This window comes from Nocardiopsis sp. TSRI0078 (assembly GCF_001905145.1).
GTDB lineage: Bacteria > Actinomycetota > Actinomycetes > Streptosporangiales > Streptosporangiaceae > Nocardiopsis.
On record NZ_LWLB01000016.1, the window covers coordinates 1 to 41781 of the forward strand.

Below are 41781 nucleotides of genomic sequence, written 5' to 3' on the forward strand. Positions count from 1 at the left end.
CCGGGCGGTGGCCACGCGCTATGACAAGCTCGCCCTTCGCTACGAGGCCACCGTCCAGATCGCTGCCATCAACGAATGGCTCTGACTTCCCAAACAGGCCCTAGGCGGAACCGGCCCGGGGGCGCGTGGGTGCGCCGCCGGGGACGGCCCGGACCCCCGTTCCAGGGGCTGCCCGGCCGGTGGCCCCGAGACCGCCAGCGGCATGAGGCGGTGGGAGCCCGGTCTCCCCGAGACCGCGGGCAGCATGAGGCGGTGGGCCGAAGCCCCGGTCACAGGTCATAATGCGTGTGCGGGGAGAGGGTCCGGGCAGGCTGTCGGCGTGTGCGGAAATACCCCGGAAATATCCGCACGGCAGACTGGCTCTGGGACACTGTGTCCGGCCCGGCTCCGCGTACGGCGGGGCACGGACCGGACCGACCGGCATCGAGGAAGGTTGATCGTGAATCGACAGCAGGAATTCGTGCTCCGCACGTTGGAGGAGCGCGACATCCGGTTCGTGAGGCTGTGGTTCACCGACGTGCTCGGGTACCTCAAGTCCGTGGCGGTCGCTCCCGCCGAACTGGAGGCGGCCTTCTCCGAGGGCATCGGTTTCGACGGCTCCGCGATCGAGGGCTTCGCCCGCGTCTACGAGGCCGACATGCTGGCCCAGCCCGACCCCTCCACCTTCCAGGTGCTGCCCTGGCGCAACGAGCCGCACGGCACGGCGCGCATGTACTGCGACATCCTCATGCCGGACGGTTCGCCGTCCTCGGCGGACCCGCGCCACGTGCTCAAGCGCCAGCTCAGCAAGGCCTCCGACCTCGGGTTCACGTTCTACACCCACCCCGAGATCGAGTTCTACCTGCTCAAGAAGATGCCCGAGCAGGGCGAGTTCCCCGAGCCCAACGACTCGGGCGGCTACTTCGACCACACCCCCCACAACAGCGCGCACGACTTCCGGCGCAACGCCATCAACATGCTGGAGGCCATGGGCATCTCCGTGGAGTTCAGCCACCACGAGGGCGGCCCGGGGCAGCAGGAGATCGACCTGCGGTACGCCGACGCGCTGACCACCGCCGACAACATCATGACCTTCCGGCTCGTGATGAAGGAGGTGGCGATGGAGCAGGGCGTGTACGCGACGTTCATGCCCAAGCCGTTCACCGAGTACCCGGGCTCGGGCATGCACACGCACCTGTCGCTGTTCGAGGGCGACCGGAACGCCTTCTACGAGCCGGGCGCGGACTTCCAGCTCTCCAAGGTGGGGCGCGGGTTCATAGCGGGCCTGCTCCGGCACGCCGACGAGATCACGGCCATGACCAACCAGTGGGTCAACTCCTACAAACGCCTGTGGGACGACCCGGCGGCCTCCGCCGGCATGGGCGGCGAGGCCCCCGCCTACATCTGCTGGGGGCACAACAACCGCTCGGCGCTGGTGCGCGTGCCGATGTACAAGCCCGGCAAGTCCAACTCCAGCCGGATCGAGATCCGCTCGCTGGACACCGCCTGCAACCCCTACCTGGCCTACGCCGTCATCCTGGCCGCCGGGCTCAAGGGCATCGAGGAGGGCTACGAGCTGCCCCCGGGCGCGGAGGACGACGTGTGGGCCCTGACCGACGCCGAGCGCCGCGCGCTGGGCATCCGCCCGCTGCCGCAGAGCCTGGACGAGGCCCTGCGGATCATGGAGAACAGCGAGCTGGTCGCCGAGACCCTGGGCGAGCACGTCTTCGACTTCTTCCTGCGCAACAAGAAGGCGGAGTGGAACTCCTACCGCCGCCAGGTCACCCCGTACGAGCTGGCGCGGTACCTGCCGACTCTGTAGGGCGCGGCCCCCGGGCCCGCGCAGGCCCGGGGGGACCGTCCTCTTCGCACGCGGCGCAGCCGTGCCCACCCGCCCCGGACAGAAGATGACGGCCTTCTCCCAGCTCCGGCCGGGCGACCTTCACCGTAGGTACCTGTGGGATCCAGAGGCACCGCGCGGAGCGCACAGGCCTCCTTCGAACAAGGCTCCGGGAGAAGGGCCTGTGCGCTGGGAGGATTCCGCCGTCCGCGACCGCCCGCACACGGTTCCCGGGTGCGGGGCGGCCGTGCGAGCGCACCCGTACGACCGCCCCGACCCGCCCAGTGGTCAGGGTGTGTACACCTCCGGCCAGGGAGCGGGCTCCATGCCGTCCCCGATGAAGAAGCTCGGGTGCGGCGGCTGGTTGTAGGCGGTGTTCTGCCAGGCGACGGCCACCCGGTACTGGGTGTCGTGCATCAGGGTGGGCATCCGCAAGCCGGTGGGGACGGGCGTGGAGTAGATCCGCAGCGCCCGGTTGTCCTCGGTGCGCCAGAGGACCTCCTCACGCCAGTCACCGAGGATGTCGCCGCTCAGCGCCGGCGTGGACTTGGTGCCGTTGTTGGAGGCCACCCCGGAGCCGGCCAGCAGCCGGGTGTCGCCACCGGTCCCGTACTCGTCGATGCGGGTGCCGTCCAGCAGTTCCCGCAGCGGGTCGCCGTCCCACCAGCTCAGGAAGTTCGCCGAGGAGGGGGCGCGGACACCCGGACGGTCGCCCTCGGCGTCGTACACGCCGTTGATGCCGCCCCCCGTGACCCAGAACTCCGCACCCGGGTTGCCCGGCCACACGTCCGCGGCCACGCCCCGGCCGGGCCCCTCCTCACCGCCGGCGGTGGGCCTGCGCCAGACCACGTCGCCGGTGGCGGCGTCGGCCACGTAGGCGCCCGCCGCGCCTCCCGTGCGCTCGGTGATGGTGAAGACCTCCAGGCCGGAGCGGTCGGGCAGCAGGTCGCCCACGTGCATGGCGTCCCCGTGGCCGTGGCCGGTGCTCCACATCCCGCTGCCGTCGTCGTCGACGGCCATCGAGCCGTACATGACCTCGTCGCGGCCGTCGCCGTCGGCGTCGGCGATGCTCAACTGGTGGTTGCCCTGTCCGGCCCACCGCGACCCGGCGTCATCGCTGTCGAAGGTCCAGCGGCGGGTGAAGCGCCCGTCGCGCCAGTCCCAGGCCGCGATGACCGAGCGCGTGTAGTAGCCGCGCGCCATGACCAGGCTGGGCCGCCGGCCGTCCAGATAGGCGACACCCGCCAGGAACCGGTCCACCCGGTTGCCGTAGCAGTCGCCCCAGGCGCAGACGTCGCCGCGTCCGGGCACGTAGTCCACCGAGTCCAGTTCGGCCCCGCTGCGGCCGTCGAACATGGTGAGGAACTCCGGCCCGCGCAGGATGTAGCCGTCGCCGTTGCGGTGGTCGGCCCCGGCGTCGCCGATGACCCCGCCGGTGCCGTCGACGGTGCCGTCGGCCGTCTTCACGGCGACCTCGGCCCGCCCGTCCCCGTCGAAGTCGTAGACCTGGAACTGGGTGTAGTGCGCACCGGCGCGGATGTTGCGCCCCAGGTCGATGCGCCAGAGCCGCTCTCCGCTGAGCTCGTAGGCGTCGAGCAGCACGGGGCCGGTACGGCCCGCCTGGGAGTTGTCCTTGGCGTTGGTGGGCTCCCACTTCAGGACGATCTCGTACTCGCCGTCGCCGTCGAGGTCGCCCACGCTGGCGTCGTTGGCGTCGTAGGTGTAGCCGCTGCCGCCGGACGGGACGTCCAGGGGAACGTCCAGATAGCCGTCGCGCAGCGCCAGGGAGGTCGCCGAGGCCTCCGCCTCCTGGCCGTCGACCACGGGGCGGACCGTGTAGCGGGCGTCGGCGGCGGCGCCGCCGTCCAGGTAGGAGGTGGCCCCGGTGAGGGGTTGCGGGTTGAGGCGCGTGGAGCCGCGGTAGACGTTGAAGGCGACGTCCTCGGGGTCGGTGGCCAGCAGGCGCCAGCTCACCAGGTTGCCCCGCGTGCCGTGCACGCTCACCAGGCCGCGGTCCAGATCCTCGACCTGGCGCCCCTCTCCGGTGGTGGGCGGATCCTCGTCGTCGGGCGGTTCCTCGCCGGGGGGCTCCCCGGTGTCGCCGGTGCAGACGGTGCCGTTGAGCGTGAAGGACTCGGGCAGCACCGGGGTGCCGCCGTGAGAGCCGTTGAAGCCGAAGCCGACCGATCCTCCGGTGGCGATGGCGGCGTTCCACCCGGCGTCGTCCACGCTGACGCGGTCCCCGGAACCGGAGAACCCGCCGTTCCAGCCGCTGGTGACGCGCTCGCCCGCGGTGAAGTCCCACTCCACGGTCCAGCCGTCGACGGGATCACCGAGGTTGGTGACGGACACGGCGGCGGTGAAGCCGTCGTTCCACTGGTTCTGAACGGTGTAGTCGGCCTCGCAGCCGGCGGCGGCGGAAGCGGGGCCGGTCGCCACGGCGGCGAGCGCGGCGCCCGTGGCGAGGGCGGTCGCGAGGGAGGCGCCGCACCGTGTCCGATGGCGGGTGGCGGGGGGGTTGGGGGGCATGGGAAGGACACTCCTCACCGCATCCGGTGCCGACATGTCGCGGCGGCCCGGATGCGTCGATGTGATGGGAGCGCTCCCGAAAACAACGAGAACGTAACACGGGGAGTAGCGACGCGGCAACGGTCTTTTCTAAACCGATTTACTTCCGCACGGAGGATCTGAGTCCCGGCTGACACGGGATATCTGCCCGTCATACGTCCGGGAGTGAGGAAAGCGGAGCAGTTGGGGGCAAAACGTTTCAAGCCCGGGTCGCCCCCCGGTGGAACGGACGGTTCCGCGGGCCTTCGCCCGCGACGTCCCGGCGGAAGGGCGGGCGGGGTTCCGTCAGGGGTCACGCAACCAGGAGAGCGGGAAGGCGCAGGCCCACGCCACGGGGTTTCGCTCCCTGTGGACAACGCGGGGCCACCCCCGCTTCACCCTGGGCTGCTAACCTCCCGCGGCCGGGGCCGCACCGGCCCGGCCGCCGGAACTCCCCCTGCCCCGGGCCCCGGGCAGGCACAATCCCGGCCTTTCGCACCCCGCTCCCCCGCTGAGAGGATGCCACCATGAAGCCGCGTCCACGCCCGCCGACCAGGCCGGTGGCCTCCACCGCCACCCTCGTCCTGGCCGCGTCCGCCCTGGTGGCGGCACCCGCAGCCGCCGAGGTGTCGCCGTCGGTCCCCCCGCCGCCGGGATCGCACGAGGTGCGCTTCGCCACCTTCAACACCGCGCTGGAACGCCCTGGGCAGGGGGTGCTCGCCGAGGAGCTGGCCACCTCCGACAGCGAGCAGGCGCGCAACGTCGCCGAGATCATCCAGCACGTGCGCCCCGACGTCCTCCTGGTCAACGAGTTCGACTACGACGAGCAGGGGGACGGGCCCCGGCTGTTCCAGGACAACTACCTGTCCGTGGGCCAGAACGGCGCCGAGGCCATCGACTACCCGTACGTGTACTCCGCGCCCGTCAACACCGGAGTGGCCTCGGGCGTGGACCTCAACGGCGACGGCGAGGCGGTGACCGAGCCCGGCAGCCCCGCCTACGCCGAGGACGCCTTCGGGTACGGGCTCTTCCCCGGCCAGTACGGGATGGTCGTGTACTCGATGTACCCGATCGTCACCGAGGACGTGCGCACGTTCCAGACCTTCCGGTGGGCGGACATGCCCGGCGCGCTCCTGCCCACCGACCCCGAGACGGGCGAGTCCTACTACTCCCCCGAGGCCCTGGAGGTCCTGCGGCTGTCCTCCAAGAGCCACTGGGACCTGCCGATCGACACGGGCCGGGGCCGCCCGATCCACCTGCTGGCCAGCCACCCGACACCGCCGGCCTTCGACGGCCCGGAGAGGCGCAACGTCGCGCGCAACCACGACGAGATCCGCTTCTGGGCCGACTACGTCACCCCGCGCGCGGGCTCCTACGTCTACGACGACCAGGGCCGGCGCGGCGGCCTGCCCGTGGGCGCGCCGTTCGTCATCGCCGGGGACCTCAACGCCGACCCCAACGACGGCGACGGCCACCCGGACGCCATCACCCAGCTCCTGGACCACCCGGGGATCACCGACGTGCGCCCGTCCAGCCAGGGCGGCAGGGGCGCGGCCCAGCGCCAGGGCGGGGCCAACGACGGGCACGGGGGCGACCCGGTCCTGGACAGCGCCGACTTCGCGGACGAACCCGGCCCGGGCAACCTGCGCGTGGACTACGTGCTGCCCTCGCGGACCGTTCCGACCCGCTCCTCGGGGGTGTTCTGGCCGACCGTGGACGACCCCCTGTTCCGGCTGACCGGCGACTACCCCTTCCCCAGCTCCGACCACCGGATGGTATGGGTGGACGTGGTGCGCCACTAGCCCGCGCCGGGGGGACCGTCCGGTGGTCCGGCGCGTCGTGTCCGCCCCGGCCGTCAGGCCGCGCCGAGACTGGCGGCCAGGTCGTCGAGGCTCTCCACCTCCAGGTCGAAGGAGTCCTCCGCGCCGGGAGGGTCCCCGACCGGGCGTTCGACGTAGGCGGTCCTCATGCCCGCGGCCTGCGCCCCGCGGAGGTCCCAGGCATGGGCGGCGACCATGAGCAGGCGGTCCGGCGAGCAGCCCGCGTTGGCGATCGCGAGCCGGTAGACGTCGGGGTGGGGTTTGTAGCCGCGCGCGTCCTCGGCCGAGAGCACCTGGTGCCAGCGAAGCCCGGCGTGCGCGCTGATGCGGGTGAGGGCCGAATGGCTGGCGTTGGACAGGCCGACCACCGGGAAGCGCGAGGCGATCCGGTCCAGCGCCGGGACGGAGTCCGGCCACGGTTCCAGCCGCTGCGCGGAGGCCGCCAGCGCGCGGATCGCGTCCGCGTCGCCGACGCCGGCCTCGGCCGCGACGCGTGTCGCCGCCTCCAGGTCGATCGCCGTGCTGCCGACGTACGGGCGGCGGCCCGCGAGGATCTCCTGCTGCTGCTCGTCGATGTACCCGTACCACGCCTCGACGAGCTCGCCCGTCCTCGCCTCGTCGATGTCGGGGAGCAGTGTCCGGAGGCCGCGCCCGATCCCGCCGGGCTCGTCGACCATGGTCCCGAGAACGTCGAAGACGACCATGTCCGTGTCGGGGTGTGGGGCCACGGGAAGTACTCCTCGGAATCTGTCTGTACGGCCCGGAAGGTGCTGGGACCGGGTCGCCGGAGGGCCCGGGGAACTGCCGGGCCCGCCGGTGAGCATAGTGCGCGTGCTCCGTCGCGGCGGGCGGGGTGTCCGCCCGGGCGGCACGGGCGGCCCTCGTCCGCCGCGGTGGCCGCTCCGCACCCCCGACCCCGGTCGCGGAAGGGGTCCCGAGGCCGGGGGCCGGAGTCAGCTGGTGCGCGCGGCCTCCTCCTGGGCCACGGCCAGCCCGGCGCTGATGACCCTGTCCATGATGTCGGCCAACCGCTCCGGTCCCAGGCGCGGGGCGCGTTCGGCCATGCGCTCGACCAGTTCGCGCTCGCGCCGCATGTCGCGTCCGGCGAAGTAGCCGACCGGCTTGAGCCGCTGCACCCGGGCGGCCACGAGGGCACGGCGTTCGAGGAGTTCGGCGAGCTCGGCGTCCATTTGATCGATGCGCCCGCGCAACCGGCGGATCTGCTCGTCCGCGGAGAGGGCGGTGTGCGTCGGGGACGCGGGGGCGGGGTGGCTCTCGGACACGGTGTCTCCCTCGTGTGGGAACGGGCCGCCGTCGGGCCCGGTACGGACGCGGTGCGGCCGTACGTCCCCCGCGGAGCGGATGCGTGGAGAGCGTGTGCGGGACGTCGGCCGCCTGGAAAACGAAAGAGCACCGGGGCCCTGGCCCGGGTGCTCTGTTGCCGACGATCCCTGCTGCCGCCTACGTGCGAGCGGCCGACGGGAGCGTCGGCTGGCTAAACACGTGATAGCGGCGGATCATGCCGATGATCCTACCGGAACCGCCGCCGGGAACGCCACGGCGCGCCCGGGAAGGTCTTCTCTCCGTCCGCGTGGAGGGGGTGTCCGCTGGTCGTCCGCGGTCAGCCGTCCTGGGACCCGGACACGTCCTGGGCGCCGGGCACGCTGACCTGGATCATGAGGGCGGTCGCCTCGGCGGTGACCTCCCCGTGGGCGCGGATCCGTCCGGCCACGAAGACCTTGCGCCCCTCCACCCGCTCCACCCACGAGGTGACCTCCAGCGGGGTGAACAGCGGTGTGGGCCTGCGGTAGTCCACGTTCAGGTTGGCGGTGAGCCCGGGCGCGGTCTCGACGGCGGAGACGCTGCCGACGGCCTGGTCGAGCAGGGCCGCGATCCAGCCGCCGTGCACGAGACCGGGCGGGCCCTGGTAGACGGTGTTGAGGGTGACCTCGCCGCGCAGGCCCTCGGGGGTGCGCTCCAGCAGGAGAGGCGGAGCGGCGGGATTGGTGTCGCCGGCGACGATGTTGGTGATGGTGCCGAACTCGGTGTCGCCGGACTGGAGGTCGCGCTGGACCATGGTGCCGATCTGGCGCCGGGCGACGTTCAGCCCGTCGGTGAGGCCCTCGACGGTGGAGGCGGCCTCGGCGAGGGTGTCGGCGTCGGCCTCGGTGTTGGCGACGGCGTCGAGAAGCTCGTGGACACGGGCCACGAGGGAGCGGAGCTCAGCGGGGATCTGGGCCTGCTCGACCACCGGGAGGCCGAAGGCGCGGGGGTCGGGGCGCTCGGCTACCGATTGCGTGTTGACCGTCATGTGTTCCTCGTCGGATCGGCGTGTGCACGGGCGGCTGGGGGCACCACCACCGAACCGAATCCTACTCGGTAGTATTCCGCCTCGCCTGGCCAGGGCGGTGCGCTCCCCGTCACACGGGACGGAGACGGGGAGCACGGGCGGCGCCGTCAGCCCAGCTCACGCACCATGTGCAGGTGCGGGATCCCGGCGTCCAGGAACTCCTCGCCGTGAGCGGTGTACCCCAGCTGCGCGTAGAAGCCCAGCGCGTGCGTCTGCGCGTGCAGCTCCACCGTTCCCAGCCCGCGCTCGCGGGCGCGCTCCTCCACCGCGCGGACCAGCGCGGCGCCGGTGCCGTTGCCGCGCCCCTTGGGCAGGACCGCCAGGCGTCCGAGGAGGCCCACTCCGCCGCCCAGGTCCACCAGGCGCACCGTTCCCACGGGGACACCGCCGTCCAGGGCGAGGAGGTGGTCGGCGGTGGCGTCGCGCGCGTCCCACTCCTCCTCGACGGGCACCTGCTGCTCGGCGACGAACACGGCTCCCCGGATGACGAACACTGCGGCACGGTCGCGCTCGTCCCGTGCCAGGCGGATCTCGGTCGTAGTCATGCCCGCAGGTTAGCCCGCCGCCCGACCGCTCCCGCCCCACGGGTGGACCCGGACGCCCCCTCGGAAAACCCATGGGCAGTCCGCGGGGCCCGCGCGGGGCGGCGGGGCGCTGCGCGAAGGGCACTCGGCGGGAGGGCGGGGCGCCGGGGCGCGGCCGGATCCCTCGGCGGCGCTGCCTAACCTGGAGGTATGGGCATGCCCGGAGACGTCCACCCCGAGGTCGAGGACCCCGGCGCGGAGCACGCGCGCTACTGGCGCTTCTCCGGGCTGCCCGAGACCGAGCTCCTCACCGCGCGCTTCGTCACCACCGCGTTCACCCGGCACACCCACCCCACCTACACCATCGGGGTGATCACCAACGGCGTCGAGGAGTACTCGCACGCCCGGGGCCGGGAGCGGGTGGGCCCCGGCGGGTTGGCGGTGGTGGGCCCCGGGGAGGTGCACACCGGTCACGCGGGGGTTCCCGAGGGCTGGGGCTACCGGGTGTTCTACCCCTCCCCCGACGTGGTGACCGGCATCGCCCGCGAACTGGGGATGCGGGGCACCCCCGGGTTCACCGAGTCCGGTATCCACGCGCCCGAGGCCGCCCGGGTGCTGGCCACCGCGCACATGGCCGCCGAGCGCGGGGACCGGCTGGCCTCCTCCTCCCTCGCGCGGCAGGGGCTGGGCATGCTGCTGCGCTCCCACGGACGCGAGCGGGTGCCCGACCCGCTCCGGCGCACCGCCCGCCCCGAGGTGGAGCGGGCCCGGCGGCTCCTCGCCGAGCGCCTGGTGGATCCGCCCACCCTGGAGGAGCTCGCCTCCCGGCTGGGCATCGGGCCCTTCGCGCTGTCCCGTGCCTTCCGGGCCGTGCACGGGCTGCCGCCGCACGCCTACCTCAACCAGCTGCGGGTGGAGCGGGCGAGGGCGCTGCTCGCCTCCGGCCGCCGGGCGGGCGAGGTCGCCGTGGAGGTCGGTTTCGCCGACCAGCCGCACCTGACCCGCCACTTCAAGCGCCACCTCGGGGTGCCGCCCGGCGCCTACCAGCGCGCCCTGCTGTCCTCGTGAGGCCCCTCCGCTCCGGACGGGGCGGGCGGGAACACGGCCGTGCGCGGGCCGCCGGGGCGGGCAAGAACGTTCAAGACGCCGGGCGGCCCCTCCGCCTAGCGTCGGGCGCGTGAAAACCTTCTCTCTCCTTCGTTCGCCGGTGGTGCGCGACAGCATGGGGATCGGCGTCGCCGTGGGCGCCGCCGGCCTGGCCTTTGGCACCGCGTCCGTGACCGCCGGACTGTCCCCGGCGCAGTCCGTCTTCCTGAGCCTGTTCATGTTCACCGGGGCCTCCCAGTTCGCCCTGGTCGGGGTGGTCGCCGGAGGCGGCAGCCTGGTCGCGGGAGCGCTGGGGGCACTGCTCCTGGGCGCCCGCAACACCCTGTACGGGCTGCGCCTGGCGGACGTGCTGGGCTGGAGGGGCGCGCGGCGGGCGCTGGCCGCGCACGGGGTGATCGACGAGACCGCGGCAGTGACCCTGGTCCAGCCGGACCGGGAGTCGGCACGCACCGCGTTCGTGACGACCTACGCGGTGCTGGGCGGTTTCTGGGTGTCCACGACCCTGGTCGGCGCGCTGGCCACGGAGCGGGTGAGCGACGTCAGCGCGTTCGGGCTGGACGCGGTGGGCCCGGCGATCTTCCTGGGGCTGCTGTGGCCCCGCCTGCGCGAGGGCGGCGGCCGTACCTGGCTGATCGCGCTCCTCGGCGCGGGACTCGCCTTGGCCGCGACGCCGCTGCTTCCCTCCGGCGTCCCGGTCCTGCTCGCGGCCTCGGCCGCGCTGGTCGCTCTCATCGGCCCCGACACCGGAGCAAACGCCCCGGCCGGATCCTCCGGTGCCCCGCCCCGCGGGGCGGGGTCCGCGTCCGGCCCCGGGGAGAGCCGGCCTGAGGGGACACCGTCCGAGGAGGGCCTGCGCAAGGGGGTCCGGCCGTGACTCTGTGGATCGCGCTCATCGCCACCGCCGCGGGCTGCTACCTGCTCAAGTACGCGGGCCTGGCCGCGCCCCGGCGGCTCCTGGAAGACCCGCGGCTGCGCCGGTTCGCCACCGCCGTACCCATCGCGCTGCTGGCCGCGCTGATCGCGGTGGAGGCCCTGCGCGGTGAGGGGCAGGCGCTGGTCTGGGACACCGCCAGGATGAGCGGCCTGGGCGCCGCCGTCCTCGCCCTGGTCCTGCGCGCGCCCTTCCTCGTCGTGATCGTCGCCGCCGCGGCCACGACGGCGGGTCTGCGCGCCCTCGGCGTCGGCTGAACACTCGGGGGGCCGCCCGCGACCCCGTCTGGGAGGCCGCCGCGCCGCGGTCTCCCGGACGGAGCCCGGTCCCGGCGGCCTCCGCGCCCCCTCCGCCGACGGCCTGCGGCCGTCCACAGGCCGGTGCCCCGTCCTTGACCGGCCCGGGGCGGGCTGTCAAAGTCGGCCGCATACGCCCGGACGCGCCGCATACCGGTGCGCCGCGCCCTGAGGCACCGCGTGGACCTTGCGACGATGGAAGGAACTCCACCCCCATGGACACAGCCGCCGACCGCCCCCGACCGCCCACCGACACCGCCGCGCACGCGGTGGTGGACGTCCTGTCCGCGGCCGGGATCAGACGGTGCTACACCGTTCCCGGCGAGAGCTTCCTGGAGCTCGCCGACGCGATCGACCAGCATCCGCGCATGCAGCTGGTCTCCACACGGCACGAGAACGGCGCCGGGTTCATGGCCGAGGCCGAGGCCAAGCTCACCGGTGTCCCGGCGGTGGCCGCGGCCACCCGGGGGCCGGGAGCGTCCAACCTGGCGGTGGGCGTGCACACCGCCATGCAGGACTCCACCCCCATGGTCGTGTTCCTGGGCCAGGCCGAGACCGACCGGCTGGGCAGGGAGGCCTTCCAGGAGGTGGACCTCACCGCGTTCTACGCGCCCATCACCAAGTGGTCCACCACCGTGCACCGGGCCGACCGACTCGCGGAGACCACCGCACGGGCGCTGCGCGTGGCCACCACCGGGCGGCCCGGTCCGGTCGCCATCGCGGTGCCCGGCGACCTGTTCGGCCGGCGGGTGGGGGCCCAGGATCCGCCGGAGCCGCACGTGGTGCCGCGCCCCGTCCTGGGCGAGGCGGCCCGGGACCGGCTGGCGACCTGGCTGGCCAGGGCGGTACGCCCGGTGATCATCGCGGGGGGCGGCGCACGCGCGGCCCGCGAGGACCTCGTCCGGGTCGCCGAGCGCTTCAACACCGGCGTGTACGCGGCCTGGAGGCGCCAGGACGTGTTCCCCAACGACCACCCGCTCTACCTCGGCCACCTGGGGCTGGGGTGCCCTCCCCCGGTGCTGAACGCACTGTCGGAGGCCGACGCGGTCCTGGTCGTCGGGTGTCGGATGAGTGAGACCACCACGCAGGGGTACCGGCTGCCCGAACCGGGCCCGCACGTACGGGTCGCGCAGATCGACATCGATCCCGGACAGGTGGGGGCCACAGCCGACCTGTGGTTCGGCGCGGTCGCCGACGCCGGGGAGGCCCTGCGCGAGCTGGCCGCCGCCCCGGTGCAGGCGCCCTACCGGGACTGGAGTTCGGCGCGGCGGACGTGGGTGGACACCGCCACCGTGCCGCCCCAGGCGTCCGAGGGCACCGGTTCCCGGCTGCACCCGTGGGCGGTGGTCGCGGGGATGCGCGCGGCGCTGCCCGAGGACGCGCTGATCACCAACGACGCGGGCAACTTCGCCTCCTTCCTGCACCGGGGCTGGTGGTTCCGGCACCCCCGCACCCAGTTGGCGCCGACCAGCGGGGCCATGGGCTACGCCGTACCCGCCGCGGTGGCGGCCAAGATCGCCGCCCCGGACCGGACGGTGGTGGCGGTGGCCGGTGACGGCGGCACCCTGATGACCGGGCAGGAGCTGGAGACCGCGGTGCGCATGGGCGCGCCGATCACCGTGGTGGTGTTCCAGAACGGGCTGTACGGCACGATCGCCATGCACCAGGCCCGCGAGCTGGGCCGGATCGCGGGGACCCGGATCAGCGGGCCGCTGGACCTGGCCGGGTTCGCCCGTTCGCTGGGGGCGCGGGGCGCGACCGTGCACACCCGGGAGGAGCTGGAGAAGGCGCTGGCGGAGTCGGTGGAGGCGGACCTGCCCACCCTGGTCGACGTACGGACGGATCCGGAGGTGATCAGCCCGTCCGCCACCCTGTCCGGCCTGCTGGGCGGCTGAGGAGGCGCGACCGCCGCCCGCGGCGGCCTCCTCGGCCCCTCCGCGGAGCCCCGCGGAGGGTCAGTCCCCGTAGGCGGCGGCCGCCTCGCGCAGGGCGCGGACGGTGGCGCGGATCCCCGGCCGCCGGGAGGCGTCGGTGCGCCAGAACACGTACACCTGGCGCACCAGCGCGGGCTGCACGGGCACCACCCGTACGCCCTCCGGCAGGGGTCCGCGCCCCAGGCGGGGCATGACGGCGGCACCGATCCCGGCGGCGATGAGCGCCATCTTGGTCTGGTGCTCCTCCACGTTGTGGATGATGGTGGGCTCGCCTCCGCGCGCCCGGATCATGCCGTGCAGCCAGTCGTCGCAGACCGATCCGCGCGACCAGCTGATCCAGGGCAGGTCGAGGATCTCCTCCGGGGCGAGGATCTCGCGGTGGGCGAGGGGGTGGTCGGCGGGCAGGGCGATGTCCCCGACGTCCTCCATGAGCGGGGTACGGCTCATGCCGCTGGGCAGGCTCAGCGGGGCACCGACCCAGTCGATGACCATGGCCAGATCGGCGTCCCCCCGGGCCATGGCGGGCACGCTCTCGTGCGGTTCCTCCTCGTGCAGCTCCACGCGCAGGCCGGGATGGGCCTCGCGCAGGGAGGCGAGCGCGTGCGGGAGGAGTCCGCGCACGGCGGTGGGGGCGGCGGACAGGCGCAGGTGGCCCGTGACGTCGTCGCGGTGCGCCTCCAGGTCGGCCTCGGCGCGCTGGACCATGGACAGGATCCTGGCGGTGTGCTCGACCAGGAGTTCGGCGGCGTCGGTGAGGCGGACGCCGCGGCCGTTGCGTTCGACGAGGGGCTGTCCGACCTCGCGTTCGAGTTTGGTGAGCTGCTGGGAGACCGCGGAGTTGGTGACGTGGAGGGCTTCGGCGGCGGCACTGAGGGAGCCGTGCGCCGCGATGGTGTGGAGGACCCGGAGCCGGTCGACACTGAGCATGTAAGCGACTCTAACTCCAGGCTTAAGAAATACGAAGTAGACCTAATACCCCGGCTGGCGCTAGAAACGTCCCATGCCCGCTGTCTCCCCTGTGTCCGCCCCGTCCGGTGCCCCGCGCCGCCTGCGCCCGCTGTCCGACTGGCGTGCCAAGTTCGTCCTCCTCGCCCTGATCTGGGGCCTGAGCTTCCTCTTCATGAAGGTCGCCGCCGAGGCCCTCTCCCCCATGCAGATCGCCCTCGGGCGCATGGTCACCGGGACCGTCCCCCTGCTGGCGGCCCTGCTGCTGCGGGGCGGACGCCTGCCGACCTCACCGCGCCTGTGGGGCCACCTGTTCGTGTCGGCCCTGCTGCTCAACACGGTCCCCTTCACCCTGTTCGGGTACGCCGCGCACCTGATCCCCTCCGCCCTCATGGGGATCGTGAACGCCTCGACGCCGCTCTTCGGCGTGGTGTTCTCGATGCTCCTGCTCTCCGACGAGCGCCCCGACCGCGACCGGGTCCTCGGCCTGGGCATCGGCTTCCTGGGCGTGCTCACCGTGTTCGGAGTGTGGGACTCCCTCGGCGAGGTGTCCGTGGGCGACCGCGACGCCGTGCTCGGCATGCTGTTCGTCGTGGGAGCCACCGCCTGCTACGGGATCGGCACACCCTACCTGCGCCGCTTCGTGGCGGGCAGCGCGCACGGCGCCCTGGAGCTGAGCACCCTGCAGCTGCTGCTGGGCTCCGTCCCGCTGGCGCTGCTGGTCCCGGTGCTCACCGAGGCGCCCACGGGCCTGACATGGCAGGTGGTGGTGTCGGTGGGCGTCCTGGGCGCCCTCGGTACCGGCTTCGCCTACGTCCTGCAGTACGCGATCGTGCGGGAGGCCGGAGCGACCGTGGCGACCACGGTCACCTACGTGGCCCCGGTCGTGGCGATCACCGCCGGAATCGTGCTGATGGGCGAGACCCTGAGCTGGAACCAGCCGCTGGGCGCGGTGGTCATCATCCTCGGCGCCGCGCTGTGCCAGGGGATGGTCCGCACCCGGTACGTCACCGTGCTCGTGCGGAGAGGGTGACGGCATCGTCCGGGACCGGTCCCGGACGATGCCGCCGGGGACGGCCGGTGGCCGACCCCCCGCTCCGGCCGGGTTCAGTCCTCGCGCAGGGCGTCGACGGCGGAGGCGAGGTCGTCGGGGTAGGGACTGGAGAACTCCACCGGGCGGTGCTCGGTGGGGTGGTCGAAGCCCAGCCGTACCGCGTGCAGCCACTGGCGGCGCACACCCAGCCGCGCGGCCAGCGTCGGGTCGGCGCCGTAGAGCATGTCGCCCACGCACGGGTGCCGCAGCGCGGCCATGTGCACCCGGATCTGGTGGGTACGGCCCGTCTCCAGCTTGATCTCCAGCAGGCTGGCCGCCCGGAAGGCCTCCTGCGTGTCGTAGTGCGTCACCGACGGGCGCCCGCCCGCGACCACGGCCCAGCGCCCGTCACCGGACGGGTGCCGGTCGATCGGCGCGTCCACGGTCCCCCGGAACGGGTCCGGGTGCCCCTGGACGAGCGTGTGGTAGCGCTTGTCCACGGTGCGCTCCTTGAACGCCCGCTTGAGCACGCTGTAGGCGGTCTCGCTCTTGGCGACCACCATCAGGCCGGTGGTGTTGGCGTCCAGCCGGTGCACGATGCCCTGGCGCTCGGCGGCGCCGCCGGTGGCCACCTGCACCCCGGAGGCCAGGAGGCCCTCCAGGACGCTGGGCCCGGTCCAGCCGACCGTGGGGTGGGCCACCACGCCGACCGGCTTGTCCACCACGATGATGTCGGCGTCCTCGTGCACGATCCGCATGCCCGGGACGGGCTCGGGGCGCGGGACGGGGGCGGTGGGCGGCGGTGGAAGGGTGATCTCCAGCCAGGCCCCCGCCTGGACGCGGTCGGACTTGCCCGCCTCGGAGCCGTCCACCAGTACGCCGCCGTCGCCGATGATCTCGGCGGCACGGGTACGGGACAGGCCGAACATGCGGGCGATGGCCGAGTCGAGCCGGTCGCCCTCCAGACCGTCGGGCACCGGCAGGCTGCGGGTGTCGCTCACTGGTCTCTCCCCCCTCTCGTGTCGTCCTCGGCGGTGTCGGGTTCCCCGCCGCCTCCGCCGCGCTCGTCCACGACGACGCTGCCGTCCAGGTTGACCCCCCGGAAGGTCAGCGCCACCACCAGGACCGCGCCCACGACCACGCACGAGTCGGCGATGTTGAAGACCGGGAAGTTCCCCACGCTGATGAAGTCGACCACCGCGCCGTGGAAGGGGGCGGGCTCGCGGAAGAAGCGGTCCAGCAGGTTGCCGGCGGCGCCGCCCATCATCAGGCCGAGCGTCACCGCCCACCAACCGCTGCGCACGCGCAGGCCCATGTAGCCGATGGTGAGGACCACGAGGCTGGCGATGCAGGTGAACACCCACGTGAAGTCGGTACCCATGGAGAAGGCGGCACCGGTGTTGAACACCAGGGTGAACTGGAGGACGCTGCCGATGACGTCGAGTCTCTCGCCCTCGGAGAAGGACGCCAGGACCCACTCCTTGGTGAGGAGGTCGACGCCGATCGCGGCGAGCGCGACGAGCAGCAGGAGAAGGTACCTGCGCGGACGGACGCCGGCGTTGTCGGTCGTGGTCATGTTGCTGTCCCCGGAGGGCTCTACCTCAGTCAGCGACGCTCCTCGCGCTGTTTGCAGGTGACACACGGGGGCGTGCGCGGAAGAGGCCCGAAGGCGTGCCTCCCCGACGGCCCGGCCGCATGGGTCGCAGATCCCGTGGGTTCCCGCGTCCATCCGTTCGATCGCCCGCCCGCCTCTGGCGAACAGGTCACGAGTATTGTAGGCCAACGCCGGATCCCGTTCGCGCTGGCAGGCCCCGACCCGGACCCCGCCAGGCCGCCGGCCCCTCCTCCGGGCCGCGGCACGGACCGGATCCCGAGGGCCCGCGCGGCCCACCGGTACGAGGCGGCGCGTCCCTCAGAACTTCCGGTGATACCGCACACGGGGCAGGACCACCCCGTTGATCGGCCCATCCTCGGTGACGGTTCCGTCGGGCTCCCAGCCGTGGGCGGCGTAGAAGCGCCGGGCCCGCGGGTTGTCCCTGAGCACCCACAGGACGGCCTCGGTGTGTCCCGCCGCGGCGACGGCCTCGTGCACGTCGGCGATCAGCCGTCGGTTGCCCCCGCTCCCCCACACCTCGGGGAGGGAGTAGAAGGCCTCCAGTTCGAGCAGGGGCCCGGCGCCCTCCCCGTTCTCCCCGGCGGGGGCGAAGCAGGCGAAGGCCACCACCCCGCCGTCCTCCTCGGCCACCAGCATCCCCGCACCCGGCCAGACGGCCCCGCCGAACCACTGCGACCACCGGGCGCCCCGCCGGGCGGCGTCCATGGCGTCCAGGTAGTCCTGCGGGACCAGGCCCCGGTAGGCGGCCCGCCAGGAACGGATCTGCACCTCGGCGACGGCCGGTCCGTCCTCGGGCGCGGCTCTGCGAATCAGCATGCCCGTATTCTCACGGCCGCGGCCGTGCGCACCAAGCCGTTTTCGCACGTCCGGGGCGTGGCCGGGCCCGTACCGGGTTCACTCCGCGGCCGCGAAACCTCCGTAGTCCTCCGCCAGCGCCGCCAGGTGGGGCTCGTCGAACACCGCCGGACCGCCGTGCGGACCCGTGTGCACCTCGATCACCCAGTCCACGTCCTCGGCGTCGTCCTCGCCCGCGAGCATGTCGCGGTGCACCAGGCACGGCTCGTACCCCTGCTCCAGGAGCTGTTCGGCCAGCTCCTCGGCGTCCTCACGGTCCGACAGCGTCACCAGGACCGCTCCCCGCACGCCCTCCGCCATGACGGCCCTCCTTCCACGAACTGCGCGGCGGCTCCCGCCCGCTGCGTTATCCTGACTCCGATGGTGTCGATGGGGACGAGTAGTGCTGGCCCCGACCGGACGGACACAGCCTAGGAGGGCTGGCCCGGCCAAGCGACCCGGGGGCGGTGGGAGCCCGGGGGCACGACCAGCGCGAAGATCACCCCGGAGCCGCCGGAGGAACAGGCGCCCGCGCGACGGGCACCCCAGTAGAACCGGCACAGCGCAACGAAGAGGGATCCGCCGCCCGCCGTCCAGCGACGCGGCCGCGGTCCAAGGAGGGTGGTACCGCGGGGCCGCGCGCCTCGTCCCTCCGTCAGGAACACCCCTGATGGAAAGGTACGACGGTGGCCAACGACCCCCGGCCCGAATCCCGAGCGCTGCCCCAGCTGCCCGCGCAGATCGACCTGCCCGCCATGGAGCGCGAGATCCTCGGCCGCTGGTCGAAGGAGAACGTCTTCCAGCGCTCGCTCGACCAGACCCGCGGCGGCCCCAACTGGGTCTTCTACGAGGGTCCGCCCACCGCGAACGGCCAGCCCGGCGTACACCACGTCGAGGCCCGCGCGTTCAAGGACGTCTTCCCGCGCTTTCGCACCATGCGCGGCTACCACGTGGACCGCAAGGCGGGCTGGGACTGCCACGGCCTGCCCGTCGAGGTCGCCGTGGAGAAGGAGCTGGGCCTGTCCGGCAAGAAGGACATCGAGTCCTTCGGCATCGCCGAGTTCAACGACCGCTGCCGCGAGTCCGTCCTGCGCAACGTGGACGCCTTCACCGCCATGACCGAGCGCATGGGCTACTGGGTGAACATGGACGACGCCTACCGCACCATGGACCCGCAGTACGTGGAGTCGGTGTGGTGGGCGCTCAAGCAGATCTGGGACAAGGGGCTGCTGGTCCGCGACTACCGGATCAGCCCCTACTGCCCGCGCTGCGGCACCACCCTGTCCGACCACGAGCTGGCCCAGGGCTACGAGACCGTCACCGACCCGTCGGTGTACGTGCGCTTTCCGGTGACCTCCGGCCCGCTGGCCTCGCCCGACCACCCCACCTCGCTCCTGGTGTGGACGACCACCCCGTGGACGCTGGTGTCCAACACCGCCGTGGCCGTGCACCCCGAGGTGGAGTACGTGGTGGCCACCGACGGGAACGAGCGCCTGCTCGTGGCCCGCCCGCTGCTGGAGAAGGTGCTCGGCGAGGGCTGGGAGCTCACCGGCGAGAGCTTCGAGGGCGACGAGATGGAGCGCTGGACCTACGAGCGTCCCTTCGACCTGGTGCCCTTCGACGAGCCCGCCCACTACATCGTGCTCGCCGACTACGTCACGGTGGAGGACGGTACCGGCCTGGTCCACCAGTCGCCCGCCTTCGGTGCCGACGACATGCTGGTGTGCCGCGCCTACGGCCTGCCCGTGGTCAACCCGGTCCGCCCGGACGGCACCTTCGAGGCCGACCTGCCCCTGGTGGGCGGGGTGTTCTTCAAGGAGGCCGACAAGACCCTGGTGCGCGACCTCAAGGACCGCGGCCTGCTCTTTCGCCACGTGGCCTACGAGCACTCCTACCCGCACTGCTGGCGCTGCCACACGGCGCTGCTGTACTACGCGCTCCCGTCCTGGTACATCCGCACCACCGCGGTCAAGGACGCGCTCATCGAGCAGAACCAGGCCACCAACTGGGTGCCGGAGAACGTCAAGGAGGGCCGCTTCGGCGAGTGGCTGCGCGGCAACGTCGACTGGGCGCTGTCCCGCAACCGCTACTGGGGCACCCCGCTGCCGATCTGGGAGTTCCCCGACGGCCGGCAGATCTGCGTGGGCTCCCTGGAGGAGCTGGGCCGCCTCAGCGGGCAGGACCTGTCCTCCCTGGACCCGCACCGGCCCTACGTCGACGACATCGTCATCCCCGACCCGGACGCCGACCCCTCCCTGCCCGAGGAGGAGCGGGTGGCCCGCCGCGTCCCCGAGGTCATCGACGCCTGGTTCGACTCCGGGTCCATGCCCTTCGCCCAGTGGGGCGCCCCGCAACGCGACGAGGAGACCTTCCGGGCCAACTTCCCGGCGCAGTACATCTCCGAGGCCATCGACCAGACCCGCGGCTGGTTCTACTCGCTGCTGGCGGTGAGCACCCTGGTGTTCGGCCGCAACTCCTTCGAGAACGTGGTCGTACTCGGCCACATCCTCGCCGAGGACGGCCGCAAGATGAGCAAGCACCTGGGCAACGTCATGGAGCCGATCCCGGTGATGGACCAGCACGGCGCCGACGCGCTGCGCTGGTTCATGCTGGCCAGCGGCTCACCGTGGACCGCCCGCCGGGTGGGCCACTCCGCCCTGGAGGAGATCGTCCGCAAGGTGCTGCTGACCTACTACAGCACCGTCTCCTTCCTCACCCTGTACGCGAACGCCGGCGAGGGCTGGGACCACTCCAGGCTGGCCGCGGCGCCCGAGCCCGAGGACCGGCCGCTGCTGGACCGGTGGCTGCTGTCGGAGCTGAACGAGGTCGTCCGGGACGTCACCGAGGCGATGGACTCCTTCGACACCACCACGGCCGGGCGCCGCCTGACCGCCTTCGTGGACGACGTGTCCAACTGGTACGTGCGCCGCTCCCGGCGCCGCTTCTGGGGCGGGGCCGACACCCCCGAGGGCGCGGCGGCCTTCGCGACGCTGTTCGAGGCCCTGGAGACCGTCACGCTGCTGATGGCGCCGATCGTGCCGTTCCTGACCGACCACGTGTGGTCGGCGCTGCGCCGCCCCGGCGCGCCGGACTCGGTGCACCTGGCCCCGTGGCCGAAGGTGCGCGAGGACCTCATCGACCCGGAGCTGTCCGGCAACATGGCGCTGACCCGCCGCCTGGTGGAGCTGGGCCGCTCGGCCCGTGTGGACTCGGCGGTACGCACCCGCCAGCCGCTGGCCCGCGCCCTGGTGGGCGCCCCGGGCTTCGCCGACCTGCCGGAGCAGCTGCGCGGCCAGATCGCGGACGAGCTGAACGTGACCGCGCTGGACTCGCTGTCCTCCGTGGGCGGCGACCTGGTGGACTACATCGTCAAGCCCAACTTCCGCGCGCTGGGCAAGCGGTTCGCCAAGCGCACGCCCCTGGTGGCCAAGGCCATCCAGGCCGCCGACCCGGCCGCTCTGGTGCAGCAGGTGCGCGACACCGGCTGGGCCCGGGTACACGTCGAGGACGAGCCGGTGGAGGTCAACTCCGACGAGCTGCTGGTGACCGAGCAGCCCCGCGAGGGCTGGGCGGTGGCCTCCGAGTCCGGTGAGACCGTCGCCCTGGACCTGGAGCTCACGCCCGAGCTGCGCCGCGCCGGCCTGGCCCGCGAGATGGTCCGGATGCTCCAGGACGCCCGCAAGAGGAGCGGCCTGGACGTGTCGGACCGCATCGAGGTGTGGTGGGCGGCCACGGACGAGGCCACCGGGCTGGCGCTCGACGAGCACGGCCGTGCGATCGCCGCCGAGGTCCTGGCCGACACGTTCGCGCCCGGCGACCCGGGCGGGGACCTGTACACCGCCTCCTCCGAGGAGTTCGGTGTGGCCTTCGGGTTCCGCCGGGCCTGATCGGACCCGGCAGCGCGAAACGGGCGCCGCTCCGGTGGGAGTGGCGCCCGTTCCTTTTCGTGTACGGGTTCAGCGGCCGTCGCCGGAGCCGCTGCCCGGGTCGTGCTCCGAGGCGGCGGAGCCGTCCTCCCCGGCCGGGGGGCCGACGGGCACGCGGTAGCTGAAGGGCGCGGAGCGCTCGGAGCCCTCGTCGCCGAAGGTCCCGGTCCCCTCACCGTCGTCCTCGCCACGGGCGGCGCCGTCCTCCTCCGCACCGCGCGCGGCCACCGGCTCCGGGGCCTCGGCGACCGCCTCGAAGGGGGCGGTCTCCGGATCGTCCGTGTCCTCGGTACCGACGCCCGCCTCCTCCGCCTGGTCCCCTGAGGTCTCGCCGGAGGGCTCGCCGGAGACGTCCTCCCCGGTCGCCCGGTCCGCCTCCTCCACCCGCTCCCCGCAAGCCTCGGAGGAGGTCTCGTCGAAGACGTCCCCCTCGACCGCTCCCTCGGAGGAGCCGTCGGGAACGCTGTAGGAGAAGGCGGGCCGCGGGGGGTCGGCGGCCGTGTCGTCCGCCTCGTCCGCTTCCCCGGCCGTCTGGTCCTCTTCCTCCTCCACCCGGTACCCGGAGCCGTCGGAGACGTCCTCCCCGGTCGCCCGGTCCGCCTCCTCCACCCGGTCCCAGGAAACCTCGGAGGAGGTCTCGCCGGAGACGTCCCCCTCGACCGCTCCCTCGGAGGAGCCGTCGGGAACGCTGTAGGAGAAGGGAGAGGCGTCCGGGGCGTGCCCACCGTTCCCGGGGCCGGATTCGGAAGCCGTGTCGGACGTCCGTTCCCCGGATGCCCGGGCCGGGACCTGCCAGCCGCTCCCGTCGGGGGTCTCCCAGCGGGAGGGCTCCTCCTCGGCCGGGGCGGGGCCGGAGGCCGCCGTGTCCGGTTCCGGCCACTCGTGGGCCGTGGGAGTCTGCCAGCGGGGAACGTCGTACTCCGGCTCCTCGTGACCGGAGTCGTCCGGTGGCTGAGGAGGGGGCGGCCAGGAGTGGTGCTCCTGGCCGGGGAACTCCCGCGCCGGTCCGGAGACCGGCGCGGGCACGCGCCCGGAGTGCTCCGGCTCCACGTGTGTGCCCGATGCCGCCGTGTGGGCGGTCGCGGTGTGGACGGACGCCTTCCCCAAACCGTCCGTCCCGAAGCGATCCGGGCCGTCCCCGCCGGACCTTCCCCGGACGAGCGCCCCCAGCAGCAGGAGGGCGCTGATGCCTGCCAGTCCCAGTGCGACGTACACCAGGACGGTCTCGGCGAGAACCAGGGCGGCCGTGATGACGGCGATGGCCGCCAGCACCGCCACGGTTGCGAGGATGCTAAGGATCACGGATCGACCAGGGCCTTTACACGTGTTGTGCCGGAGTCTTCAGTTGTTCGGAACAAGATGCCGCCGGGTACTCAGCGACGCTCGTGCGGAGCCTCGCCCGGGTGGAACCCACCGTGCTGGGCGGGCTCGGGCTGCCCGAACGGGTTGCCCGCCGCGGGGCCGTGCTGCTGGAGAGCGGGCGTACCGCCGGTCTGCGGAGCCATCGTCTGGAAGCCGCCCGTGGTGTTCGGGTTCGGCTCCGCGGGCTTGTTCTCCTCGTTGAGCTCACGCAGCTGGCGCTCGAAGTAGTCCTTGAGGCGGCTGCGGTACTCGCGCTCGAAGCCCTTGAGGACGTTGACCTTGTGCTCCAGCTCCTCGCGCTGCTGGACGAGGCTGCCCATGACCTGGCGGTGGCGCTCCTGGGCGTCGCGGTCCAGGTTCTCCGAGCGGGCGCGGGCCTCACCGATGATCTGGTCGGCCTGCTGGCGGGCCTTGCCGAGGATGTCCTCGGACTCGTGGCGGGCACGGCCGAGGGTCTCGTCGGCCTCGCGGCGCGCGTCGGAGATCGCCTGGTCGGCGGTCTGCTGGGCGAGGGCCAGGACGCGGGCGGCCGTGTCCATGTTCTCCTCGCCGCCCATGGCCAGGTTCGCGCCGGTCATCGGCATCTGCTGCTGGGCCGGGGGCTGCGGCTCGACGGCCTGGGGAGCCTGGACCGGCTCGGGGCGCATCTGCTCGTGCTGCTCAGGGCCCTGCTCCTGGAAGTCCTGCATACCGGCGTTGGGTACCTTGCCCCGCAGGCACTCGGCCAGCTTGCCGCGCAGTTCCTCGTTCTCCTGGATCAGCCGGTCGAGCTCGGACTCGACCTCGTCGAGAAAGGCGTCGACCTCTTCCTCGTCGTATCCCGGTCGGAGCCGGGTGGTACTGAACTGCTTGTTCCGCACATCGGCGGGTGTTAGCGGCATCTTCGTCTCCTTGGCGCGCTTGGAGTCTGTCCGTAGGGACGCTACCTGATCGTGACCTTACGGCAATCCGGATCATGACCAAGACCACATAGCGGAATCGGGGCGGACCCTCCGCCCCCCGTTTCCCTCCCTGCTAAGCAAAGGGCCTGAGCAGGGCCATCAAGATGTACACCCCGATGAAGAGGACCAGGACGCTCAGATCAAGTGCGACGCTCCCCAGGCGTACCGGCTTGATGAACCGGCGCAGGAACCTCAGTGGCGGGTCGGTGATCGTGTACACGATCTCGGCGATCACGAGCACGAACCCCGTGGGGCGCCACGTTCTGGAGAAGGACTGCACCATCTCCAGGATCACCCTCGCCAACAGCACGAAAATGAAGAGCTGCAGCAGGATGATCAGCACGGACACGATACTCACGGTCGTTCCTCGACCCAATCTCTGGACAAATGTGATGTTCTAGCTCTGATTGAAGAACCCTCGCTCGGCGATCCGCGCCTTGTCCTCGGCGGTCACCTCGACGTTGGCCGGGGACAGCAGGAACACCTTGTTGGTGACGCGTTCGATACTGCCATGCAAACCGAAGATCAGGCCAGCCGCGAAGTCGACCAGACGCTTGGCGTCGCTGTCGACCATCTCGGTCAGGTTCATGATCACCGGCGTGCCCTCCCGGAAGTGCTCTCCGATGGTACGCGCCTCGTTGTAGGTGCGGGGATGGAGCGTCGTGATTCGAGCGAGGTCGGCGGTGGAGGCGGTCGTGGTCGTGCCACCGCGTCGTTCACCTGTGCCCAGGTAGCCGCCGGGGTCCGTCACTGCGTCGCCTCGTGCTTCCTCGCCGGGTGGGCTGTCAGCGTCGCGGGCGCGCTGCTCGTCCACTCCCTCGTCGAAATCGTCGAACTCATCATATTCGTCCGCATAGCGGTGATCGTAACGGTCGTCCTCCACGAGGCCGAGGTAGACCGCCATCTTGCGCATCGCGCCGGCCATCTCATGTCCTCCGTCGTCCCCGCGGCCTTCACCGCAGCCGACTCCTCCGTACTGACCCGTCCGGCCCCGTGCTTTCGGGGGTGGGCGCCCATTGGGGCGAATTCCACAGACGGGCTCCAAGGTCTATGTGGGGACATTACCCCACGATCGGTTCCCGGTTGCCGAGCAACGCCGTACCGAGTCGCAGGTGTGTCGCGCCTCGCTCGATCGCCGCTTCGAGGTCCCCGCTCATACCCGCGGAGATCACCGTCGCCCGCGGGTGGCGGTCCCGGATCCGGTCGGCGACCGTGCGGAGCCGTGCGAACGCGTCACCGGGATCGCCCTCGCGGGGGGCGACCGCCATCACACCGCCGAGGGTGAGCGCCTCGTGCTCGTCGACGCGTGCGGCGAGTTCGAGCGCGTCACCGGGGTCGACGCCTCCGCGCGGCCCGATCACCCCCGCCCGCGAGTCCTCGTCGAGGTTGACCTGGACCAGGCAGGTGAGGCGGCGGCCGGCCGCGGCGGCGCGCTCGCCCAGGGCCCGCGCCAGCCTGGCGCGGTCGACCGAGTGCACGACGTCGGCGTAGGAGGCCACCGACCTGGCCTTGTTGGTCTGCAGCTGGCCGACGAAGTGCCAGGTCAGACCGAGGTCGGCGGTCTCAGCCGCCTTGGGGGCCGCCTCCTGGTCCCGGTTCTCCCCCACGTCGGTGACTCCGAGGGAGGCGAGGATCCGTACGTCGGAGGCCGGATAGGTCTTGGTGACGGCGACCAGCGACACCTCCCCGGGGTCCCGGCCGGCCTTGGCGCAGGCCGCCTCGATCCTGGCCCGTACGGCGGCGAGGTTGGCGCGGACCCGCTCGACGCGAGCGGGGTCGGCGTGTGTCACGGTCCTCCTTTCCTGGGACGGATCCCACTGCTGTTACTTCCAGCACCCTCGTACCTACTACACCACGCCGGCCTGCCATGACACGGCGCCTGCGCACCCCTTCCCGACCGGGAAGCGGTGGGGCGCGCGGGATGGGCGGGTCACAGGAACCAGGAAGCATCTGTGTGTCCCTTGTGGCCCTGGAACACATCCTGGCGGCCCGGTACGACAGTCAGGCCCGCCAGAGGAAGGACGCGAACCTTCCGGTCGGCGCGTCCCGGCGGTGGGAGAACAGCTCGGGGCTCTCCAGGGTGCAGCGGCCGTCGGCGCGGACGTCGGTGACGCCCGCCCGGCGCAGCTGGGCGGTGACGGCGGCGCGCATGTCCACTCCGGCGGTGCCCTTCCGGGTGGTGCAGGCCGCCTCGGGGGTGTCGCGCGCGGTCTCGTCCCGTACCCGCGGCGGCACCTCGTAGCATCCGCCGCAGATCGCCGGGCCGAGGAGGACGGTGGTCCTGTCGGGCCGGGCGCCCTGGTCGGCCATGGCCGCGACCAGGTTGGCGGCCACCCCGCGGGCGGTGCCGAGACGTCCGGAGTGGGCGGCGCCCAGCACGCCCGCCTCGGCGTCGGCGGCCAGGACGGGAAGGCAGTCGGCGGACAGCGAGGCCAGGACCAGGTCCGGGCGGGTGGTGACCACACCGTCGCAGGTGCCCACGTCGCCGGGTTCGGTCGCCACGAGGACGTCGGCGCCGTGCACCTGGTTCATCCACACGATCCGGTCGGCGTCGAATCCGAGGTCCCTGGCGGTGGTCTTGCGGTTGGCGAGTACCGCCTCGCGGTCGTCGCCCGAGGCCAGCCCCAGGTTGAGCGAGTCGTAGGGCGGGGTGCTCACCCCTCCGCGCCGTTCGGTGACGGCGGCGCGTATCCCGTGCCCCAGATCGATGACGTTGCCCATCCGTTCGCGTCCTCCCGCTCCTCGGGAGGGGCACGGTCCGCGTCGCGGACCATGGAGCCGGCGCGGTCGCCTTCGGCCCGGCCGGGCCGAAGGGTCGTGCCGAGGAAGGAAGAAAAGTGGCCGGTTCCGGCCCCGCCGTCCCCTCGGTCCAGGACCCTACCACCGCTGTCGCGGGCCCGCCCGGCCGGAGCACCCGGCGGCCGGCCGCCGACGGCCTGCGGCGGAGGTGGTCGCGCCGATGCGCCCGACGAGGCCCCGCCGCGGCGGCCCGGAGACTCACCGCCCCTTCCAGGGGCCCGTGCGAGGCCCCCGTTCCCGGGCCGAGAGGTCCCGGGCGGGGCTTCTACTTGAGGAACTCCGGCACGTCCAGGTCGTCGGGGTCGTCGAAGATGACCCGGCGCCGGGGCGTGGGAGCCTCCCCGCGCCGCTCGGCGGTGGAGTCCGCGACGGCGTGGATGCGGCCGGGCTGGCTCTCCCCGTAGGCGGGCGCCTCCTCCTGAGTGTCCTGCGGCTCCTCGTTCTCGACGGGCTCGGCCGCCGGGGCGGAGTGCGGGGCCTGCGCCGTGAACGCGGAGGCGCCGTGGGCCGGGGTGTGCGCCGCCTGCTCCGGCTCGGCCGGCGCGGGCTGCTCCTGCGGAGCGGGCTCGGCCTCGACCGGCTGCTGGACCTGCTGCTGCGGCTGGACCGGCTGCTGCTGCACGGGCTGCTGCTGCACGGGCTGCTGCTGGGTCTGCTGCGGCTGGACCGGCTGCTGCTGCACGGGCTGCTGCTGGACCGGCGGCGTCTGCGGACGGGCCGCCTCCGGGGCGGGCTCGGCCGAACGGTTCTGCGTGATCCACGGCATGCTGGTGGCCGACGTCCCGCTCGCGCCCGCCTCGGCGGGCGCCGCCGGAGCGGACGACTCCTCCTTGGCGGACGTGATGCCTGCCTTGGGGACGACGGCCTCAGGAGGGTCCACCGGACGGCGCTCCCTCACCACCGCGCCCGCGATCTCCGGTTCGTCGAACCCCGCCGCTATGACGGTGACGCGGACCTCGTCGCCCAGGGCGTCGTCGATGACGGCGCCGAAGATGATGTTGGCCTCGGGCGCCGCCGAGTTCGCGACGAGCTGTGCCGCCTCGTTGATCTCGAACAGTCCCAGGTCGGAGCCGCCCTGGATGGACAGCAGCACACCGTGGGCGCCGTCGATACTCGCTTCCAGCAGTGGTGAGGAGATCGCCATCTCCGCCGCCGCGACCGCCCGGTCGTCCCCGCGCGCGGATCCGATGCCCATGAGTGCCGACCCCGCCCCCGACATGACCGACTTGACGTCGGCGAAGTCCAGGTTGATCAGTCCCGGTGTGGTGATCAGGTCGGTGATGCCCTGCACACCGGAGAGCAGGACCTGGTCGGCGGCCTTGAAGGCGTCCAGCACGCTGACCTGGCGGTCGGAGATGGACAGCAGCCGGTCGTTGGGAATCACGATGAGCGTGTCGACCTCCTCGCGGAGCATCGCTATCCCCGACTCGGCCTGGGTCGCGCGCCGCTTGCCCTCGAAGCCGAAGGGGCGGGTGACCACACCGATGGTGAGGGCGCCCAGGGAACGGGCGATGTTGGCCACGACCGGGGCGCCGCCGGTACCCGTGCCGCCGCCCTCACCGGCGGTGACGAAGACCATGTCGGCCCCCTTGAGGACCTCCTCGATCTCCTCCCGGTGGTCCTCGGCGGCCCTGCGGCCGACGTCGGGGTTGGCTCCGGCTCCGAGGCCGCGGGTGAGTTCGCGGCCGACGTCGAGCTTGACGTCGGCGTCACTCATCAACAGCGCCTGGGCGTCGGTATTGATGGCGATGAACTCGACGCCTTTGAGCCCCTCTTCGATCATTCGGTTGACGGCGTTGACACCGCCGCCGCCGATGCCGACGACTTTGATGACCGCGAGGTAGTTCTGCGGTGCTGCCACGACGAGGGGCCTTTCCGCTCGCATACGCCGTTCCGCCTCCGCCTCCGGTGGCTGTGTGCCACCGGACAACGCCGCCGGACCGGCATCCGGTTCTACAGTGTGCGTTTCGGGTTCCCCGACGAAACGTGCGTGACGCCGTGATCGGGGGACCCCGGGCCGCCGGTTCCGTCTTCCGTCTGACTGGCGGGACCCATGTGGTCCGCCGTGAAACGGGGTGGAACGGTTCCTGCGTACCCGAAAAGCGTGTTTTGCTGCTTTGTTGACGTTGGTTGTGCTTCCCGACAGTAAGCGGACCGCCGACCACGGGCAACCGGTGACGAGTTCAGCCTAACGTCGCACGACACGGGGAAGCGATGTGCGCTCCCGGCGCGTCGCGTCTGGAATGTCCGCGCGGACCCTCCCGCACCCGGACGCGCCCGGCCGGGAGGCGCCCCCGCCGGGCGAGGAGCGGCCCCGCCCGCCGCGTCCCCTCCTTTTCCGGGTCCTGGGCAACGCTTCACCTGACGATGGCCAGGTCGGGGGTCGCCACGTCGTACACACGCCCCTCCTGCGGCGGGTGCTCGCTCATGAGCGCCCGCAGGACGGCGCTCTTGTCGTCCGTGCCCTCCGGCGACCCCCACTCGACGCGGGAACCGTCGCCGAGCTCGACGACGATCGCGTCGGCCTCGGTGGCGTCGATGAGCCGGATCCGGGAGAGGAGGGGGTCCGGAACCCGTTCGACGATGTCCGCGGCCGCGCGGACGCCGCCGTTGCCCTCGATCTCCCCGGTGACCCGGAGCAGCGGGTGGGTGTCGGGGCGGTGCTCGGAGTCCTCGATGCGCACGCCGTCGCCGTCCACGAGCCGGTACTCCTCCCCCACCCTGACGGCCAGCAGGGGCCGGCGCTCGACCACCTCGACCTCCAGGGTGGCGGGCCAGCCGCGTGTGACCGTGGCCGACTCCACCAGGGACAGGGACTCGGCGCGCTCGCCGCTCTGGTCGAGGTCGACCCGGAGCAGGGGGGTGCCGGTGGGCACGCCCACGGCCGCGACCACCTCCTCCGCGGAGACGCGCTCCACGCCGGTGACCGCGACGTCGCGGACCACGAGCAGACGGGAGCCGAGCAGGATCCAGGTGACCACGCAGACCAGGGCGACGACCAGCAGCGCCACGAAGGCGACCTTCCACGGGTCGGACCCCCCGCGCGTCCCGGTCCTCCCGGCGGCCCCGTCCCGCTCAACGTCCACCTGCGCCCTCCCTACTGTGCGCTCGTCCTGCTCCGTGCCCTCCCGCCCCCGTCAGGGACGGCCCGGCGCGTGGGCGGGCGGCACGGCCCCGCGATCAGCCCCGGGCGCCGTCGTCCGCCCCCGCGACGGTGTCCACGATGCGCGGACCCAGCTCGGTGACGTCGCCCGCGCCCATGGTGAGCACGATGTCGCCGGGGCGGACCAGTCCGGCCACCCTGCGTACGACCTCGTCCCTGCCGGGCACGTACCACACGCGGTCGTGGTCCACACGCGAGGTGATCAGCTCGCCGGTGACCCCGGGCTCGGGGTCCTCCCGAGCGGCGTAGACCTCCATCACCACGACCTCGTCAGCCAGGCCCAGCGCGGCGGCGAAGTCCTCGGCGAAGATGCGGGTGCGGCTGTACAGGTGCGGCTGGAAGAGCGCGACGACGCGTCCCCCCGTGTACTCCTGGCCCTCCTCGCGCGCCTGCTCGGCGAAGGACTCCAGAGCCGCCCGGGTGGCGCGCAGGTCGGCCTCGATCTCGGTGGGGTGGTGGGCGTAGCTGTCGTAGACGGCCACGCCCCCGGCCTCGCCCTTGAGCTCGAAGCGGCGGGCGGCACCGGCGAAGTCGGCGATGCCCTCCACCGCCACCTCCAGGTCGTGGCCCAGCTCGTCGGCGACGGCGACGGCGGCGGCCGCGTTGAGCACGTTGTGGCGGCCCGGGACGGCGAGCAGGCCGTCCACCGGCTCGCCGTCCGCGGTCCGGACGGTGAACTCGGTGGTGAAACCGCGTGCGCGCACCCGGGTGATCCGGTAGTCGGCGTCCTCGGCCTCGCCGTAGGTGAGGACCTTCTTCCCGCGCTCGCGGGCCAGCTCGGCCACCTGCCGGGCCCCCGGGTCGTCGACGCCCACGATCAGGGTGCGCTCGACGCGGTCGACGAACGAGGCGAAGCCCGCGTGGATCTCCTCGATGCCGCTGTAGTTGTCCAGGTGGTCGGCCTCGACGTTGGTGACCACGGCGATCTTCGGCGAGAGCATGAGGAAGGAGCCATCGCTCTCGTCGGCCTCCACCGCGATGACCTCGCCCATGCCGGCGTCGGCCCCCAGGCCGGTGGTGACCAGCCTGCCGCCGATCACGTAGCCGGGGTCGACCCCCAGGTGCTGGAGCACGACCGTGACCATGGAGGTGGTGGTGGTCTTGCCGTGGGTGCCGGAGACGGCGATGCCCTCGCGGCCCAGCAGCAGCGCGCCCAGGGCGGCGGCCCGGGGCAGCACCCGCAGGCCCCGGCGGCGCGCCTCGACCAGTTCGGGGTTGTCCTCGCGGATGGCGGAGGAGACCACGAGGGTCTCGGCCGTGCCGAGGTTCTCGGCGGCGTGGCCCACGTGGACGTCGGCGCCCATCTCCTCCAGCTCGCGCAGGGTGTCGCTGTCGCGGGCGTCGCTGCCGGAGACCTCCACCCCGGACTGCAGCAGTACGCGGGCGATACCGGACATGCCCGCGCCGCCCAGGCCGATGAAGTGGGTACGTCCCAGCTTGTCGACGGGGACCGGCTCGGTCGGCCTCACCAGGCTCATCGGGTGTCCTTCCCGTCGTCGTAGAGGACCTCGTCGCCGTCGTCGTCGGGCAGCGGCAGGTCGGGGGTGGGCTTGTCGCCGCGGGCGATGGCCGTGACCTCGCGGGCCAGTTCCATGTCGGCGTCGCGGCGGCCCATCCGGGCGGCCGCCTCGGACATGGCCACGACCCGGTCGGTGTCGGTGAGCACCGGGATGAGCTGGCTCGTGATCCACTCGACGGAGACGTCGGCGTTGCCGACCATCAGTCCGCCGCCCGCCTGGACGATGGGCTCGGCGTTCAGCGCCTGCTCGCCGTTGCCGATGGCCAGGGGCACGAAGGCGCCGGGCAGGCCAACCGCGGTCAGCTCGGCGCAGGTCATCGCGCCCGAGCGGCACATGGCCATGTCGGCGGCGGCGTAGGCCATGTCCATACGGTCCACGTAGGGCACGGCGACGTAGGGGACGCCCGCCTGGGTGAGGTCCTGGGGCTCCTCGGCGTTCTTGGGGCCGACGACGTGCAGGACCTGCACACCGCTGTCACGGAAGGCGTCGCGGGCGGCGAAGGCGGTCTCGTTGATGCGCTGGGCGCCCTGGGAGCCGCCGAAGATCAGCAGGGTGGGCAGGTCGTGGCGCAGGCCGAAGTAGGCACGCGCCTTGTCCCCCATCGCCAGGCGGTCGAGCGTGGTGATCTGCCGGCGCAGGGGGATGCCGACGAAGCGGCCGTTGCGGATCTGGGTGTGGGGGTGCCCCGTGTACACGTGCGGGGTCAGGCGCGCGCCCAGTCGGTTGGCCAGGCCCGGCAGGGGGTTGGCCTCGTGCACGACGATGGGGATGCGCCTGCGCCGCGCGGCCAGGTAGCCGGGGGTGGCCACGTATCCGCCGAAGCCGACGAGGACGTCGGCCTGCAGCCGGTCCAGCTGCTCGCCCGCGGCGCTGAGCGCGCCAGCGAGCTTGCCCGGCACGGTGAGCAGCTGGGGGGTGAGCCTGCGCGGCAGGGGAACGGCCGGGATCAGTCCCAGCTCGTAGCCGCGCATGGGCACCAGGCGGGTCTCCAGGCCCCGCTCGGTGCCCAGGCAGAGGATCTCCGTACTGGGGTCGGCGCGCCGCAGCGCGTCCGCAAGGGAGAGTGCGGGCTCGATATGCCCGGCCGTGCCGCCTCCGGCGAGGGCTACCCTCATCGTCGCCTATTCCTCCTTGGCCGGTCACCAGCGGGGACCGGTCCGCTCCTGTGCTTGGCCGTCGTCCCGCCACCGCGGGGGTTCGCCGTACGCGGACCGCGTGCCGTGGTGGCGCGCCTGGAGGGCGCGGCGCCGCGGTTGTTCACCGAGGCAGCGGCATTCTCCAGGCCCAGCCAGCTTAGAGCCCTTTGCACCCGGCTGGGACCTCGAGCCTCCAGGGCCTTCTGTGCCTGGGGCTCGGTCTTGGCCAGTGCGAGGAGCACACCGAGGGCCGCCATGGTGGAGACCAGCGACGAGCCCCCGTAGGAGACCAGGGGCAGGGGGACGCCGGTGACGGGCAGCAGGCCGATGACGGCGCCCACGTTGACCATGGCCTGGCCCAGGATCCAGGTGACGATGGCGAAGGCGGCCAGGCGCGGGAAGGGCTCCTTGACGCGGAAGGCCACGCGCAGTCCGGCGTAGCCCAGCACACCGAACAGGGCGAGCACGAGCAGGGTGCCGAGCAGGCCGAACTCCTCGCCGATGATGGCGAAGACGAAGTCGGACTCGGCGAAGGGCAGGAAGCCCCACTTCTCACGGCTGGCGCCGATGCCCACGCCGAGGACCCCGCCGGTGCCCAGCGCGTAGAGCCCGTGCAGGGACTGCATGTCGGCGCCCAGCGGGTCGGCGGCGCCCGGGTCCAGGAAGCTGGTGACGCGCGCCATGCGGTAGGGCTCGATGGCGATGGCGATGACGGCCAGGCCCAGGACCAGGCCGAACATGGCCACGAAGAGCCTGCCCGGCGCACCGACCACCCACAGCAGGCCCAGGAAGGTGACCAGGAACACCAGGGCCGTGGACAGGTTGGAGCCCAGCATCACCAGCAGGACCAGCAGGCCGCAGCCGGGCAGCAGCGGGATGAGCAGGTGCCGCCACTCGGTGAGCTCGCGCAGCTCGTCCTTGCGGGCCAGGATGTTGGCGCCCCACAGGGCGAAGGCGAGCTTGGCGGGTTCGGAGGGCTGCACGACCAGGCCGCCGATGTCCAGCCAGCGGGTGGCGCCGTTGATCTGCACGCCCTGGAAGACGGTGAGCAGCAGCAGCGCCGCCGACACGATCATCGCCGGGTAGCCGACCAGCCGGAAGACCCGCTGGGGCATGTGGGAGGCCAGGATCATCAGGGGCAGGCCGATGGCGGCCGAGACCAGCTGCTTCTGGAACGTGGAGAAGGCCGAGCCGGTCTCGCTGATGGAGTCGACCATCGTGGACGAGAGCACCATGACCAGGCCCAGGGCGATGAGCAGCGCCCCGGTGCCCAGGATCAGGTAGTAGGAGGTGAGCGGCCGGTCCAGGGACCGCGCCCACTCACGCCACAGGACGCGCTCGCGCCCCTTCGTCACCGCGCGTCCCGTTGACGCCGCGCGCCCTCTGGGCCGGGCCGTCCCGGGAACCGCCGTCGTCGCCGCCATCCACACCCTCCGCACGATTCAGCGCCTCAATACTGGCGTACGCGCGGGTAGGGAACCGTGGACATTTTCCGCGTGTTGGCCATCTTTGGCCGCTGAGAGGGTGATGGAGGGCATGCCGAAGCCCGCCCGCGCGCTCGTGGTCACGCACGGGCGGGTAGGCGCTACTCAGAGCAGTCGGTCGACGGCCTCGGCGAAGAGGCGTCCCCGCTCGGGGTAGTTGGTGAACATGTCCATGGAGGCGGCCGCCGGTGCCAGCAGCACGGTGTCCCCCTCCTTCGCCAGGGAGGCGGCGGCGGAGACCACCGCGTCCATGACCGTGTGGCCCTCCGGTGCGTCGGCGGCGGGCCCCTCGACCTCGACCACGGGTACCTCGGGCGCGTGCTCGGCCAGGGCCTCGCGCAGGCGGGCCCGGTCGGCGCCGATGAGCACGGCCGCGCGCAGCCGGTCGGCGGCCATCGTCACGAGTTCGTCGACCTCGGCCCCCTTGAGCAGTCCGCCCGCGATCCAGACCACGGAGGGGTAGGCGCCCAGCGACGCGGCGGCGGCGTGCGGGTTGGTGGCCTTGGAGTCGTCGACGTAGTCCACGCCCCCCGCCGTGGCCACGAACGCGATGCGGTGCGGCTCCGGCTCGAAGGCGGCCAGTCCCGCCCGCACCGACGCGGGCGCCACACCCACCGACCGGGCCAGCGCGGCGGCGGCCAGGGCGTTGGCGACGTTGTGCGGCGCGGCCGGGCGCACGTCGGCGAGCGTGGCCAGCTCCTCGGCGGCGCTGTGCGGCTCCGCGACGAAGGCCCGGTCCACCAGCAGGTCCTCGACCACGCCGAGCTCGCCCGCGCGGGGGGTGTCCAGGCCGAAGCCCACCAGGGGCGTGTGCGGGTCGCCGTCCTCCTCGGCCAGGCGCGTGGACCAGGCGTCGGCGGTGTTGGCCACGCGGATGGTCCCGGGCGCGAACACCCGGCCCTTGGCGCGGGCGTAGGGGTCGAGCCCGCCGTGCCAGTCCAGGTGGTCGGGGGCGACGTTGAGCACGGCGGCGGCGTGCGGGCGCACGCTGGAGGACCAGTGCAGCTGGAAGCTGGACAGCTCCACGGCCAGGACGTCGTGGACGCGGCCGTCGGCGCCGGGCAGCACGGCGTCGATGACGGGGGTGCCGACGTTGCCGACGGCCAGGGCGTCGCGGCCGTCGGCGCGGAGCATGGCCTCCAGCATCCGTACGGTGGTGGTCTTGCCGTTGGTGCCGGTGACGGCCAGCCACACCTGGTCGGCGGGCTTGAGCCGCCAGGCGAGCTCGACGTCCCCGATGACCTCGATCCCGGCCTCGGCGGCCCGGACCAGCATCGGGGAGTCCGGGCGCCAGCCGGGCGAGGTGACGACCAGGTCGCAGCCCTCGGGCAGCGGGGTACCGCCCAGGACCACCTCGGCCCCGGCCTCCCGCAGCTGGGCCGCGACGGGGCGGACGGTGTCGTCGTCGCGGCCGTCGACGACGGTCACGCGGGCCCCGCGGGCCAGGAGCGCCCTGGCCACCGGGGGCCCGGACACGCCGAGGCCGGCGACGCAGACCAGCCGCCCCTTCAGCCCGTCCGGGCCGGGGACCGGGTCGTTCGGTGTGTCGGAAGCGTGGTGCGCCATGCCTACCTCGGCATCCATTCCAGGTAGAAGAGTCCGATGGCGATCGCCACGAACAGGCCCTGGATGATCCAGAACCGGATCACGATGGTGGGTTCGGCCCAGCCCTTGAGCTCGAAGTGGTGCTGCAGCGGTGCCATGCGGAACACGCGCTTTCCGGTGAGGCGGAAGGAGGTGATCTGGACCATCACCGACATGGTGATGATGACGAACAGGCCGCCGATGAGCAGCAGCAGGAGCTGGGTGCGGGTGGTGATGGCCAGGCCCACGATCAGGCCGCCCAGGGCCAGGGAGCCGGTGTCGCCCATGAAGATCTTGGCGGGCGGGGCGTTGAACCACAGGAAGGCGATGCAGGCGCCGAGCACGGCGGCGGCCACCACGGCCAGGTCCAGGGGGTCGCGGACCGTGTAGCAGCTGTCGGACAGGTAGGACACGCAGGACTGCCGCAGCTGCCAGTTGCCGATGATGACGTAGGCGCACAGGGACAGGATGGTCGCGCCGGTGGCCAGGCCGTCGAGGCCGTCGGTGAGGTTGACCGCGTTGGAGAAGCCGACGATGAGGAACAGCGCCCAGAGGACGAACAGGCCGATCATCAGCGGGGGGCCGAAGTCGCGGAGGAAGGAGAGGCTGGGGGCGGCGGGGGTGTAGCCGTAGCCGTTGGGGAACTGGGTGACGCCGTAGGCGAAGCCCACGCCGACGACGGCCTGGCCGACCATCTTGGCGCCGCTGCGCAGGCCCAGGCTGCGGCGCTTGTAGATCTTGATGAAGTCGTCGAGGAAGCCGACGCAGCCCATGCCGACGAACAGGAACATGACCAGCAGGCCGGAGGCGGTGGGTCCGGTGGAGGAGGGTTGCACCAGCCACAGCACCAGGTGGGAGCCGAAGTAGCCCACCACCGCGCCGAGGATGATGACGATGCCGCCCATCGTGGGCGTGCCCTGCTTGGTCTTGTGGCCCTCGGGGCCGTCGTCGCGCACCTCCTGGCCGAACTTGAACCGGTACAGGAGCTTGATCAGCGTCGGCATCAGCGCCATGGAGACGACCAGCGCCAGGGCTGACGCGATGGAGATGCCGATCACTGGGCATCACCTTCGGTAATGAGGTCGATGACCCTTTCGAGAGCTGCCACGCGCGATCCCTTCACAATGACGACGTCTCCTGTGCGCAACCGTTCGCGCAGCGCCGCTGCGGCCTCCGAGGCGTCCGCCACACGGACGCTCTCGCCCTGCCACAGCCCCTGCCTGGCGGCGCCCTCGGCGCCGGCGGCGATGCCCTCGGCCGCCTCCCCGACCACGATCAGGTGGGCCACGCCCGTGCGGGCGGCCAGCTCACCGATCCTCTCGTGCTCGACGCGGCCGTTCTCGCCGAGCTCGGCCATGTGGGCGAGGACGGCGATCGAGCGGCGCTCCCGGGCGAGCGCTTCCAGAGTCGCCAGCGCCGCACGCATGGACTCGGGGTTGGCGTTGTAGGCGTCGTTGACGAGTGTGGCGCCCGCGTGCTCGGTGACCTCCATGCGCCACCGGCTGACCGGGGCGGCCGCGGCGAGCGCCTCGGCGACGTCGTCGACGCCCATGCCGAGCTCGTCGGCGACCGCCGCGGCGGCCAGCGCGTTGGAGACCTGGTGGGCGCCCACGAGCGCCAGGTCCACCCGGGCCCGGCTCCCGCCCAGGTGGAGGGTGAAGGAGGGGGCGCCCGTCTCCCGCATGACCACGTCGGTGGCGCGTACGTGCGCGTCCTCCGCCAGTCCGTAGGTGACCACGCGCGCCCGGGTGCGCGAGGCCATCGCGCTCACCCTCGGGTCGTCGGCGTTGAGGACGGCGACCCCGCCGGATCCCCTGCCGTCGGAGCCGGGGGGAAGCGACTCGACCAGCTCGCCCTTGGCCTTGGCGATGGTGTCCCGGTCGCCGAACTCCCCCATGTGGGCGCTGCCGACGTTGAGGACCACCCCGATCCGGGGCGGGGCCACGCGGCACAGGTGGGCGATGTGCCCGATGCCCCGGGCGGCGACCTCCAGGACCAGGTGCCGGGTGCCGGCGTCGGCGCGGAGCACGGTGAGGGGGTGGCCGATCTCGTTGTTGAACGAGCCCGCCGGGGCGACGGTCGGACCCGCGCGGCCCACGACCTGCGCGATGAGGTCCTTGGTGGTGGTCTTGCCGGAGGAGCCGGTGACCGCGACGATCTCGGTCCGCTCCACTCCGCGCCGGGGGTCGCTGAGTTCCTGGGCCGTGTACCGGGCGAGCCGGGTCAGCGCCTCGACCACCCCGTCGTCCCCGCCCTCGGCCAGGAGGTGCGGTGCGTCGACGGGGCGGGAGACCAGGGCGGCCACCGCTCCGGCACCGACCGCGGAGGCGACGAAGTCGTGGCCGTCGACGCGCTCACCGCCCAGGGCGGCGAAGAGCGCTCCGGGCGCTGCCTGCCGCGAATCGATGACGACGGGGCCGTCGACGACGGCGTCGGGGCGCGCTGATCCGCCTAGGGCGGTTTGGGTGATCTCAGCGATCCGATCGAGCGTGAGCGCGATCAAATCCACTCCTCATGTCAGGCCCGGTCCACGGCGCCACAGGGGCGGCTGGCCACCCGGCCGGAGTCAGGTCAGGGGATGGCACCGCGGAAGCCGTGCGCTGCCGCGCCGGGCCTCACCACGGTGTCGGCATGGGCCGCGTCGTGGGCGCCACCGTGGGCGGCACGTGTCGGGCTGCGATTGCCGGACCTACCTTAGAACATATTGGGGAGTCCGGGGTCCCTCCAGGGCCCGTGTGCAGCAATATGCTCCGCTTCGTAACCGTTCGGTCGCCCCGGCGATGCGTCACGGCGCTGTGCGCCCCGGGCGCGGGAGGGGGCGCGGACACGGCCCGCGCCCCCTCCCGCCGGACGGCTCCGGCCGGGGAGCCCCGGCGTGTCATCCCCCGTCAGGCACCCTGTGGACGTCCTGGAGGGCGACGCCGAGCCGCTCGCGGGCGCTCATACCGAGGTGCTCCTCGATCATCCCGCGCAGCACCTCGCGGTCGTCGAAGGGCAGGACCTCGCCCTTGACGTACTGGCCGGTCTCGTGGCCCTTGCCGGCGACGACCACCACATCGCCCGGCTGTGCGCGCTCGACCGCCAGGCGGATGGCCTCGGCCCGGTCGAACTCCACCGTGACGCGGGCCCGCTGGTCCTCGGGGACCTTGGCGACACCTTCGAGCATCGACGAGGCGATGGCGACGGGGTCCTCGGTGCGCGGGTTGTCGTTGGTGATGACCACCTGGTCGGCCAGGCGCGCGGCGGCCTCGCCCATGAGCGGGCGTTTGGCGCGGTCGCGGTCGCCGCCGCAGCCGATCACCATGGTCACGGCGCCCTCGGTCGTGGCGCGCAGGGCGGTCAGGACCGCCTCGATGGCGCCGGGCTTGTGGGAGTAGTCGACGAGCGCGGTGAAGTCCTGGAAGGCGTGGGGGACCTCGCGCGCCACGACCGGCTCCATACGGCCGGGCACGCCGGGCGCGGCGGCCACCCCGGCGATCGCGGTCTCCAGCGGCAGGCCCGCCTCGACCAGGCCGACGATGGCGGCCATCGCGTTGGACACGTTGAAGGGCCCGGGCAGGGCGATGGAGGCGGCCGCCTCCATCCCGCCGGGACCCACGATGCGGAAGGTGCTGCCCGTGGCGCCCAGCCGCACGTCCACGGCCTGCCAGTCGGCCTCCATGGCGTTGGCGGGGTCGGCGTCGGTGTGGCCCTCCACGGAGAAGGTGGTGACGGGAACGCTGCCGTCGGCCTCCACCATGTCCACGAGGGCCCGGCCGAACCGGTCGTCGGCGTTGACCACCGCGATGTCGCAGTACTCGGGGGTGAACAGGCGGGCCTTGGCGTCGAAGTAGTCGCGCAGGTCGGAGTGGAAGTCCAGGTGGTCCTGCGACAGGTTGGTGAAGATCGCGACGTCGTAGCGCGCGGCGCCGACCCGGCCCAGCGCCAGGGCGTGGCTGGAGACCTCCATGGCGGCGGCGGTGACGCCCCGCTCGCGCATGAGGGCGAACAGGCCGTGCAGGTCGGTGGCCTCGGGGGTGGTGAGCGAGGAGACGACGCGCTCGTCGCCCACACGCATCTCCACGGTGCCGATCAGGCCGGTGTGCATGCCGGCGTGGCGCAGACCGGACTCGACCAGGTAGGTGATGGTGGTCTTGCCGCTGGTGCCGGTGGTGCCGATCAGCAGCAGGTCCTGCGCGGGCTCCTTGAAGATCCACGAGGCCGCCCTGCCGAGCGCGGCGCGCACGTCGGGGACCACGATCACGGGCAGTCCGGTGGCGGCCGCCCTCTCCGCCCCCGCGGAATCGGTGAGGATCGCGGCGGCGCCCGCCTCGGCCGCCTGCGCGGCGAAGTCGGCGCCGTGCGCGCGGGTCCCGGGCAGCGCGGCGTACAGGTCACCGGGCCCCGCCTTCCGGGAGTCGTGGGTGATGCCCCGTACGTGTACCTCCCTGTCGGGCACCTCGGGGGGTCGGTCCGCGCCGAGGTCCGGGCGCAGGAAGGTGATGTCCGGCCCGAGCAGCGCTGCGAGGGCGGACAGGGGACGAAGTGGCGTGTGTTCAGGTCGCATTACCGGTGGCACGTGTGGAGGTTAACCGTTGCGGACGACCGGTCGGTAATTTCCACGCTGCGTTCGCCGGAGTTTCCCGAACCGGGCGTTCGGCCCAGGTTACGCCCGCCGCGTCGGACGAGTCGATGACCGCCCGGTGGCCCGTCGGCCACGGGCGGGACGTCGCGCCCTAGTCTGGAGGGGGTCTTCGCATGTGGAGGTTCGGCATGCTCGGAACGGCTTCCGGCGGGCGTCCGCTGGTGCTCGACGGCGGGCTGGCCACCCGCCTGGAGTCCTACGGCTGCGACCTGGGCGGCGGGCTCTGGTCGGCACGGCTGCTGGCCGAGGCGCCGGAGCTGATCCGCCGGGCGCACCGCGACTACTTCGAGGCGGGCGCGGACGTGGCGATCGCCGCCGGGTACCAGGCGAGCGTTCCGGCGTTCACCGCCCGGGGCGTCGGCGAGGCCGGGGCCCGCGCGCTGATCGCCCGGTCGGTGGAGCTGGCGCGGGCCGAACGCGACGCCTTCGGCCGGGGTCTGGTCGCGGCCGGGGTGGGCCCCTACGGCGCGGCGCTGGCGGACGGTTCGGAGTACACCGGCGACTACGACCTGGACGAGGACGGCCTGTACTCCTGGCACCGGGAGCGGTGGCGGGTGCTCGTCGACGCCGGGGCGGACCTGATCGCCTGCGAGACCGTCCCGTCGGTGCCCGAGGCGCGGGCCCTGGCCCGGCTGCTGGAGGAGTCCTCCGGCACCCGCGCGTGGATCAGCTTCTCCTGCCGGGACGGCGAGCGCGTCAGCGACGGCACTCCCCTGCGCGATGCCGTCGCCGAGCTCGCCCCGCTGCACGCCGCCGGGCGGCTGGTGGCGGCGGGTGTCAACTGCACGGCTCCCCGGCACGTCCCGGCGCTGGTGCGTGCCGTCGCCGCGGCCGGTGTGCCGGCGGTGGCCTACCCCAACTCGGGCGAGGCCTGGGACGCGGCGCGCCGGCGCTGGACGGGCACGAGCGAGCCCGGGGAGTTCGGCCGGGCCGCCGCGGAATGGCACGCGGCCGGAGCGGTGCTCGTGGGCGGGTGCTGCCGCACCGGCCCCGAGCACATCCGCTCCGTGCGCGCCCACCTGGACCGCGCCCTCGGCCAGCAGGAGGCTTAGCGCCGGACCCTGTTCCGATGTTCCTCGGCCCCCGGGAAGTGGCCCCTCAAGGGGTAGGCATGACGTGCTCACGTCACCCGCGTGACGTGCGCGGGTTCCAGGTCCTCGACCTGCGGTGAGGCGGTTCCGTGGCCTCCACCCCTGGACACTCCCAGTAACCGAAGGTTGCACGCAGACACGGAAAGGGACGGGTTCGCCATGAAGAACACCAGCCGGACGCTGACGGTCATCGCCCTGGTCCTGGTCGGGTCCCTTGCCGCCGCCAGCCCCGCCGCCGCTGTCGTGGAAACCGTGACCCAGGTGCTCCCCGACGTCGGCGGCCTCGGTCTGCTCACCCTCCTGGGATGAGGCGCGCTGAGGTGCCGGTACGCACCGGGTGAGATGCCCCGGAAGCACAAGGCCCGCACCCCCGTCTGCACTGCTCCCCGGAAGTTG

35 protein-coding genes and 1 pseudogene are annotated in these 41781 nt (G+C 72.8%); 10 read left to right on the top strand and 26 right to left on the bottom strand.

Features of this window, described 5'->3' with window-relative positions; all coding sequences use genetic code 11:
• Positions 1–439: 439 nt before the first annotated feature.
• The gene (locus tag A6A08_RS13480) at positions 440–1801 is read left to right on the top strand and encodes a glutamine synthetase family protein (RefSeq protein WP_199866925.1); all 1362 of its coding nucleotides are present in this window, start codon (positions 440–442) and stop codon (positions 1799–1801) included.
• Between the two features lie 306 nt (positions 1802–2107).
• Here the strand turns inward: A6A08_RS13480 and A6A08_RS13485 are convergent, their stop codons facing one another.
• On the bottom strand, positions 2108–4348 hold the full coding sequence (locus tag A6A08_RS13485; protein WP_073702943.1) for a cellulose binding domain-containing protein: 2241 nt from the start codon (positions 4346–4348) through the stop codon (positions 2108–2110).
• Positions 4349–4893: 545 nt separating this feature from the next.
• Between A6A08_RS13485 and A6A08_RS13490 the strand changes: the two genes are divergently transcribed.
• The gene (locus tag A6A08_RS13490; RefSeq protein ID WP_073702944.1) at positions 4894–6168 is read left to right on the top strand and encodes an endonuclease/exonuclease/phosphatase family protein; all 1275 of its coding nucleotides are present in this window, start codon (positions 4894–4896) and stop codon (positions 6166–6168) included.
• Between the two features lie 53 nt (positions 6169–6221).
• Here A6A08_RS13490 and A6A08_RS13495 read toward each other — a convergent pair whose 3' ends face one another.
• The 4 genes from A6A08_RS13495 to A6A08_RS13510 all read right to left on the bottom strand — a co-directional run bounded on the left by A6A08_RS13495 (position 6222) and on the right by A6A08_RS13510 (position 9081).
• Positions 6222–6890, bottom strand: coding sequence for a haloacid dehalogenase type II (locus A6A08_RS13495; RefSeq protein WP_073702974.1), 669 nt, complete (start codon positions 6888–6890; stop codon positions 6222–6224).
• Between the two features lie 249 nt (positions 6891–7139).
• On the bottom strand, positions 7140–7469 hold the full coding sequence (locus A6A08_RS13500; protein WP_073702945.1) for a chorismate mutase: 330 nt from the start codon (positions 7467–7469) through the stop codon (positions 7140–7142).
• 338 nt (positions 7470–7807) lie between these two features.
• On the bottom strand, positions 7808–8497 hold the full coding sequence (locus tag A6A08_RS13505) for a PaaI family thioesterase (protein ID WP_073702946.1): 690 nt from the start codon (positions 8495–8497) through the stop codon (positions 7808–7810).
• 146 nt (positions 8498–8643) lie between these two features.
• Positions 8644–9081, bottom strand: a complete 438-nt coding sequence (locus A6A08_RS13510) for a GNAT family N-acetyltransferase (RefSeq protein WP_073702947.1) — start codon at positions 9079–9081, stop codon at positions 8644–8646.
• A 195-nt stretch (positions 9082–9276) separates the two neighbouring features.
• On the opposite strand from A6A08_RS13510, the gene A6A08_RS13515 reads away from it, so the two are divergent.
• The 4 genes from A6A08_RS13515 (at position 9277) to A6A08_RS13530 (ending at position 13289) form a co-directional block, all read left to right on the top strand.
• Positions 9277–10128 (top strand): AraC family transcriptional regulator, encoded by an 852-nt coding sequence (locus A6A08_RS13515; protein ID WP_073702948.1) that lies wholly within the window; start codon positions 9277–9279, stop codon positions 10126–10128.
• A gap of 142 nt (positions 10129–10270) precedes the next feature.
• Positions 10271–11041 (top strand): AzlC family ABC transporter permease, encoded by a 771-nt coding sequence (locus A6A08_RS13520; RefSeq protein ID WP_073702975.1) that lies wholly within the window; start codon positions 10271–10273, stop codon positions 11039–11041.
• Entirely contained in the window at positions 11038–11355 is a 318-nt protein-coding gene (locus A6A08_RS13525; RefSeq protein ID WP_073702949.1) for an AzlD domain-containing protein, read from the top strand. Before A6A08_RS13520 ends, A6A08_RS13525 begins: the two co-directional genes overlap by 4 nt.
• A 254-nt stretch (positions 11356–11609) precedes the next feature.
• The gene (locus tag A6A08_RS13530; protein WP_073702950.1) at positions 11610–13289 is read left to right on the top strand and encodes a thiamine pyrophosphate-dependent enzyme; all 1680 of its coding nucleotides are present in this window, start codon (positions 11610–11612) and stop codon (positions 13287–13289) included.
• Positions 13290–13349: 60 nt separating this feature from the next.
• On the opposite strand, the gene A6A08_RS13535 is transcribed toward A6A08_RS13530, so the two are convergent.
• Entirely contained in the window at positions 13350–14255 is a 906-nt protein-coding gene (locus tag A6A08_RS13535) for a LysR family transcriptional regulator (RefSeq protein WP_073702951.1), read from the bottom strand.
• A gap of 73 nt (positions 14256–14328) precedes the next feature.
• Between A6A08_RS13535 and A6A08_RS13540 the strand changes: the two genes are divergently transcribed.
• The gene (locus tag A6A08_RS13540) at positions 14329–15306 is read left to right on the top strand and encodes a DMT family transporter (protein WP_073702952.1); all 978 of its coding nucleotides are present in this window, start codon (positions 14329–14331) and stop codon (positions 15304–15306) included.
• Between the two features lie 74 nt (positions 15307–15380).
• Here the strand turns inward: A6A08_RS13540 and A6A08_RS13545 are convergent, their stop codons facing one another.
• The 5 genes and pseudogenes from A6A08_RS13545 to A6A08_RS13560 form a co-directional block, all read right to left on the bottom strand.
• A complete protein-coding gene (locus A6A08_RS13545; protein WP_073702953.1) occupies positions 15381–16307 on the bottom strand; it encodes an RluA family pseudouridine synthase in 927 nt (308 codons plus the stop codon).
• Positions 16304–16882, bottom strand: a complete 579-nt coding sequence (lspA, locus tag A6A08_RS13550; RefSeq protein WP_073702954.1) for a signal peptidase II — start codon at positions 16880–16882, stop codon at positions 16304–16306. Before lspA ends, A6A08_RS13545 begins: the two co-directional genes overlap by 4 nt.
• 29 nt (positions 16883–16911) lie before the next feature.
• Positions 16912–17176: pseudogene (locus tag A6A08_RS28815) on the bottom strand (TraR/DksA C4-type zinc finger protein); the annotation flags it as partial.
• 42 nt (positions 17177–17218) lie between these two features.
• The gene (locus tag A6A08_RS13555; protein ID WP_073702955.1) at positions 17219–17737 is read right to left on the bottom strand and encodes a GNAT family N-acetyltransferase; all 519 of its coding nucleotides are present in this window, start codon (positions 17735–17737) and stop codon (positions 17219–17221) included.
• Between the two features lie 78 nt (positions 17738–17815).
• The gene (locus A6A08_RS13560) at positions 17816–18076 is read right to left on the bottom strand and encodes a hypothetical protein (protein ID WP_073702956.1); all 261 of its coding nucleotides are present in this window, start codon (positions 18074–18076) and stop codon (positions 17816–17818) included.
• Between the two features lie 365 nt (positions 18077–18441).
• Between A6A08_RS13560 and ileS the strand changes: the two genes are divergently transcribed.
• Positions 18442–21642 carry an isoleucine--tRNA ligase gene (gene ileS / locus A6A08_RS13565; RefSeq protein WP_073702957.1) on the top strand — a complete coding sequence of 1067 codons (3201 nt, stop codon included), beginning with the start codon at positions 18442–18444 and terminating at the stop codon, positions 21640–21642.
• A 69-nt stretch (positions 21643–21711) separates the two neighbouring features.
• Here the strand turns inward: ileS and A6A08_RS28215 are convergent, their stop codons facing one another.
• The 15 genes from A6A08_RS28215 to A6A08_RS13640 form a co-directional block, all read right to left on the bottom strand.
• A complete protein-coding gene (locus A6A08_RS28215) occupies positions 21712–22959 on the bottom strand; it encodes a hypothetical protein (protein ID WP_073702958.1) in 1248 nt (415 codons plus the stop codon).
• Positions 22960–23054: 95 nt separating this feature from the next.
• Entirely contained in the window at positions 23055–23924 is an 870-nt protein-coding gene (locus A6A08_RS13575; RefSeq protein WP_073702959.1) for a DivIVA domain-containing protein, read from the bottom strand.
• Between the two features lie 133 nt (positions 23925–24057).
• On the bottom strand, positions 24058–24342 hold the full coding sequence (locus A6A08_RS13580) for a YggT family protein (RefSeq protein ID WP_073702960.1): 285 nt from the start codon (positions 24340–24342) through the stop codon (positions 24058–24060).
• Positions 24343–24381: 39 nt separating this feature from the next.
• Complete coding sequence (locus tag A6A08_RS13585; protein WP_073702961.1) at positions 24382–24909, bottom strand: cell division protein SepF; 528 nt, start codon at positions 24907–24909, stop codon at positions 24382–24384.
• 136 nt (positions 24910–25045) lie between these two features.
• Complete coding sequence (locus A6A08_RS13590) at positions 25046–25774, bottom strand: YggS family pyridoxal phosphate-dependent enzyme (protein ID WP_073702962.1); 729 nt, start codon at positions 25772–25774, stop codon at positions 25046–25048.
• 211 nt (positions 25775–25985) lie between these two features.
• A complete protein-coding gene (gene pgeF, locus A6A08_RS13595) occupies positions 25986–26705 on the bottom strand; it encodes a peptidoglycan editing factor PgeF (protein WP_073702963.1) in 720 nt (239 codons plus the stop codon).
• Between the two features lie 343 nt (positions 26706–27048).
• Entirely contained in the window at positions 27049–28644 is a 1596-nt protein-coding gene (gene ftsZ / locus A6A08_RS13600; RefSeq protein ID WP_073702964.1) for a cell division protein FtsZ, read from the bottom strand.
• Positions 28645–29140: 496 nt separating this feature from the next.
• Positions 29141–29869, bottom strand: a complete 729-nt coding sequence (locus A6A08_RS13605; protein ID WP_073702965.1) for a cell division protein FtsQ/DivIB — start codon at positions 29867–29869, stop codon at positions 29141–29143.
• A 94-nt stretch (positions 29870–29963) separates the two neighbouring features.
• Positions 29964–31424 (bottom strand): UDP-N-acetylmuramate--L-alanine ligase, encoded by a 1461-nt coding sequence (gene murC / locus A6A08_RS13610; protein ID WP_073702966.1) that lies wholly within the window; start codon positions 31422–31424, stop codon positions 29964–29966.
• The gene (murG, locus tag A6A08_RS13615) at positions 31421–32581 is read right to left on the bottom strand and encodes an undecaprenyldiphospho-muramoylpentapeptide beta-N-acetylglucosaminyltransferase (RefSeq protein ID WP_073702967.1); all 1161 of its coding nucleotides are present in this window, start codon (positions 32579–32581) and stop codon (positions 31421–31423) included. The genes murC and murG overlap by 4 nt, the downstream gene beginning before the upstream one ends.
• The gene (ftsW, locus tag A6A08_RS13620; RefSeq protein ID WP_073702968.1) at positions 32578–34026 is read right to left on the bottom strand and encodes a putative lipid II flippase FtsW; all 1449 of its coding nucleotides are present in this window, start codon (positions 34024–34026) and stop codon (positions 32578–32580) included. Before ftsW ends, murG begins: the two co-directional genes overlap by 4 nt.
• Before the next feature lie 165 nt (positions 34027–34191).
• Complete coding sequence (murD, locus tag A6A08_RS13625) at positions 34192–35652, bottom strand: UDP-N-acetylmuramoyl-L-alanine--D-glutamate ligase (protein WP_073702969.1); 1461 nt, start codon at positions 35650–35652, stop codon at positions 34192–34194.
• Between the two features lie 2 nt (positions 35653–35654).
• Positions 35655–36683 (bottom strand): phospho-N-acetylmuramoyl-pentapeptide-transferase, encoded by a 1029-nt coding sequence (gene mraY / locus A6A08_RS13630; RefSeq protein ID WP_378700760.1) that lies wholly within the window; start codon positions 36681–36683, stop codon positions 35655–35657.
• Positions 36684–36724: 41 nt separating this feature from the next.
• Positions 36725–38173 (bottom strand): UDP-N-acetylmuramoyl-tripeptide--D-alanyl-D-alanine ligase, encoded by a 1449-nt coding sequence (gene murF / locus A6A08_RS13635; protein ID WP_073702971.1) that lies wholly within the window; start codon positions 38171–38173, stop codon positions 36725–36727.
• A 375-nt stretch (positions 38174–38548) separates the two neighbouring features.
• Positions 38549–40216 (bottom strand): UDP-N-acetylmuramoyl-L-alanyl-D-glutamate--2,6-diaminopimelate ligase, encoded by a 1668-nt coding sequence (locus tag A6A08_RS13640; protein WP_073702972.1) that lies wholly within the window; start codon positions 40214–40216, stop codon positions 38549–38551.
• 206 nt (positions 40217–40422) lie between these two features.
• Between A6A08_RS13640 and mmuM the strand changes: the two genes are divergently transcribed.
• Both mmuM and A6A08_RS27985 read left to right on the top strand, forming a co-directional pair.
• The gene (gene mmuM, locus A6A08_RS13645) at positions 40423–41346 is read left to right on the top strand and encodes a homocysteine S-methyltransferase (RefSeq protein ID WP_083609107.1); all 924 of its coding nucleotides are present in this window, start codon (positions 40423–40425) and stop codon (positions 41344–41346) included.
• A 198-nt stretch (positions 41347–41544) separates the two neighbouring features.
• Positions 41545–41694, top strand: coding sequence for a hypothetical protein (locus tag A6A08_RS27985; protein ID WP_158069280.1), 150 nt, complete (start codon positions 41545–41547; stop codon positions 41692–41694).
• Positions 41695–41781: the final 87 nt, after the last annotated feature.

What these genes read in the sequence shown, in the direction of transcription:
- A6A08_RS13485 (WP_073702943.1), bottom strand. Translation starts at nt 4,348, where the DNA reads ATGCCCCCCAACCCCCCCGCCACCCGCCATCGGACACGGTGCGGCGCC.
- A6A08_RS13490 (WP_073702944.1), top strand. Translation starts at nt 4,894, where the DNA reads ATGAAGCCGCGTCCACGCCCGCCGACCAGGCCGGTGGCCTCCACCGCC.
- A6A08_RS13495 (WP_073702974.1), bottom strand. Translation starts at nt 6,890, where the DNA reads ATGGTCGTCTTCGACGTTCTCGGGACCATGGTCGACGAGCCCGGCGGG.
- A6A08_RS13505 (WP_073702946.1), bottom strand. Translation starts at nt 8,497, where the DNA reads ATGACGGTCAACACGCAATCGGTAGCCGAGCGCCCCGACCCCCGCGCC.
- A6A08_RS13510 (WP_073702947.1), bottom strand. Translation starts at nt 9,081, where the DNA reads ATGACTACGACCGAGATCCGCCTGGCACGGGACGAGCGCGACCGTGCC.
- A6A08_RS13515 (WP_073702948.1), top strand. Translation starts at nt 9,277, where the DNA reads ATGCCCGGAGACGTCCACCCCGAGGTCGAGGACCCCGGCGCGGAGCAC.
- A6A08_RS13530 (WP_073702950.1), top strand. Translation starts at nt 11,610, where the DNA reads ATGGACACAGCCGCCGACCGCCCCCGACCGCCCACCGACACCGCCGCG.
- A6A08_RS13535 (WP_073702951.1), bottom strand. Translation starts at nt 14,255, where the DNA reads ATGCTCAGTGTCGACCGGCTCCGGGTCCTCCACACCATCGCGGCGCAC.
- A6A08_RS13540 (WP_073702952.1), top strand. Translation starts at nt 14,329, where the DNA reads ATGCCCGCTGTCTCCCCTGTGTCCGCCCCGTCCGGTGCCCCGCGCCGC.
- lspA (WP_073702954.1), bottom strand. Translation starts at nt 16,882, where the DNA reads ATGACCACGACCGACAACGCCGGCGTCCGTCCGCGCAGGTACCTTCTC.
- A6A08_RS13555 (WP_073702955.1), bottom strand. Translation starts at nt 17,737, where the DNA reads ATGCTGATTCGCAGAGCCGCGCCCGAGGACGGACCGGCCGTCGCCGAG.
- A6A08_RS13560 (WP_073702956.1), bottom strand. Translation starts at nt 18,076, where the DNA reads ATGGCGGAGGGCGTGCGGGGAGCGGTCCTGGTGACGCTGTCGGACCGT.
- A6A08_RS13575 (WP_073702959.1), bottom strand. Translation starts at nt 23,924, where the DNA reads ATGCCGCTAACACCCGCCGATGTGCGGAACAAGCAGTTCAGTACCACC.
- A6A08_RS13585 (WP_073702961.1), bottom strand. Translation starts at nt 24,909, where the DNA reads ATGGCCGGCGCGATGCGCAAGATGGCGGTCTACCTCGGCCTCGTGGAG.
- pgeF (WP_073702963.1), bottom strand. Translation starts at nt 26,705, where the DNA reads ATGGGCAACGTCATCGATCTGGGGCACGGGATACGCGCCGCCGTCACC.
- murC (WP_073702966.1), bottom strand. Translation starts at nt 31,424, where the DNA reads ATGAGCCTGGTGAGGCCGACCGAGCCGGTCCCCGTCGACAAGCTGGGA.
- murG (WP_073702967.1), bottom strand. Translation starts at nt 32,581, where the DNA reads ATGAGGGTAGCCCTCGCCGGAGGCGGCACGGCCGGGCATATCGAGCCC.
- ftsW (WP_073702968.1), bottom strand. Translation starts at nt 34,026, where the DNA reads ATGGCGGCGACGACGGCGGTTCCCGGGACGGCCCGGCCCAGAGGGCGC.
- murD (WP_073702969.1), bottom strand. Translation starts at nt 35,652, where the DNA reads ATGGCGCACCACGCTTCCGACACACCGAACGACCCGGTCCCCGGCCCG.
- mraY (WP_378700760.1), bottom strand. Translation starts at nt 36,683, where the DNA reads ATGGCGCTGATGCCGACGCTGATCAAGCTCCTGTACCGGTTCAAGTTC.
- A6A08_RS13640 (WP_073702972.1), bottom strand. Translation starts at nt 40,216, where the DNA reads ATGCGACCTGAACACACGCCACTTCGTCCCCTGTCCGCCCTCGCAGCG.
- mmuM (WP_083609107.1), top strand. Translation starts at nt 40,423, where the DNA reads ATGCTCGGAACGGCTTCCGGCGGGCGTCCGCTGGTGCTCGACGGCGGG.
- A6A08_RS27985 (WP_158069280.1), top strand. Translation starts at nt 41,545, where the DNA reads ATGAAGAACACCAGCCGGACGCTGACGGTCATCGCCCTGGTCCTGGTC.